The 54,895-nt window shown below is 71.2% G+C and carries 58 protein-coding genes and 1 riboswitch (2 of these 59 only partly in view); of the genes, 35 read left to right on the forward strand and 23 right to left on the reverse strand.

Going from position 1 to position 54,895, the window contains the following annotated elements:
* From ACLQ3F_RS28070 to ACLQ3F_RS28090, 5 genes are all read left to right on the forward strand, one after another.
* Positions 1 to 62, forward strand: the end of a protein-coding gene (locus tag ACLQ3F_RS28070; protein ID WP_357208614.1) for a GlsB/YeaQ/YmgE family stress response membrane protein. Its footprint begins 223 nt before the window's first position; 62 of the gene's 285 nt are visible here — the last part of the coding sequence; its start codon lies beyond the left edge, outside the window; its stop codon occupies positions 60 to 62.
* 250 nt (positions 63 to 312) lie between these two features.
* A complete protein-coding gene (locus tag ACLQ3F_RS28075; protein WP_425852454.1) occupies positions 313 to 1,599 on the forward strand; it encodes a sugar ABC transporter substrate-binding protein in 1,287 nt (428 codons plus the stop codon).
* A complete protein-coding gene (locus tag ACLQ3F_RS28080; protein ID WP_357207702.1) occupies positions 1,596 to 2,582 on the forward strand; it encodes a carbohydrate ABC transporter permease in 987 nt (328 codons plus the stop codon). Before ACLQ3F_RS28075 ends, ACLQ3F_RS28080 begins: the two co-directional genes overlap by 4 nt.
* Entirely contained in the window at positions 2,579 to 3,409 is an 831-nt protein-coding gene (locus ACLQ3F_RS28085; RefSeq protein ID WP_238678492.1) for a carbohydrate ABC transporter permease, read from the forward strand. Before ACLQ3F_RS28080 ends, ACLQ3F_RS28085 begins: the two co-directional genes overlap by 4 nt.
* 82 nt (positions 3,410 to 3,491) lie before the next feature.
* Positions 3,492 to 4,133 carry an MOSC domain-containing protein gene (locus ACLQ3F_RS28090; RefSeq protein WP_425852456.1) on the forward strand — a complete coding sequence of 214 codons (642 nt, stop codon included), beginning with the start codon at positions 3,492 to 3,494 and terminating at the stop codon, positions 4,131 to 4,133.
* A gap of 104 nt (positions 4,134 to 4,237) precedes the next feature.
* Here the strand turns inward: ACLQ3F_RS28090 and ACLQ3F_RS28095 are convergent, their stop codons facing one another.
* Both ACLQ3F_RS28095 and ACLQ3F_RS28100 read right to left on the reverse strand, forming a co-directional pair.
* The gene (locus ACLQ3F_RS28095; RefSeq protein ID WP_091409805.1) at positions 4,238 to 5,140 is read right to left on the reverse strand and encodes a phytanoyl-CoA dioxygenase family protein; all 903 of its coding nucleotides are present in this window, start codon (positions 5,138 to 5,140) and stop codon (positions 4,238 to 4,240) included.
* 221 nt (positions 5,141 to 5,361) lie between these two features.
* Positions 5,362 to 6,222, reverse strand: coding sequence for a hypothetical protein (locus ACLQ3F_RS28100; protein ID WP_357207708.1), 861 nt, complete (start codon positions 6,220 to 6,222; stop codon positions 5,362 to 5,364).
* Between the two features lie 316 nt (positions 6,223 to 6,538).
* Here ACLQ3F_RS28100 and ACLQ3F_RS28105 point away from each other — a divergent pair, with 316 nt between their 5' ends.
* Positions 6,539 to 7,303: an SDR family NAD(P)-dependent oxidoreductase gene (locus tag ACLQ3F_RS28105; RefSeq protein WP_355009284.1), complete on the forward strand. Its 765-nt coding sequence runs from the start codon at positions 6,539 to 6,541 to the stop codon at positions 7,301 to 7,303.
* A gap of 63 nt (positions 7,304 to 7,366) precedes the next feature.
* Here the strand turns inward: ACLQ3F_RS28105 and ACLQ3F_RS28110 are convergent, their stop codons facing one another.
* Positions 7,367 to 8,155, reverse strand: a complete 789-nt coding sequence (locus ACLQ3F_RS28110) for an enoyl-CoA hydratase-related protein (RefSeq protein WP_425852458.1) — start codon at positions 8,153 to 8,155, stop codon at positions 7,367 to 7,369.
* A gap of 19 nt (positions 8,156 to 8,174) precedes the next feature.
* On the opposite strand from ACLQ3F_RS28110, the gene hemW reads away from it, so the two are divergent.
* Positions 8,175 to 9,398 (forward strand): radical SAM family heme chaperone HemW, encoded by a 1,224-nt coding sequence (hemW, locus tag ACLQ3F_RS28115; RefSeq protein WP_425852600.1) that lies wholly within the window; start codon positions 8,175 to 8,177, stop codon positions 9,396 to 9,398.
* A 66-nt stretch (positions 9,399 to 9,464) separates the two neighbouring features.
* Here the strand turns inward: hemW and ACLQ3F_RS28120 are convergent, their stop codons facing one another.
* On the reverse strand, positions 9,465 to 10,106 hold the full coding sequence (locus ACLQ3F_RS28120) for a DUF4870 domain-containing protein (RefSeq protein WP_425852460.1): 642 nt from the start codon (positions 10,104 to 10,106) through the stop codon (positions 9,465 to 9,467).
* A gap of 225 nt (positions 10,107 to 10,331) precedes the next feature.
* On the opposite strand from ACLQ3F_RS28120, the gene hrcA reads away from it, so the two are divergent.
* From hrcA to ACLQ3F_RS28135, 3 genes are all read left to right on the forward strand, one after another.
* Complete coding sequence (gene hrcA / locus ACLQ3F_RS28125) at positions 10,332 to 11,354, forward strand: heat-inducible transcriptional repressor HrcA (protein WP_355009281.1); 1,023 nt, start codon at positions 10,332 to 10,334, stop codon at positions 11,352 to 11,354.
* Between the two features lie 75 nt (positions 11,355 to 11,429).
* Positions 11,430 to 12,575 (forward strand): molecular chaperone DnaJ, encoded by a 1,146-nt coding sequence (gene dnaJ / locus ACLQ3F_RS28130; protein ID WP_181518639.1) that lies wholly within the window; start codon positions 11,430 to 11,432, stop codon positions 12,573 to 12,575.
* Position 12,576: 1 nt separating this feature from the next.
* Positions 12,577 to 13,311, forward strand: coding sequence for a 16S rRNA (uracil(1498)-N(3))-methyltransferase (locus tag ACLQ3F_RS28135; RefSeq protein ID WP_357264131.1), 735 nt, complete (start codon positions 12,577 to 12,579; stop codon positions 13,309 to 13,311).
* Positions 13,312 to 13,315: 4 nt separating this feature from the next.
* Here the strand turns inward: ACLQ3F_RS28135 and ppk2 are convergent, their stop codons facing one another.
* A complete protein-coding gene (ppk2, locus tag ACLQ3F_RS28140; RefSeq protein ID WP_425852462.1) occupies positions 13,316 to 14,227 on the reverse strand; it encodes a polyphosphate kinase 2 in 912 nt (303 codons plus the stop codon).
* A 72-nt stretch (positions 14,228 to 14,299) separates the two neighbouring features.
* Positions 14,300 to 15,061: an SDR family NAD(P)-dependent oxidoreductase gene (locus ACLQ3F_RS28145; RefSeq protein ID WP_425852464.1), complete on the reverse strand. Its 762-nt coding sequence runs from the start codon at positions 15,059 to 15,061 to the stop codon at positions 14,300 to 14,302.
* A 91-nt stretch (positions 15,062 to 15,152) separates the two neighbouring features.
* Here ACLQ3F_RS28145 and ACLQ3F_RS28150 point away from each other — a divergent pair, with 91 nt between their 5' ends.
* From ACLQ3F_RS28150 to ACLQ3F_RS28185, 8 genes are all read left to right on the forward strand, one after another.
* Positions 15,153 to 15,512 carry a histidine triad nucleotide-binding protein gene (locus ACLQ3F_RS28150; RefSeq protein WP_357204758.1) on the forward strand — a complete coding sequence of 120 codons (360 nt, stop codon included), beginning with the start codon at positions 15,153 to 15,155 and terminating at the stop codon, positions 15,510 to 15,512.
* Positions 15,513 to 15,538: 26 nt separating this feature from the next.
* A complete protein-coding gene (locus ACLQ3F_RS28155) occupies positions 15,539 to 16,906 on the forward strand; it encodes a serine hydrolase domain-containing protein (protein WP_425852465.1) in 1,368 nt (455 codons plus the stop codon).
* Positions 16,907 to 17,036: 130 nt separating this feature from the next.
* Positions 17,037 to 18,095, forward strand: a complete 1,059-nt coding sequence (locus ACLQ3F_RS28160; protein ID WP_145792520.1) for a PhoH family protein — start codon at positions 17,037 to 17,039, stop codon at positions 18,093 to 18,095.
* A 15-nt stretch (positions 18,096 to 18,110) separates the two neighbouring features.
* The gene (ybeY, locus tag ACLQ3F_RS28165) at positions 18,111 to 18,584 is read left to right on the forward strand and encodes an rRNA maturation RNase YbeY (protein WP_355009276.1); all 474 of its coding nucleotides are present in this window, start codon (positions 18,111 to 18,113) and stop codon (positions 18,582 to 18,584) included.
* Positions 18,560 to 19,984, forward strand: coding sequence for a hemolysin family protein (locus ACLQ3F_RS28170; protein ID WP_355009334.1), 1,425 nt, complete (start codon positions 18,560 to 18,562; stop codon positions 19,982 to 19,984). Before ybeY ends, ACLQ3F_RS28170 begins: the two co-directional genes overlap by 25 nt.
* Positions 19,977 to 20,363: a cytidine deaminase gene (locus tag ACLQ3F_RS28175; RefSeq protein ID WP_355009275.1), complete on the forward strand. Its 387-nt coding sequence runs from the start codon at positions 19,977 to 19,979 to the stop codon at positions 20,361 to 20,363. The genes ACLQ3F_RS28170 and ACLQ3F_RS28175 overlap by 8 nt, the downstream gene beginning before the upstream one ends.
* Positions 20,364 to 20,368: 5 nt before the next feature.
* Positions 20,369 to 21,265, forward strand: a complete 897-nt coding sequence (era, locus tag ACLQ3F_RS28180; RefSeq protein WP_387354928.1) for a GTPase Era — start codon at positions 20,369 to 20,371, stop codon at positions 21,263 to 21,265.
* 153 nt (positions 21,266 to 21,418) lie between these two features.
* Positions 21,419 to 22,549: an acyltransferase family protein gene (locus ACLQ3F_RS28185; protein WP_425852468.1), complete on the forward strand. Its 1,131-nt coding sequence runs from the start codon at positions 21,419 to 21,421 to the stop codon at positions 22,547 to 22,549.
* On the opposite strand, the gene ACLQ3F_RS28190 is transcribed toward ACLQ3F_RS28185, so the two are convergent.
* Positions 22,536 to 23,345, reverse strand: a complete 810-nt coding sequence (locus tag ACLQ3F_RS28190; RefSeq protein ID WP_425852469.1) for a DUF4097 family beta strand repeat-containing protein — start codon at positions 23,343 to 23,345, stop codon at positions 22,536 to 22,538. The genes ACLQ3F_RS28185 and ACLQ3F_RS28190 overlap by 14 nt on opposite strands.
* Positions 23,346 to 23,447: 102 nt before the next feature.
* On the opposite strand from ACLQ3F_RS28190, the gene recO reads away from it, so the two are divergent.
* The 5 genes from recO to ACLQ3F_RS28215 all read left to right on the forward strand — a co-directional run bounded on the left by recO (position 23,448) and on the right by ACLQ3F_RS28215 (position 27,046).
* The gene (recO, locus tag ACLQ3F_RS28195) at positions 23,448 to 24,314 is read left to right on the forward strand and encodes a DNA repair protein RecO (RefSeq protein WP_425852470.1); all 867 of its coding nucleotides are present in this window, start codon (positions 23,448 to 23,450) and stop codon (positions 24,312 to 24,314) included.
* Positions 24,315 to 24,318: 4 nt separating this feature from the next.
* Complete coding sequence (locus tag ACLQ3F_RS28200; RefSeq protein WP_355009270.1) at positions 24,319 to 25,131, forward strand: isoprenyl transferase; 813 nt, start codon at positions 24,319 to 24,321, stop codon at positions 25,129 to 25,131.
* A gap of 71 nt (positions 25,132 to 25,202) precedes the next feature.
* Positions 25,203 to 25,388 (forward strand): hypothetical protein, encoded by a 186-nt coding sequence (locus ACLQ3F_RS28205; RefSeq protein WP_030336441.1) that lies wholly within the window; start codon positions 25,203 to 25,205, stop codon positions 25,386 to 25,388.
* A gap of 672 nt (positions 25,389 to 26,060) precedes the next feature.
* Complete coding sequence (locus ACLQ3F_RS28210) at positions 26,061 to 26,288, forward strand: thioredoxin reductase (RefSeq protein ID WP_355009269.1); 228 nt, start codon at positions 26,061 to 26,063, stop codon at positions 26,286 to 26,288.
* Entirely contained in the window at positions 26,285 to 27,046 is a 762-nt protein-coding gene (locus ACLQ3F_RS28215) for a pirin family protein (RefSeq protein WP_425852472.1), read from the forward strand. Before ACLQ3F_RS28210 ends, ACLQ3F_RS28215 begins: the two co-directional genes overlap by 4 nt.
* Before the next feature lie 164 nt (positions 27,047 to 27,210).
* Here the strand turns inward: ACLQ3F_RS28215 and gndA are convergent, their stop codons facing one another.
* A complete protein-coding gene (gene gndA, locus ACLQ3F_RS28220) occupies positions 27,211 to 28,653 on the reverse strand; it encodes an NADP-dependent phosphogluconate dehydrogenase (RefSeq protein ID WP_357207810.1) in 1,443 nt (480 codons plus the stop codon).
* A gap of 189 nt (positions 28,654 to 28,842) precedes the next feature.
* Positions 28,843 to 29,139, reverse strand: a complete 297-nt coding sequence (locus ACLQ3F_RS28225) for a thiamine-binding protein (RefSeq protein WP_196919265.1) — start codon at positions 29,137 to 29,139, stop codon at positions 28,843 to 28,845.
* A gap of 289 nt (positions 29,140 to 29,428) precedes the next feature.
* Here ACLQ3F_RS28225 and ACLQ3F_RS28230 point away from each other — a divergent pair, with 289 nt between their 5' ends.
* On the forward strand, positions 29,429 to 29,914 hold the full coding sequence (locus ACLQ3F_RS28230; protein WP_425852474.1) for a hypothetical protein: 486 nt from the start codon (positions 29,429 to 29,431) through the stop codon (positions 29,912 to 29,914).
* Positions 29,915 to 30,172: 258 nt separating this feature from the next.
* Here ACLQ3F_RS28230 and ACLQ3F_RS28235 read toward each other — a convergent pair whose 3' ends face one another.
* The 3 genes from ACLQ3F_RS28235 to ACLQ3F_RS28245 form a co-directional block, all read right to left on the reverse strand.
* The gene (locus ACLQ3F_RS28235; RefSeq protein ID WP_425852476.1) at positions 30,173 to 30,973 is read right to left on the reverse strand and encodes an energy-coupling factor transporter transmembrane component T family protein; all 801 of its coding nucleotides are present in this window, start codon (positions 30,971 to 30,973) and stop codon (positions 30,173 to 30,175) included.
* Positions 30,970 to 32,400, reverse strand: coding sequence for an ABC transporter ATP-binding protein (locus ACLQ3F_RS28240; protein ID WP_425852477.1), 1,431 nt, complete (start codon positions 32,398 to 32,400; stop codon positions 30,970 to 30,972). The genes ACLQ3F_RS28235 and ACLQ3F_RS28240 overlap by 4 nt, the downstream gene beginning before the upstream one ends.
* A gap of 111 nt (positions 32,401 to 32,511) precedes the next feature.
* The gene (locus tag ACLQ3F_RS28245; RefSeq protein WP_210786970.1) at positions 32,512 to 33,105 is read right to left on the reverse strand and encodes an ECF transporter S component; all 594 of its coding nucleotides are present in this window, start codon (positions 33,103 to 33,105) and stop codon (positions 32,512 to 32,514) included.
* 74 nt (positions 33,106 to 33,179) lie between these two features.
* A riboswitch (TPP riboswitch) is annotated at positions 33,180 to 33,284 on the reverse strand.
* 107 nt (positions 33,285 to 33,391) lie between these two features.
* On the opposite strand from ACLQ3F_RS28245, the gene ACLQ3F_RS28250 reads away from it, so the two are divergent.
* From ACLQ3F_RS28250 to ACLQ3F_RS28265, 4 genes are all read left to right on the forward strand, one after another.
* Positions 33,392 to 34,222, forward strand: coding sequence for an alpha/beta fold hydrolase (locus ACLQ3F_RS28250; protein ID WP_425852478.1), 831 nt, complete (start codon positions 33,392 to 33,394; stop codon positions 34,220 to 34,222).
* A gap of 53 nt (positions 34,223 to 34,275) precedes the next feature.
* On the forward strand, positions 34,276 to 35,025 hold the full coding sequence (locus ACLQ3F_RS28255) for a sugar isomerase domain-containing protein (protein WP_425852480.1): 750 nt from the start codon (positions 34,276 to 34,278) through the stop codon (positions 35,023 to 35,025).
* A gap of 137 nt (positions 35,026 to 35,162) precedes the next feature.
* Positions 35,163 to 35,666 (forward strand): DUF6328 family protein, encoded by a 504-nt coding sequence (locus tag ACLQ3F_RS28260; protein ID WP_425852481.1) that lies wholly within the window; start codon positions 35,163 to 35,165, stop codon positions 35,664 to 35,666.
* An 86-nt stretch (positions 35,667 to 35,752) separates the two neighbouring features.
* A complete protein-coding gene (locus ACLQ3F_RS28265) occupies positions 35,753 to 37,750 on the forward strand; it encodes an acyl-CoA dehydrogenase family protein (protein WP_425852482.1) in 1,998 nt (665 codons plus the stop codon).
* A gap of 94 nt (positions 37,751 to 37,844) precedes the next feature.
* Here ACLQ3F_RS28265 and ACLQ3F_RS28270 read toward each other — a convergent pair whose 3' ends face one another.
* From ACLQ3F_RS28270 to ACLQ3F_RS28305, 8 genes are all read right to left on the reverse strand, one after another.
* The gene (locus tag ACLQ3F_RS28270; protein WP_355009250.1) at positions 37,845 to 38,012 is read right to left on the reverse strand and encodes a hypothetical protein; all 168 of its coding nucleotides are present in this window, start codon (positions 38,010 to 38,012) and stop codon (positions 37,845 to 37,847) included.
* A gap of 9 nt (positions 38,013 to 38,021) precedes the next feature.
* Entirely contained in the window at positions 38,022 to 38,630 is a 609-nt protein-coding gene (locus tag ACLQ3F_RS28275; protein WP_355009249.1) for a hypothetical protein, read from the reverse strand.
* A 77-nt stretch (positions 38,631 to 38,707) separates the two neighbouring features.
* Positions 38,708 to 39,106 (reverse strand): Fur family transcriptional regulator, encoded by a 399-nt coding sequence (locus ACLQ3F_RS28280; protein ID WP_357206256.1) that lies wholly within the window; start codon positions 39,104 to 39,106, stop codon positions 38,708 to 38,710.
* Positions 39,103 to 39,402 carry an ArsR/SmtB family transcription factor gene (locus ACLQ3F_RS28285; RefSeq protein WP_088988100.1) on the reverse strand — a complete coding sequence of 100 codons (300 nt, stop codon included), beginning with the start codon at positions 39,400 to 39,402 and terminating at the stop codon, positions 39,103 to 39,105. Before ACLQ3F_RS28285 ends, ACLQ3F_RS28280 begins: the two co-directional genes overlap by 4 nt.
* 43 nt (positions 39,403 to 39,445) lie before the next feature.
* Positions 39,446 to 40,312, reverse strand: coding sequence for a metal ABC transporter permease (locus ACLQ3F_RS28290; protein ID WP_357206258.1), 867 nt, complete (start codon positions 40,310 to 40,312; stop codon positions 39,446 to 39,448).
* A 3-nt stretch (positions 40,313 to 40,315) separates the two neighbouring features.
* Complete coding sequence (locus ACLQ3F_RS28295) at positions 40,316 to 41,077, reverse strand: metal ABC transporter ATP-binding protein (protein ID WP_387354551.1); 762 nt, start codon at positions 41,075 to 41,077, stop codon at positions 40,316 to 40,318.
* Positions 41,074 to 42,018: a metal ABC transporter substrate-binding protein gene (locus ACLQ3F_RS28300; RefSeq protein ID WP_425852486.1), complete on the reverse strand. Its 945-nt coding sequence runs from the start codon at positions 42,016 to 42,018 to the stop codon at positions 41,074 to 41,076. The genes ACLQ3F_RS28295 and ACLQ3F_RS28300 overlap by 4 nt, the downstream gene beginning before the upstream one ends.
* A 54-nt stretch (positions 42,019 to 42,072) precedes the next feature.
* Positions 42,073 to 42,330 carry a hypothetical protein gene (locus tag ACLQ3F_RS28305; protein ID WP_355009246.1) on the reverse strand — a complete coding sequence of 86 codons (258 nt, stop codon included), beginning with the start codon at positions 42,328 to 42,330 and terminating at the stop codon, positions 42,073 to 42,075.
* A gap of 29 nt (positions 42,331 to 42,359) precedes the next feature.
* On the opposite strand from ACLQ3F_RS28305, the gene ACLQ3F_RS28310 reads away from it, so the two are divergent.
* The 4 genes from ACLQ3F_RS28310 (at position 42,360) to dusB (ending at position 45,936) form a co-directional block, all read left to right on the forward strand.
* Positions 42,360 to 42,701, forward strand: a complete 342-nt coding sequence (locus ACLQ3F_RS28310) for an antibiotic biosynthesis monooxygenase family protein (protein WP_112589142.1) — start codon at positions 42,360 to 42,362, stop codon at positions 42,699 to 42,701.
* Between the two features lie 24 nt (positions 42,702 to 42,725).
* Positions 42,726 to 43,205 carry a hypothetical protein gene (locus ACLQ3F_RS28315; protein WP_112589144.1) on the forward strand — a complete coding sequence of 160 codons (480 nt, stop codon included), beginning with the start codon at positions 42,726 to 42,728 and terminating at the stop codon, positions 43,203 to 43,205.
* A gap of 114 nt (positions 43,206 to 43,319) precedes the next feature.
* The gene (locus tag ACLQ3F_RS28320; RefSeq protein WP_091409675.1) at positions 43,320 to 44,699 is read left to right on the forward strand and encodes a glycine--tRNA ligase; all 1,380 of its coding nucleotides are present in this window, start codon (positions 43,320 to 43,322) and stop codon (positions 44,697 to 44,699) included.
* Positions 44,700 to 44,763: 64 nt separating this feature from the next.
* Positions 44,764 to 45,936, forward strand: a complete 1,173-nt coding sequence (dusB, locus tag ACLQ3F_RS28325) for a tRNA dihydrouridine synthase DusB (protein ID WP_425852489.1) — start codon at positions 44,764 to 44,766, stop codon at positions 45,934 to 45,936.
* A 700-nt stretch (positions 45,937 to 46,636) separates the two neighbouring features.
* Here dusB and ACLQ3F_RS28330 read toward each other — a convergent pair.
* Together ACLQ3F_RS28330 and ACLQ3F_RS28335 are read right to left on the reverse strand one after the other, a co-directional pair.
* Entirely contained in the window at positions 46,637 to 47,299 is a 663-nt protein-coding gene (locus tag ACLQ3F_RS28330) for a C39 family peptidase (RefSeq protein WP_425852490.1), read from the reverse strand.
* A 440-nt stretch (positions 47,300 to 47,739) separates the two neighbouring features.
* Positions 47,740 to 49,539, reverse strand: coding sequence for a beta-N-acetylhexosaminidase (locus ACLQ3F_RS28335; protein WP_425852491.1), 1,800 nt, complete (start codon positions 49,537 to 49,539; stop codon positions 47,740 to 47,742).
* A gap of 207 nt (positions 49,540 to 49,746) precedes the next feature.
* Here ACLQ3F_RS28335 and ppdK point away from each other — a divergent pair, with 207 nt between their 5' ends.
* A complete protein-coding gene (gene ppdK, locus ACLQ3F_RS28340; RefSeq protein WP_425852492.1) occupies positions 49,747 to 52,455 on the forward strand; it encodes a pyruvate, phosphate dikinase in 2,709 nt (902 codons plus the stop codon).
* A 42-nt stretch (positions 52,456 to 52,497) separates the two neighbouring features.
* On the opposite strand, the gene ACLQ3F_RS28345 is transcribed toward ppdK, so the two are convergent.
* Complete coding sequence (locus ACLQ3F_RS28345) at positions 52,498 to 52,998, reverse strand: roadblock/LC7 domain-containing protein (RefSeq protein WP_357207070.1); 501 nt, start codon at positions 52,996 to 52,998, stop codon at positions 52,498 to 52,500.
* Positions 52,999 to 53,251: 253 nt separating this feature from the next.
* Here ACLQ3F_RS28345 and ACLQ3F_RS28350 point away from each other — a divergent pair, with 253 nt between their 5' ends.
* Both ACLQ3F_RS28350 and ACLQ3F_RS28355 read left to right on the forward strand, forming a co-directional pair.
* A complete protein-coding gene (locus ACLQ3F_RS28350) occupies positions 53,252 to 53,605 on the forward strand; it encodes a VOC family protein (protein WP_425852494.1) in 354 nt (117 codons plus the stop codon).
* 42 nt (positions 53,606 to 53,647) lie between these two features.
* On the forward strand, positions 53,648 to 54,895 hold the 5' portion of the coding sequence (locus ACLQ3F_RS28355; protein WP_425852496.1) for a deoxyguanosinetriphosphate triphosphohydrolase. 18 nt of this gene lie beyond the right edge of the window; only the first 1,248 of its 1,266 coding nucleotides appear in the window; its start codon is at positions 53,648 to 53,650; its stop codon lies off the right edge, out of view.

Here is a 54,895-nt window from a genome sequence, read left to right on the forward strand (position 1 = left end):
TTGCCGCGATCGCTGTCGCGCTGGTGGCCGGTGTGGGTGGCCGCCGCCGCGTGACCCGGTAACGACCTGGCATCATCTGGCGACACAGCACCACCGCTAGGACAGTACGACTGAAAGAGCGCCCGGCTGAGAGCCGGGCGCTCTTTCGTGCTGATAGGCCCAACTTCGGACGGATGTTGGAGTGCCGGTCGTCGGGCCGCTGCGGTACGGTCGCCACGCTTCGGCCAGTCCCGCCCACTGTCGTAAAGGAATTCGCCGTACTAGGGTGCGGCGGAGAAGGTTAGTTCCAGGCGGCGCGAGGGGAGAAGTGGCGTGAACAGGTGGAAGCGGCTGGCCCCGGTCACCGCCATGGTGGCCTCGGCCGCGATGGTGCTGACCGGCTGTGGAGGGTCCGGCGACGACGCGGCCGACGACAGCAAGCTCACGGTCTGGATGATGGGTGAGGGCGGGGACGCGCAGAACTCCTTCCTCGACGGGGTCGAGGCCGAGTTCCGCCAGAAGCACCCCGACACCGATGTGGTCGTGCAGTACATCCCCTGGCTGGAGGCGCCCAAGAAGTTCCAGGCGGCGCTCGCCGGCGGTGAGGGGCCGGACATCACCGAGCTTGGCAACACCGAGACTCAGGGTTGGGCCGCCCAGGAGGCGCTCGCCGACGTGAGTGGTCGGATGGGCGGCTGGGCCGACGGCAAGGATCTGCTGCCCGACCTGGTGCGCAACGCTCAGCTCGACGGCAAGCAGTACGGCGTGCCCTGGTACGCGGGTGTGCGGGCGATCTACTACCGCACCGACTGGTTCGCCGAGGCCGGCGTGCAGCCCCCGAAGACCTGGGACGACCTGGTCACCGTTGCCAAGACTGTGCAGGCGAAGAAGAAGGGCACCTACGGCATCGCCCTGCCCGGCAACTCCGAGCTGCCCTTCTACTCCTTCCTCTGGGGTGCCGGCGGCGAGATCGCCAGCAACCAGGGCGGCACCTGGAAGTCCGGTTACACCACGCCCGAGGCGCAGCGGGCCGTCAAGTTCTGGACCGATCTGGTGACGGTGCACAAGGTCGCCCCGCCGGCGGCGGCGGGTTGGAACGAGATCGACGCGCGTACCCAGTTCGCCACCGGCAAGGCCGCGATGGCCTTCGCCGGTAGCTGGCAGCAGGGCGCCATCAAGAAGGACAACCCCGAGATCGAGAAGGTCTGGGGTACGTTCCCGATCCCCGGCCCGGACGGCAAGGCGGCGCCCGGTTTCGCGGGCGGCTCGGACGTGGCGATCTGGAAGGACAGCGAGCGGCAGGACCTGGCCTGGGACTACCTGACCGTGCTGCTGAACAAGAAGAACGCGCAGAGCTTCGCGAGCAGCCTCGGCTTCTTCCCCGTCTACCAGGACCTGGTCTCCGGTGACGCGTACGCGAACGACAAGGTGATGGCGTCGTTCGCCACCACGATGCAGAACACCAAGCTCACGCCGCTCACCCCGAAGTGGGTGGAGGTCAGCCGGACGAAGACGGTGACCCAGGCAATGAACAGCTCGGTCATGAAGGGTCAGAAGACGGTCGAGAAGGCTACCGCCGACGCGGCCGCCGAGATGGAAGGCATCTTGAACAGCAAGTGAGCCTACAGACCAAAAACCCGGAGACGTCCGCCGCGCGGGAGACCCCCGCGCGGCGGCGTCGCCGGGTGGACCGCCTGCCCTACCTGCTGCTCCTGCCCGCCCTGCTGATCATCGGAGTGCTCCTGCTCTGGCCGCTCGGCCAGGTGGTGGGGATGTCCTTCTACCGGCTGAACAGCGTCCGGCAGCTGCGCGGCGATCGGGAGTGGCCGTGGGTGGGGCTCGGCAACTACGCCGACATCCTCTCCGACCCGTTCTTCCTGACCGTGCTGCGCAACACGGTCCTGTTCGCCGCGGCGAACGTGCTGCTCACCATGGTGCTCGGCACCCTGGTGGGGCTGCTGCTCAACCGGCTTGGTCGAAAGATGGCGACGTTCGTGGCCAGCTGCGTGATGCTCGCCTGGGCCACCCCGGCGCTGACCGGCACCATCGTCTGGAAATGGATCTTCGACGATACGAGCGGCCTGGTCACGTGGCTGTTCAATGCGTTGCCGGACGGGCTCTCGACCAGCCTGTTCGGGCGCAGCGACTGGACCGGTTACGGCTGGTTCAACTCGCCGCTGCTCTTCTTCGCCATCCTCACCCTGGTGGTGGTCTGGCACTCGTTCCCGTTCATCGCGGTGAGTGTGCTGGCCGGTCTCAAGAGCGTGCCGAGCGAGTTGCACGAGGCGGCCCGGGTGGATGGTGCCAGCCCGTGGCGGGTCTTCTGGAAGATCACGTTCCCGCTGCTGCGTCCGGTCTTCGGGATCCTGATCGTGCTCTCCACCATCTGGGACTTCAAGGTCTTCACCCAGCAGTTCGTGCTGGCCGGCGGCACCCAGGACCGGCCGACGTTCATGCTCGCCATCTACTCGTACGCCGAAGCCTTCTCCCCGCCGCCCAAGTACGGGCTCGGCGCTGCCATCGCGGTGATCCTCACGCTGATCCTGCTCGTGGTCACCGGCTTCTACGTACGGATGGTGCTCAGGCAGGAGGACGAGTCGTGAAGAAAATCGCCCTCAACGGCGCCGGGCTGCTGGTCGCGCTCTTCGCGGCGTTCCCGGTCTACTGGATGATCTCCACCTCGCTGAAGCCGAGCAACGAGATCTTCTCGGCCACCCCGCAACCGGTGCCGACCCATCCGACGTTGGCGCACTACCGGGAGATCCTGACCGGCAACCTGATCCCCGGCGTCAGCTTCCTGGACTTCTTCCTCAACAGCGCGCTGGTCGCCGTCTCCACTGTGGTGCTCAGCGGCCTGGTGGCGTTGCTCGCCGCGACCGCTGTGGCCCGGTTCCGCTTCAAGCTGCGGACCAGCTTCCTGATCATGCTGCTGGTGGTGCAGATGATCCCGCTGGAGGCGTTGGTCATCCCGCTGTTCCTGATGATCCAGCGGCTCGGGCTCTACAACACCCTGCCCAGCCTGATCCTCACGTACCTCGGTTTCTCGCTGCCGTTCGCGGTCTGGATGCTGCGCGGCTTCGTCGCCGCGGTGCCGAAGGAACTGGAGGAGGCGGCGGCGATCGACGGGGCCAGCCGGGCCCAGATCTTCCGCCGGGTGCTCTTCCCGCTGGTCGCGCCCGGCCTGGTGGCGACCAGCATCTTCTCCTTCATCACCGCGTGGAACGAGCTGATCTTCGCGTTGACGTTCATCAACGACCAGGGCAGTTACACCCTGCCGGTGGCGATGACCTTCTTCTTCGGTCGGGACGACACCAACTGGGGGCCGGTGATGGCCGCGTCCACCCTGTTCACCCTGCCGGTCATCATCTTCTTCCTGCTGGTGCAGCGCCGGATGGTCTCCGGCCTGGTGGCCGGCGCCGTCAAGGGCTGACCCCGCGTCGGACGGGCTGGGCGGTGCCGAGCCCGTAGCCGGGCGGACTGCTCGGCGGCGAACCGCCACTAGGCTGGCCGTCATGACGGGCAGGGTGGCAGCGGTGAACCTCGGCGTGGTGACCGAGGCGGAGTGGGCCGGCGATGCGAGCGGCCGCAGCGGCATCGACAAGCGGCCGGTGGACGGCCCGGTGCCGATCCGCTTCGACGGGGTGGTCGGCGACTTCATCGGAGAGCGAGCCCATCACGGCGGCCCCGACCAGGCGGTCTACGCCTACGCGGAGGAGGACGCCGCATGGTGGGCGGCGGAGCTGGGCCGCGACGTCCGGCCGGGTGGCTTCGGGGAGAACCTGTCCACCTACGCGGTCGACGTGACCGGCGCGGTGATCGGTGAGCAGTGGCTGGTCGGTTCAGCGCTGCTCCAGGTCACCAAACCGCGTACGCCGTGCACCACCTTCGCCGGGTTCTGGGGCGTACCGGATCTGATCAAGCGGTTCACCTCCCGGGCGCTGCCCGGCGCCTACCTGCGGGTGCTGCGCGAGGGGGAGGTCGGCCCGGGCGACCTGGTCGAGGTGGTGGACCGGCCGGCGCACGGTGTGACCATCGGCGAGGTGTTCCGGGCGACCAGCCTGGAGCCGGAGTTGCTGCCTCGGTTGCTCGAGGCGGAGGAGCTGCCGGAGTCGATCCGGGAGAAGGCCCGTCGCCGCCTCGCCGCCCGTGGCTAGCTGGTCGGCGTAAGCCCACGCGGCCGGCGACCACCGGCGTCGACATGTGGAACGGCCCCCCCGCCATCGCTGAGCGTGACGGGGGGCCGTTCCACGAGCAGGGATCAGCGGAGCCAGGGGATGTTGCGGTCGAGCAGACCGCGCTCCTTGAGCTCCTTGCGCAGCGGGATCTCGTCGTCGACGTACCCGTCCCAGTTGATGCCCCAGTAGTTGGCGGTGTGGGTGCCCTCGCCGATCAGCTGGCGCTGCACCGGGGTGCGGTTGCGGTACCACTCGCCGTTCACGTCGGGGTGCAGCTCGTCCAGCGGACGGATCCACCGGTAGGTGTAGCCGACGAAGAGCATCTTGCGGGTGATGGTCGACAGGTTCGTCGACCGCGAGTGCCACTGCCGGCGGTCGAAGATGAAGGCGTCGCCCGGGTTGGCGGTGATCTCCACCGTGCCCTCCGGGTCGGGGTTCTGCACGGTCAGGTCCGCCGGCCGGGGCAGCGAGTTCTTCAGGTGGCTGCCCGGGATGACCTTGGTGGCACCGCGGCCGGTCTCGGAGAGGTCCGACAGCACGTACGCGACCTTCAGCGAGAACATCGGCCGAGGCAGGTTCGGGTCCATCGTCTCCGGGTCGGAGTTCTGCCGGTACCCGTCCTGGTGCCAACCCCAGTACGGCTTCTCCGGCTCGGCGGCCGGCGGGGTGACGTCCAGGTGGTTGTGGTGGGTGTAGATGTTCCAGCCGGCCAGCCCCCACATGTACGGGAAGGCGATCGGGTGGGTCAGCAGCTCACCGAAGAGCTCGTCGCGCTCCAGGAAGCCCAGCAGGTGCAGGGTGCCGTCCTTCTTGGTGGTGCCCTTGGCCTGCTCCTCCGCGTAGACGCGGTCGACAGCCGCCTCCAGCGCCGCCCGGTGGTCCTCCGTCAGGACGTTGCGCAGCAGGAGGAAGCCCTGCTCGTGGAACTCCTTGCGGTCAGTGTCGCTGATCGGTTCGTAACCGGTCCGGTCGCCGTAATCGAACACCGCGTCGTACCCCTCCCCATGAGGTGAAACCTTTTCTGGCACAGGCCGCCGATCGTAACGCGGCTGTCCAGGCCTCGGGGAGGGCGTGGTGCGGGATTGGGCCACGGCGGGACCCCACGCAGCGAGAGAAACGCACAGAGTGAGATCTGCGTGATCAATAGTGCGATTCAGTGCGCATTGCCCGATTGTGCGGTGACTGCCGGTTAAGAGATCCGGGTCGGTCAACCCTCGTTGAACACCTCGGCGACCACCTGACCGGCGGGGTTCTGGCGGCCGTCCACCCGGCCCCACGAGCCGCCGCGGGCGGTCCACTCCAGGTCGCCGAAGCGGACCCGCTTCACGCCGTGGTCCTGGGCGTGCGAGACCAGCCAGTGCGCGTACCGCCAGCCGTCGCGCTGGTCGCCCGGAGTCACCGCCAACCCGGTCTGGTCGGTCGGGTCGGTGCCCTTGAGCCCCCAGTCCAGCACCAGATTGCGGGTCAGTTGCGCGGCCGCGGCCGCACCGTGCATCGCCGGGGTGCGCCCCACGGTGCAGGCGACCGCGCCGCTGGCGTCGCCGAGCAGGGCCCGGCTGAGCACCTCGGAGTCGTCGGCCCACTTCTGGTACGCCTCGGGGAACGCCGAGCGCTGCACCCGCTGGGCGGCGTCGGTGACGCGCATCTTCTCCCAGCCGCGCACCTTCTTGAGGGCCGCGTAGAACCGGTTCGCCGCGTACCGCGGGTCGCGGATCTGCGCCGGGGTGCCCCAGCCCTGGCTCGGCCGCTGCTGGAACAGGCCGACCGAGTCGCGGTCGCCGTCGGCGAGGTTGCGCAGCCCGGACTCCTGGTACGCGGTGGCGAGCGCGACCACGACGGCCCGCTCGGGCATTCCGCGCTTCGCGCCGATCGCCGCGATGGTCGCCGCGTTGGCCATCTGGTCGGCGTCCAGCGCGACACGTCCGTCGGCCTGCACCGTGCACTTGCGTGCCACCAGCGGCAACCTGAGGTTGTCGCCGACCTGTCGTACGACGAGCCAGATCGCGATCACGGCGACGAGGATGAGCACCACTCCACCCGCCACGGTTGCCCGAGTTCGCACCCACACCCCCAGATCGACAGTCCGACAAGCGTACGTCCCCGCAGGCCCCTTCCGGGTCGTCCGAGCGGTTCGGGCCCGGCCTGGCCGACTCCGACCGGTTCGGGGCCGGCTCCGCTGCCGCGTACCGGTTGGCGACGTTCCCGCTCCGGTCGCGATCTCACCTGCCACGCCCCTCCGACCCGCTGCAGGGCTGTCGTGCGCGTCACCGGGTACGCGGTATCGGGAAGCGATTGACCGGTCAAGGACTTAACTCGGTTGACATGTCAATCCGACCTACCGCCGCAAAGCCGGGCGCGTTGGTCAGTGAACGAGGAGGAGTTCCATGGGAACGCTTGATGGCAAGGTCGTGCTGATCACCGGCACCGGCGGGGGCCTGGGCCGCGTCGCGGCGCTGACCTTCGCCCGCGAGGGCGCGAAGGTCGTCGGGGCCGACCTCCAGGTCGCGGGTAACGACGAGACCGTCGAACTCGTCCGGCGCGCGGGCGGCGAGATGACCGGCATCGCGCCGGTCGACCTCACCGACCCGGAGCAGGTACGCAAGCTCGTCGACGACGCCGCGGCCGCCTATGGCGGGCTCGACGTGGTGTACAACAACGCCGCCGCGCTCCGCTTCGGCCCGATGCCCGACTTCTCCGTGGAGGACTGGCGCTACACCATCACCGGAGAACTCGACATTCCGTACTTCGTGTCGAAGTTCGCCTGGCCGCACCTGGTCCGACGCGGCGGCGGCGTCATCATCAGCGCCGCCTCCATGGCCGGAATGATCGGCGGCCACGTCCCGCCGATGGTCGGTCACACCGCCGCGAACGCCGGCATCATCGGCATGACGCGACAGCTCGCCCTCGAAGGTGCGCCCCACGGCATCCGCGCGGTGGCGGTCAGCCCCGGGCCCACCCTCACCCCGGCCAGCGAACGCGACCTCGGTGACAACCAGGAGGCGCGGGACGCCATCACGGCCAAGACGCTTCTCAAGCGCTTCGCGCGCCCCGAGGAGGTCGTCGAGCTGGTGGTCTTCCTCGCGTCCGACCGGGCGTCGTACATCACCGGGGCGAACTACCCGGTCGACGGCGGCGCGACCGCCTGGTGACCCGACCCGCGCTGACCGGACCGGAGACCGGGGCGCCGCCGAACGACGGTGGCGCCCCGACCGTCAGTCGTCGAGAGCGGGAACCCAGCGCGCCGGTCGCTTCTCCCGGAAGGCCATGACCCCCTCGCGCCCCTCGTCGGAGAGGAAGTAGCCCGTCGAGACGGCGGAGAGTCGGGCCAGGTCGGCGCGCAACTCGGCGGTGCCCGGTCGACGCAGCAGCTCCTTCGCGCCGGCCAGCGCACCGGGGGCGCCGCGCACCAGCGAGTCGCAGTAGCCCCGTACCGCGTCGTCCAACCCGTCCGCCGGGACCGAGGCCGTCACCAGGCCGACCTCGACGGCGCGGCGGCCGTCGAAGGTGTCCCCGGTCAGGTACAGCTCGGCGGCGGCGCGCGGGTGCAGCCGGGGCAGCACGGTCGCAGAGATCACCGCCGGGATCACCCCGATGCGCACCTCGGTGAACGCGAAGGTCGCCTCGTCGGCGCAGACCGCCAGGTCGGCGGCGGCGATCAGGCCCAGCCCGCCGGCCCGCGCCGGTCCGCCGACCCGGGCCAGCACCGGCTTCGGGCACTCCCAGAGCGCCGCGAGCACGTCACCCAGCATCCCGGCCGGCACCGTCCCGCTGGCGTACGCAGCAGCGGTCTCCTTCAGGTCCGCGCCGGAGCAGAACACCGGGCCGGTGTGGTCGAGCACGATCACTCGCACCGCCTCGTCGGCGACCGCGTCCGCCAGCCCGGCCAGCAACTGGGCCATCAGGGCGGTGGAGAGGGCGTTGCGGTTGTGCGGGCTGTCGAGCGTGAGGGTGGTCACCCCACGGGCCGTAGCGACCCGCACGAGGACGTCGGGAGAGGTCATGCCGGGCACACTAGTGGCCATGCCCGGCGTCCTTCCAGATGGTGAGACCGTCCCCGTCGACGGATCGTTGCCCGCCACCGCCACCGCGGCGGTCGGCGCGCGCGGCTTCGGCGTGTACGTGCACGTGCCGTTCTGCGCCAGTCGCTGCGGATACTGCGACTTCAACACCTACACCGCTGCCGAACTGGGCGGCGGCGCGAGCCGCGAGGGGTACGCGGACACGGTGCTGGCCGAGCTGAGGCTCGCCGCCCGGGTGCTCGGCGACACTCCGCCGCCCCGGGTCGACACCGTCTTCGTCGGCGGCGGCACGCCGACCCTGCTCCCCGCCGACGACCTGGCCCGCATCCTCGACGGCATCAACAGCACGTGGGGGCTGGCCGCCGACGCCGAGGTGACCACCGAGGCCAACCCCGAATCGGTCACCCCGGAATCGTTGAAGCTGCTGCGAGCTGCCGGCTACACCCGGATCTCGCTGGGCATGCAGTCCGCCTCCCCGGGGGTGCTGGCGATCCTGGACCGCAAACACAGCGCCGGCCGGGCCACCGCCGCCGCCCTGGAGGCCCGCGACGCCGGGTTCGAGCACGTCAACCTGGACCTGATCTACGGCACCCCGGGGGAGCGTCCCGAGGACTTCGCCGCCTCGCTGGAGCAGGTCGTCGCCGCAGGGGTGGACCACGTCAGCGCGTACGCCCTGATCGTCGAGGACGGCACCCGGCTCGCCGCCCGGATGCGGCGCGGCGAGCTGGCGTACCCCAGTGACGACGTGGCCGCGGACCGCTACCTGGCCGCGGAGGCCGCGCTCGACGCGGCCGGGCTCTCCTGGTACGAGGTCTCCAACTGGGCGCGCACCGACGACGCCCGCTGCCGGCACAACCTGCTCTACTGGACCGGCGCGGACTGGTGGGGGCTGGGGCCGGGGGCGCACAGCCACGTCGGCGGGGTCCGCTGGTGGAACGTGAAGCACCCCTCGGCGTACGCCAAACGGTTGGCCGCCGGGGAGTCTCCCGGCCTGGCCCGGGAGGTGCTCACCGTCGACGAGGCGCACATGGAGGACGTGATGCTCCGGCTGCGGTTGGCCAGCGGTCTCCCGCTGGCGGTGCTCGACGCTGCCGGCAGGGCCGGCGCCGAGCGGGCCCTGGCCGGCGGTTTGCTGGCAGCCGACGACTACGCCGCCGGCCGGGCGGTGCTCACAGTGCGCGGGCGGCTGCTCGCCGACGCGGTCGTGCGTGACCTGCTGCCCTGAGTGGCCCACCGCTCCGGGACCGGGACGGCCGTGAATCGGGCCGGCCGGGGGAGCGGCCGGCCCGGTTCACTTGATGAAGCTGGCAGTCATCGGGTAGCGGTACGGGGTGCCCTCGTTGGCCTTCATGCCGGCGATGATCCCGAACAGAATCTGGATCACCACGACGGCGATGCTGGGCAGGAAGAGCAGGCACCAGCTCACGAAGAGCAGTACGAACGCGATGATCGACCAGAGGATCTGGAAGTTCAGAGCGGCGATAGCGTGCGCCCGGACGGTCGGCGACTGCTGGCCACGGGCCAGGTAGGCGATCAGCGGGGCAACGAAGCCCAGCGGACCGAAACTGACCAGCGCGCCGAGCGCGCCGCCGAAGTGCGCGACCAACGCCCAGGTCTTGTCCTCGTTGTTGGCGTAGCCACCGCCGGGGCCGCCGTAGGCCCCACCGGCCGGGTAGCCGCCGGGCGGGTAGCCGCCGGGCGGGGGATAGCCCCCGGGCGGGGGGTAGCCGCCTGCCGGAGGGTAGCCGCCTGACGGCGGTTGGTCACCGGTGGGCGGCGGATAGCCACCGGGCGGGGGATAGCCGGCCGGGCCGGGCGCCCCGGACAGTGGTGCGGTGGGCGGCTCGGCCGACGGGTACGGCCCGGGGGAGGTGGGCTCCGGCGGGTAGTTGCCGGGGTCGCCCGACCCGGGAGGGCGAGGAGGTTCAGTCATGGATGTCACGGTAGGTGCCGGTGGCAACGCCGCACCAGAGCGACTTCGCCTCGCAGTGCGGGCCGATCGGCCCAACAGGGTGTCGTGGGCCGCACCGAAGGGTGGCCGTTGATCATCGCGTGGGCGGGCCCGCCGACGTAGACTGGCACTCGCTACAGTCGAGTGCCAGGACGGCCCGGCCGGCCCAGAGCGCCGGCGGCCGACGTGCGACAGGAGGTGCGGAGGATGGGTCTCGACGACCGGAAACTCGCCGTGCTCCGCGCCATCGTCGAAGACTACGTCTCCACCCAGGAGCCGGTCGGCAGCAAGGCGCTGGTCGAGCGGCACCAGCTCGGGGTCTCCCCGGCCACGGTCCGCAACGACATGGCCGTGCTGGAGGAGGAGGGCTACATCCGGCAGCCGCACACCAGTGCCGGCCGGGTGCCCACCGACCGCGGCTACCGCCTCTTCGTCGACCGGTTGTCCCGGGTCAAACCGCTCAGCCCGGCCGAGCGCCGGGCCATCGAGCGCTTCCTGGTCGGCGCGGTCGACCTCGACGACGTGGTGCACCGCACGGTGCGGTTGCTCGCCCAGCTGACCCGACAGGTCGCCGTCGTGCAGTACCCGAGCCTGGCCCGATCCTCGGTGCGTCACCTGGAGCTGGTGCCGATCTCCACCACCCGGCTGATGCTCGTCATGATCGCCGACACCGGGCGGGTGGAGCAGCGACTCGTGGAGCTGCCCGGCCCGGTGCCCGCCGACGACGTCACCGACCTGCGCCGACTGATCAACGAGAAGCTCGCCAACGCCCGGCTGTCCGAGACGCCCCCGCTGGTGCAGGCGCTGGTCGAGGAAGCGCCGCCCGGCCTGCGTCCGACCATGACCACGCTCGCCACCGTCCTGCTGGAGACGCTCGTCGAGCGGCACGAGGAGCGGATCGCCCTCGCCGGCACCGCGAACCTCACCCGGGGCGGCCTGCTCGATTTCCAGGGCTCCCTGCGGCCGATCCTCGAAGCTCTGGAGGAGGAGGTCGTGCTGCTCAAGCTCATCGGTGAGACAGAGCCGAGCACGACCCGGGTGCTGATCGGCGACGAGAACGAGTTCGACAACCTGCGAGCCGCCTCGGTGGTCAGCACCGGGTACGGCCCGGGCACCACCATCCTGGGCGGCCTGGGGGTGCTGGGGCCCACCCGGATGGACTACCCCGGCAACATCGCCACGGTCCGCGCCGTGGCACGCTACGTGGGCGAGTTGCTGGCCCAGAACTGATTGGTCAGGGCCGATGCGGCCGGCTGCGGCCGCCGACCGGCGCAACGCGAGACGAACATGAGGACACGGAACGCAGTGGCCAGGGACTACTACGGCATTCTCGGTGTGAGCCGGGAAGCCTCCGATGACGAGATCAAGCGCGCCTACCGCAAGCTGGCGCGCCAGTTCCACCCGGACGTCAATCCGGACCCGGAGGCTCAGGAGAAGTTCAAGGACATCAACGCCGCGTACGAGGTCCTCTCGGACGACCGTAAGCGGCAGATCGTCGACCTGGGTGGTGACCCGCTCGCCCCTGGTGGCGGCGGTGCCGGCGGCCCGGGTGGCCCCGGAGGCGCTGGCCCGTTCGTCGGTTTCCAGGACATCATGGACGCGTTCTTCGGCGGTGCCGGAGGTGGCGCCCGTGGCCCCCGTCCGCGTACCCGCCCTGGGGCCGACGCGATCCTGCGGCTCGAACTCGACCTGCACGAGACGGCCTTCGGCGTGGAGGCCCCGATCACCGTCGACACGGCGGTGCTCTGCACCACCTGCTCCGGCGCCGGCACGGCCGCCGGCACGCACCTGGCGACCTGCGAGGCGTGTGGTGGTCGGGGCGAGGTGCAGTCGGTGCAGCGCACCTTCCTCGGCCAGGTGGTCTCCGCCCGGCCGTGCACCGTGTGCCAGGGCTACGGCACCACCATCCCGCACCCCTGCCCCACCTGCGCCGGCGACGGCCGGGTGCGGACCCGCCGTTCGCTGACCGTCAAGATCCCGGCCGGTGTCGAGGACGGCATGCGGATCCGGCTGGCCCAGCAGGGCGAGGTGGGCCCCGGCGGGGGCACCGCCGGCGACCTCTACGTGGAGATCCACGAGCGCCCGCACGACGTGTACTCCCGCAAGGGCGACGACCTGCACTGCCGGGTCACGGTGCCGATGACGGCGGCGGCGCTGGGCACCCGGCTGACCATCAAGACGCTGGACAGCGAGGAGACCGTCGACGTCAAGGCCGGCACCCAGCCGGCCAGCACGCTGCGACTGCGCGCCCGGGGCGTGCCGCACCTGCGCGGCACCGGCCGGGGAGACCTCTACGTCCACCTGGACGTGCGGACGCCAACCAAGCTCGACCCGGACCAGGAGAAGATGCTGCGCGACTTCGCCAAGACCCGTGGTGAGGAGGTCGCCGAGCTGTCCAAGCAGGGCGGCTTCTTCTCCCGGATGCGCGACGCGTTCAACGGGCACGCCTGAGGTGTCCGCGCCGCTGTTCCTGGTGGAGGCGCTGCCCACCGGCGACGCGCTGACCCTGGACGGCCCGGAGGGGCACCACGCCGCGACAGTGCAGCGGTTGCGCGTCGGCGAGGAGCTTCTGCTCGCCGACGGCCGGGGTGGCACGGCCGCCGCCGTGGTCACGGCCGTCGGCCGGGGCAGCCTGGAGGTCACCGTCACCTCCCGGGGGTACGCGGACGCGCCAGTACCCCGACTGGTGACGGTGCAGGGCATCGCCAAGGGCGACCGGGGTGAGCTGGCCGTGCAGGCGATGACCGAGGTCGGGGTGGACGAGATCGTGCCCTGGGCGGCATCGCGTTCGGTGACCCAGTGGCGCGGTGACCGGGGCGTACGCGCCCGGGAGAAGTGGGTGGCCACCGCACGGGAGGCGGCCAAGCAGGCCCGCCGGCCGTGGCTGCCGGTGGTGGCGGGTGCGCCGGACGAGTCCACCGCCACCGTTGCCCGCCGGATCGCCGGTGCCGCCGTCGGGTTCGTGCTGCACGAGGAGGCCGACGACCGGCTCACCACCGCCGAGCTGCCCTCCACCGGCGAGATCGTGCTGGTGATCGGCCCGGAAGGTGGCATCGCCCCGGCCGAGTTGACCGCCTTCGTCGAGGCCGGCGGGCGACCCGTACGCCTCGGGCCGGCCGTGCTGCGCACCTCCACCGCCGGGGTGGCGGCCCTCAGCGTGCTCGCCGCCCGCCTCGGCCGCTGGTGACCGTTCAGGGCCTCGGGAACACCGGTACGACCTCCTCCTCCGGCCCCAGGTCCAGCCCAGCGTTTCCGATGATCTGCGGGTCCGGTGTGCCGACCACAGCGGGGTCCTTGCCGGTGTAGTCGAAGCGGTGCAGCACGTGCCGCATCGCCTCGAGCCGGGCCCGCTTCTTGTCGTTGCTCTTCACCACCGTCCACGGCGCGTCGGCCGTGTCGGTCCAGAAGAACATCGCCTCCTTGGCCTCGGTGTAGTCGTCCCACCGGTCGAGTGAGGCGATGTCCATCGGAGACAGCTTCCACTGCCGGACCGGGTCGACCTGACGGATCGCGAACCGGGTGCGCTGCTCGTTCTGGGAGACGGAGAACCAGAACTTGACCAGCCGGATGCCCGAGCGCACCAGCATCCGTTCCAGCTCCGGGGCCTGCCGCAGGAACTCCAGGTACTCCTTGCGGCTGCAGAAGCCCATCACCCGCTCCACGCCGGCCCTGTTGTACCAGGAACGGTCGAACAGCACGATCTCGCCGGCCGCCGGCAGGTGTGCCAGCCAGCGCTGGAAGTACCACTGGGCGGCTTCCCGCTCGTCCGGCTTGGCGAGCGCCACCACCGACGCGCCACGCGGGTTGAGGTGCTCCATGAAGCGTTTGATGGTGCCGCCCTTGCCGGCCGCGTCCCGGCCTTCGAAGAGGATCACCAAACGCTCGCCGGACTCCTTGATCCAGTCTTGGAGCTTCAGCAGCTCGATCTGGAGCAGCCGCTTGTCACGGTCGTACTCGTCGCGGTCCAGTCGCTCGTCGTACGGGTAGTCCTCGCGCCAGGTCTCGACAGGGGTGCCGTCGGGGCGGAGCAGGACAGGGTCGTCGTCGTGGCCATCGGCCACCCGGTAGTCGGCGGTGAGGTCCAGCAGCGCGGAGTCGGCCATGTCGGTGAGACTTACCCGCCCACGAACCGCCAACCACATCCCTGGCCAGGTGATTTGCCGCTGGAGTTGACCTCAGCTGCGCAGGTAGGAAGCGCCGTTGAGGTCGACGATCGTGCCGGAGGCCCACTCGGCCTGCGGCGAGGCCAGCCAGTGCACGGCGGCGGCGATCTCCTCCGGTTTGCCCACCCGGTCGAACGGGCTCTGCGCCCGGATGGCCACGCCCTCCTCACCGCGCAGGTACTCGGTGACCATGTCGGTCGCCACGAAACCCGGCGCGACGGTGGCGATCGTGATGCCGTACGGCGCGAGAGCCACGGCGAGGGACTGGCCCAGCGCGTTGAGCCCCGCCTTGCTGGCCCCGTACGCCGGCTGGTGTGGCTCGCCGCGGAACGCGCCACGGGACGAGATGTTGACGATCCGCCCTCCGCGTTGGCGCATGTGCTGGGCGGCGCACCAGATGGCGTTGCCGGCGCCGGTCAGGTTGGTCTCCAGCACCTGTCGCCAGCGTTGCTGCCACTCCTCGTACGAGGCGCCGAAGATCGGGTGCGGGTCGTCGCGGTCGCCGTACGTCCCGGCGTTGTTGACCAGCACGTCCAGCCCGCCGAGCAGTTCGGCGGCCCGGTCCACCATGACCCGGACCGCGTCCGGGTCGGTGAGGTCGGCACGGACCACCACGTGCCCGGTGCCCGGCAGCTGCGCGCGCAGCTCCTCGGCCGCCTCGGCGGAGTCCCGGTGGTGGATGGCCACCCGGTCACCGCCGGCTGCGAACGCCTCCGCCACCGCGCGGCCGATCCCGCGCGAGGCCCCGGTCACGAGTACCGCCCGATCCGTCATGCCGGCCATCCTGCCTCAGCCGTGGCTCTCCCCTGCGAACGGGCATGCCAGGCCGGAGGGTCCCCGGCCCGTTGGTCCCTACACTGCTCCGATGGGATCCGACTGCCTGTTCTGCCGCATCGTCGCCGGGGAGATCCCGGCCACAGTGGTCCGGGAGACCGACACCACGCTCGCCTTCCGCGACATCGACCCGAAGGCGCCGGTGCACATCCTGGTCATTCCGAAGGAGCACTACGCCGACGTCGCCACGCTCGCCCAGGGTGACCCGGCGCTGGCCGCCGACGTGCTGGCGACGTCCGCCGCCGTGGCCGAGGACGAGGGGCTGCTCGGCGACGGTTTCCGGCTGATGTTCAACACCGGCGCGTACGGCGGGCAGGAGGTGTTCCACGTGCACGCGCACCTGCTCGGTGGTGCGCCGCTCGGCCCGATGCTCGCCCGGGACCTGGCGTGACCCCAGGGGCGGCACCCGGCTCACCGGTGGATGAGCACCTGGCCCGGTTGGTCCGGCGGGTGCAGGCCGAATCGCGGGTTCCGGCGGTCTCCGCGGCCCTGCACCGGGCCGACCGACCGCTCTGGAGCTGCACCGTCGGCGAGACCGGCACCGACAGCCCTCTGGGCGCGGGCACCCAGTTCCGGATCGGCTCGATCACCAAGACGTTCACCGCGGTGCTGGTTCTGCAGTGCCGCGACGACGGGCTGCTGGACCTGGACGACCCGGTGGGCCGGCACCTGGACCTCCCGGCGCACGGCGAGCTGACCGTACGCCGGTTGCTGTCGCACACCGGTGGCCTGCAACGCGAGCCGTTCGGCGATGTGTGGGACAGCCTGCGCGCACCGGACGACGCCCAACTGGTCGCCGAGTTGGACCGGGCCGAGCGGGTGCTGCCGACCGGCCGGCGGTTCCACTACTCCAACCTGGGCATGGCCGTACTCGGCCAACTCGTCGCCCGGCTCCGGGGCGTCAGCTGGGCGCAGGCGCTCACCGAGCGGATCCTGACTCCGCTGGGGCTGACCGACACCACGGTGACCCCACGCCCGACGGCGGCCACCGGGTTCCTGGTCGACGCGTACTCCGACGAGGCGCACCCGGAACCGCCGACCGACTTCGGCGCGGTCGGCCCGGCCGCCCAGCTCTGGAGCACCGCTACCGACATGGCCCGCTGGGCGGCGTTCCTGGCCGACCCGGCGGCGCTGGACCCGGCCGGCGCGGTCCTCGCCCCGGCCACCCTGGACGAGATGCGCTGGCCGCTGACCACCACCGACGAGACGCTCTGGGGCGCGGGCTTCGGGCTCGGGCTGATCCTGATCCCGCAGGGGGAGCGGGTGATGCACGTGGGGCACGACGGGGCGATGCCCGGGTTCCTCGCCGGGGCGTACGGCCGCCGCGGCGGTGACGGCACGCCCGGGGCGATGGGCGCCGCCGTGCTCGGCTCGTCCGGCACGGCGACCGATCTGTTCGACCTGTCGCACCGGCTGCTCACCGCAGCGGTCGAGCGCGACCCGGCCGAGATCGAGCCCTGGCGACCCGGCGCACCCGCGCCGGCGGCCCTGCGGGGTGTGCTCGGCCGCTGGTGGGGCGAGGGCTCCGAGTACGTCTTCTCGTGGCACGACGGCACCCTGCGGGCGCGCGGGGTCGGCGACCCGACCGGACGTCCGCCGGCGATCTTCACCCCGCTGCCGGACCAGCCGGACGTGTTCCGGGTGGTCTCCGGTCGGGAGGTCGGGGAGCTGCTACGGCTGACCCGGGACGAGGCCGGAGCGGTGGTCCGGATGCACTGGGCGACGTACCGGTTCACCCGCCACCAGGAGACCTTCGACCGGTACGACTTCCGGGCCGGGAGTTGATCGCGGCCAGCGGAAATGGGCGCGATGCGCCCCGCGTTGAACCGATACGATGGGTGTAACGTCCGCACGCCAGGCCAGCAGGCCGGCGCCGAGATCGAGAGCAGGTGCGCAGGGCCCTTCGGCCCAACCTATGACCGGCACCCCACCTCCCGGCCCGCCCCGGGTGCAGACCAGGATCACCGTGCCCGACCCGAAGATCATGGTCAATCTGCTCGGCGCAGGCGACGAGATCCTCAGGCTCGTCGAACGCTCGGTCACCAGTGACGTGCACGTTCGCGGCAACGAGATCACCATCACCGGTGACCCCGCGGACAACGCCCTCGCCGAGCGGGTCTTCAGCGAGCTCCTCGAACTCATCGAGAAAGGCGAGACCCTGACCAGTGACGCCGTCCGGCGTACCGTCGGCATGCTCGAGCAGGGCAGCGCCGAGCGGCCCGCCGAGGTCCTGACACTCAACATCCTCTCCCGGCGCGGGCGCACCATCCGCCCCAAGACGCTCGGGCAGAAGAAGTACGTCGACGCGATCGACACCCACACCATCGTCTTCGGCATCGGCCCCGCCGGCACCGGAAAGACCTACCTGGCGATGGCGAAGGCCGTCCAGGCGTTGCAGGCCAAGCAGGTCAACCGGATCATCCTCACCCGACCGGCGGTCGAGGCGGGCGAGCGGCTGGGCTTCCTGCCCGGCACGCTCAACGAGAAGATCGACCCGTACCTGCGCCCGCTCTACGACGCGCTGCACGACATGCTCGACCCGGAGACGATCCCGAAGCTGATGGCCGCCGGCACGATCGAGGTCGCCCCCCTCGCCTACATGCGAGGTCGGACGCTCAACGACGCGTTCATCATTCTGGACGAGGCGCAGAACACGACGCCCGAGCAGATGAAGATGTTCCTCACCCGACTCGGCTTCAACTCCAAGATCGTCGTGACCGGTGACATCACCCAGGTGGACCTTCCCGGCGGGACGAGCAGCGGGCTCCGGGTGGTCCGGGAGATCCTGGAAAACGTCGATGACGTGCACTTCTCCCAGTTGTCCAGCTCCGACGTGGTCCGCCACCAGCTGGTCGGGGAGATCGTCGACGCGTACGCCCGCTGGGACGCCGAGCGGGAGAACCAGCAGGCGCAGGGCGTTCACGCCGTGCCTGGGCGACCCGCCCAGGGTGGCCGGGCCGCCCGCCGCCGCTAAAGCAGAGGAAAGCAGTTGTCCATCGAGATCGCCAATGAGTCCGGTGTCGACGTCGACACCGACGCCGTGCTCGCCGTCGCCCGGCACGCCCTCGACGAGATGGGGGTCAACCCCCTCGCCGAGCTGTCAGTGCTGCTGGTCGACATCGACTACATGACCGAGCTGAACCACCGCTGGATGGGTGGCGACGGCCCGACCGACGTCCTCGCCTTCCCCATGGACGAGGGCAGCGTCGACCACGGCCCGGGTGAGTCCGCACCGGCCGGCGGCGAGCCCGCCCTGCTCGGCGACATCGTGCTCTGCCCGGAGGTGGCGGCCAAGCAGGCGGCGACCGCCGGGCACGCACCGGCCGACGAGCTGCACCTGCTCACCGTGCACGGGGTGCTGCACCTGCTCGGTTACGACCACGCCGAGCCGGAGGAGGAGCGGGAGATGTTCGCACTCCAGGCTCGGCTGCTGTCGAGCTGGCGGTCGACCCGCACCCAGTGATGTCCACTCCTCCGTTACTCGCGGCCGGCGCCACCGCCGGCCTTCCCGACTTTCAGCTGATCGTCTTCGCGGCCGGTCTCGTGGTGCTGGCCGGCCTGATCGCGATGACCGAGGCGGCCCTCGCCGCGGTCTCACCGGCCCGAGCCGCCGAGCTGGCCCGCGACGGCGTGCGTGGCGCCCGTACCCTCCAGGTCGTGGCCGGCGACGTCGTCCGGCACCTCAACCTGCTCCTGCTGTTGCGGCTGCTCGCCGAGCTGACCGCCACCACACTGGTGGCGCTCGTGGCGGTGGACAGCTTCGGCGCCGGCTGGCGGGCCGCATTGGTGACCGCCGGCGCGATGACAGTGGTCAGCTTCGTGGTGGTGGGCGTCGCCCCGCGCACCATCGGCCGGCAGCACGCCTACGCCGTGGGTCGTGCGGTGGCACCGCTGGTCCGCTGGCTGGGCCGGGCGCTCAACCCGCTCGCGTCGCTGCTGATCCTGATCGGCAACGCGGTCACCCCGGGGCGCGGCTTCCGGGAAGGCCCGTTCGCCACCCAGGTGGAGCTGCGGGAGTTGGTCGACCTGGCCGAGCAGCGCGGCGTGGTCGAGCACGGCGAACGCCAGATGATCCACTCCGTCTTCGCGCTCGGCGACACCATCGCCCGTGAGGTGATGGTGCCGCGTACCGAGATGGTGTGGATCGAGGAGGGCAAGACGCTCGCGCAGGCGCTGGCGCTCTTCCTGCGCTCCGGTTTCTCCCGCATCCCGGTGATCGGCGAGAGCGTCGACGACGTGCTGGGGGTGCTCTACCTCAAGGACCTGATCCGGCGCTCCCGTGGAGGGGACCCGCGGGCCGAGCAGTTGCCGGTGGCCGAGCTGATGCGCCCGGCGACCTTCGTACCGGAGTCCAAGCCGGTCGACGACCTGCTGTCCGAGATGCAGGCGGCCCGCAACCACCTGGTCATCGTGGTCGACGAGTACGGCGGCACCGGCGGTCTGGTCACCATCGAGGACATCCTCGAGGAAATCGTCGGTGAGATCACCGACGAGTACGATGTCGAGCGCCCGCCCGTCGAACGTCTGGCGGACTCCTCGGTGCGGGTGACCGCTCGCCTGCCGGTGGAGAATCTCGGCGAGATGTTCGACACCGACCTGCCCACCGACGAGGTGGAGACGGTCGGCGGTCTGCTCGCCCAGTCGCTGGGGCGGGTGCCGATCCCGGGCGCCGAGGCCGAGGTCGCCGGTCTCCGCCTGGTCGCCGAGGGCACCACCGGCCGGCGCAACCGGATCGACACCGTCCTGGTCACTCGGGTGGAGCCGGGCGATGAGCAGGACACCACGGGGCGCGGCGAGCACGCCGGCCCCGGGGACGACACGGACAACTATCGAGACGATGAGAGGCAATCCGCCGATGCCTGAAACACCCACCGCGCCTGCCGCCCGGCCCACCCCCACCGCGTCGGGCGCGCTGAGCGCCGAGGACGGCAAGCTCGTCGTCCTGGCCCGGGGAGCCCGGGCGCGGGTCGGTGCCGTCGAGGGCGCCGCGGTCCGCGACCAGGACGGCCGGACGTACGCGGCGGCCAGTGTCGCGCTGCCGTCGCTGACGCTCACCGCGTTGCAGTTGGCGGTGGCGTCGGCCGTGGCGGCCGGCGCGAGTCGGTTGGAGGCGGCGGTGGTGGTGACCGAGGCGTCGACGCTGGATGGTGCCGGGCACGCGGCGGTACGGGACCTCGCGGCGGACGCACCGGTCCACGTGGCCGCTCCGGACGGCACGGTCCTCGGCACGGTGACCCAGTGAGCCCGGTGCAGGATCCGCAGGCGCGTCCGTACCGGGCGGGGTTCGGCTGCTTCGTCGGTCGCCCCAACGCCGGCAAGTCGACGCTGACCAACGCCATCGTCGGCACCAAGATCGCCATCACCTCGAACAAGCCGCAGACCACCCGGCACGTCATCCGGGCGGTGCTGCACCGACCGGAGTCGCAGCTGGTCCTCGTCGACACACCGGGCCTGCACCGCCCCCGTACGCTGCTCGGCGAACGTCTCAACGACCTGGTCCGCTCCACCTGGACCGAGGTCGACGTGATCGGCCTCTGCATCCCGGCGAACGAGCCGGTCGGGCGCGGTGACAAGTTCATCACCGGTGAGCTGGCCGAGTTGAAGGCGACAGTGCTGGCGGTGGTCACCAAGACCGACCTGGTGGACAAGCGCCAACTGGCGGAGCAGTTGCTCGCGGTCAGCAAGATGGGGGAGTTCGCCGAGATCGTGCCGGTGAGCGCCGTGTCCGGGCACCAGGTGGACACCCTCGTCGACGTGATGACCAAGTACCTGCCGCCGTCGCCGCAGCTCTACCCGGACGACATGCTCACCGACGATCCCGAGCAGGTGCTTGTCGCCGAGCTGATCCGCGAGGCCGCCCTGGAGGGGGTCCGCGACGAGCTGCCGCACTCCATCGCCGTGGTGGTGGAGGAGATGATCCCCGAGGGTCAGGTCATGAAGATCTACGCCGACCTGTACGTGGAGCGGCCCAGCCAGAAGGCCATCGTGCTCGGGCACAAGGCGAGTCGGCTCAAGGAGGTCGGCACCACCGCCCGCAAGCAGATCGAGGAACTGCTCGGCGGTCGGGTCTACCTCGACCTGCACGTGCGGGTCGCGAAGGACTGGCAGCGCGACCCGAAGCAACTGCGCAAGCTGGGCTTCTGACCTACCTCGTCGGCGGTGTCCGACCGGCGGCACCATCGCCGTCGGTCGGGCAGCCGGGGATGCTCACGCCTGGCCGGGACAGCCGTCGTTTGGTACGGGCGCCACGCAGGGTAGGAAAGTCGTGCCCCGCGTCCCCGACCGAGATGCAGGCTGATGCGCAACAGGTACCTCGACCTCCTCCGTGCCCTGGCCATCATTCGAGTGGTCGTTTACCACGTCACCGGATGGGCGACCCTCACCCTCGTCTTCCCCGCCATGTCGGTGATGTTCGCGCTGGCAGGCTCGCTGATGGCCGCGTCGCTGACCCGGGTCGGCCCGGCGGCGGTCGGGCGTCGGTTACGTCGGCTGCTGCCGTCGCTGTGGGTGCTCGCCGTGGTCTTCGTGCCGGCCATGCTGTTCAGCGGGTTGTCGGTGAGCCCTCGGGTGCTGCTGTGGCTGTTCCCGATCGCGGACCCGCCGGCCAACCACTGGGGTGCGCTGGCGCTGAGCACCATCTGGTATCTGCGCGACTATCTCTGGTTCGTGCTCGCCTCGCCTGTCGCGTTCTGGCTGTTCCGGCGTGCCCCGCTGATGACGGTGCTCGCCCCGTACCTCCTGCTGGTGACCATCGAGGTGGGGATCTACCCGGCACCGCCGGTGCTGCGCGAGTTCGGGCTCTACTTCGGCGCGTGGCTGCTCGGCTTCGCCCACCACGCCGGGATGCTGCGCCGGCTCTCCGGCCGACTGCTGTACCCGCTCGCCCTCGCCCTCGCCGTGGGCGGCGGCGCCTGGATCGTCGAGCATCCCGGTCCGCGTGGGTACGACCTGAACGACAACCCCCTGGGCAACGCCCTCTGGTCGGCCGCGTTCATCCTGATCGTGCTGGGCCGGGCGCCGGCCGGGGTGGCCTGGCTGAGCCGGAGCCGACCGGCCGACCGGGCGGTGACAATGCTCAACCGGCGGGCGCTCACCGTCTACCTCTGGCACATGCCGTTCGTGGTGGCGCTCACCCCACTGGTCGACGTGGTGGGCTGGTCCCACCAGGACCCGGTGGGCCTGGCCATCCGGGTGCTGCTGGTCTTCGCCCTGGTCGGGCTGGTCACCCTGGCCGTCGGGTGGGTCGAGGACGTCGCCGCCCGCCGCCGCCCGGAGCTGATCCCCGGTGGCCCGACGCCGTCCGCCGACGCGGCGGCCCGGCCGGGTGCCGAAGCCGGTGCCGGTGCCGGGGCGACCGTCGGACGAGCGGTGGTGCCGGCGCAACGGACGGCCGGGGAGGCAGCCGACGTCGAGATCAACGCTCGCTGATCGTGAGGTTGCCGCTGTTGGCCGAACCGTCGAGCACCAGGGACGCCGCCGGGTTGTCGGCGACGGTGATGGTCTCGTCGCCGGAATCGGCGTTGGACCGGACCCGGTAGCTGCCCTGCGGCACCACCAGCGTGACGTCACCGCTGGAGGCGTGGACCCGGGCCGAGGCGGGCTTGTCCAGCTCCACGTTGACATTGCCCGAGCTGGCCTCGGCGTCGACAGTGCCGCCCAGCCGGCGTGCGGTGATGTCTCCCGACGAGGCGCGCAGCCGTACCGCCGCGGCGGCCTCGTTCACCTCGATGTTGCCCGACTGGGCCTCCACGCCGACCGCGCCCGACGCACCGGAGATCCGCACGTCGCCCGAGCGCACCTGTAGCTCCACGGTGCCGACCCGGCTCAGCTCGACGTTGCCGGAGCTGGTCTCGCCCTTTACCGCCACACCCTCCGGCACCGTCACCTCGTAGGAGATGCTGCATCGCGAGCCACAGTCGGTGTCCAGCACCAACTCGCTGCCCTCGATCTCGTAGCGGGTGTTGTCCGGTTCACCGCCCTGGTAGCGAACCACTCGCTTGATCCGCACCTCGGACGCTGCGCCGGTGCCGCGGATCACCACGTCGCCCGAACCCCCGGAGACCCGGACCGTGGTGATCCGGGCCGCCTCGGTGTTGTCGTAGTCGAGCCGACGGAACGACAGGTTGTCGCACCCGGCGAGCACGATGAGGGTGGTGGCGAGCCCCAGCGCGACGGGAGCGGCGACGCGACGACGGCGGGCGGTGGTGATCAGGTGCAGGGCCATGACCAGCACGCTACGGCCGGGCACGAGGCCGACGCATCGGGGTTCAACCGCGCTTGCACCCCGAACCAACCCTGATTTCACACCCCGAGGGAGAATGGCCCGATGGCCGGGTATCGCCGACAGCTCTACCGCGACGACGCGGTGGTGCTGCGTGTGCAGAAGCTCGGCGAGTCCGACCGGATCATCACCCTGCTCACCCGCCGGCACGGCCGGCTACGCGCGGTGGCTCGAGGCATCCGCCGCACCACCAGCAAGTTCGGTGCCCGGCTGGAGCCGTTCGGCCACGTCGACCTGCAACTCGCCGGCGACCCGAAGGGCGAACACGGCAGTTCACTGCACACCGTGAGCCAGGTCGAGGGCATCGACCTGTACGGCAAACGGTTCCTGGGCGACTATCCGCGCTACACGGCGGCCAGCGCGATCGCCGAGACCGCCGAGCGGCTGACCCCGGTGGAACGGGAGCCGTCGCTGCGGCTGTTCCAGCTCACCATCGGCGCGCTGAAGGCGCTGTCCCGGGGCGAGCACGCCACCACCCTGGTGCTCGACGCGTACCTGCTGCGCGGGATGTCCCTGGCCGGCTGGGCGCCGGCGCTGGTCGCCTGCGCGGTCTGCGGCACGCCCGGGCGGCACCGGGCGTTCTCGGTTCCGGCCGGAGGCGCTGTCTGTCCGGACTGCCGGCCCCCCGGGGCGGCTCATCCCGCCCCGGCCACCATCGACCTGATGTCCGCGCTGACCTCCGGCGACTGGGTGATCGCCGACGCCACCGACACCGCCGTACGTCGAGAGTGCAGTGGGCTGGTCGCGGCTCACCTGCAGTGGCACCTGGAGCGCGCGCTACGCTCGCTGCCGCTGGTCGACCGGGGTCCCTCGGCGGCCGGCACGGCCCCTCCGCCGGAAGGCACCGGGGCCGTGGTGCTCCGGCCACGCGGCGACGTCGAGGCCGGGGCGGACGGCGCGAACAGGGAGTGACCGAGTGATCCGATCGAAGAAGGCCGGCCGGCGCGAGCCGACCCCGCCGGTGCCACACCCGTCCGGGGCCCGACCACCAGCGCTGCCCACCGACGCGGTGCCGAAGCACGTGGCGGTGGTGATGGATGGCAACGGCCGCTGGGCCAAGGACCGCGGGCTGCCCCGCACCAAGGGGCACGAGGCGGGGGAGCACAGCCTCTTCGACACCATCGAAGGCGCCATCGAGATGGGCATTCCCTACCTTTCGGCGTACGCGTTCTCCACCGAGAACTGGCGGCGCTCGCCCGACGAGGTCCGGTTCCTGATGGGCTTCAACCGGGACGTGATCCGTCGCCGCCGTGACCAACTGGTCGACCTGGGCGTACGGGTGGTGTGGTCGGGCCGGCCCGGTCGGCTGTGGAAGAGCGTCATCACCGAGTTGCAGACCGCCGAGGAGATGTCCCGCGACAACTCGACGCTGACCCTGCAGTTCTGCGTCAACTACGGCGGGCAGGCCGAGATCGGTGACGCCGCCGCCGCGATCGCCCGGGACGTGGCGGCCGGCCGACTGGATCCGGCGAAGGTCACCGAGAAGACCGTGGCGAAGTACCTCTACCACCCGGAGATCCCGGAGGTGGACCTGTTCCTGCGCCCTTCCGGTGAGGAACGGATCTCCAACTTCCTGCTCTGGCAGACGGCGTACGCCGAGTTGGTCTTCCTGGACACGCTCTGGCCCGACTTCGACCGCCGCCACCTCTGGTACGCGTGCGAGCTCTACGCCCAGCGGGACCGACGCTTCGGCGGCGCGTTGCCCAACCCGGTCGCCCCGGTTATCTGAGCCGACGCGCTTACCCGCACGTCACTCTGGGTATCAGAGTCGTCAGAAGCCACTGACGGAGGTGAACCCACATGATCCAGAAGCGCATTGCCCAGTGGGCGGTGATGGCTATCGCGGTGCCGCTGGCCGCGGCCGGCGCCCGCCGACTCAGCCACACCCTGGAGGCCCGGCGTGGTCCCTCCGGGGCGACCCGGCTGCTGACCAAGGGCGCGGACCTGATCCGTCCGCAGAAGGCCAAGCGCCGCCGCTTCTTCTGACCGATTCCTTAGCTGTCCTCGGCGCCGCCCGCACTCCCGTGCGGGCGGCGCCGTCGCGTCCCCACCAACTCGCCCCGCGTGTGGTCCCCGCCCCGCGTGTGGTCCCCGCCCCGCGTGTGGTCCCCGCCCCGCGTGTGGCCCCCGCCCCGCGTGTGGCCCCCGGCCCGCGTGTGGCACCCGCCCCGCGTGTGGTCCCCGCCCCGCGTGTGGTCCCCGGCCCACCCCTGCTCCCGCCCTGCCCCAGCCCTGACCCTCCGCGCCCTCGCCCCAACCGCGCCCCGACCAGCCTTGACTGGTCGATCATGGAGTTGTGGTGGCCAGATTCGGAGTTTTTGCGACTTATATCCACCACCACAACTCCATGATCGATGCGGCAGGGCAGGGCAGGGCAGGGCAGGGCAGGGCAGGGCAGGCAGGGCGGGCCGCAATGGTCAGGGTGGGGGCGCGGGGCTGGGGTGGGGCGCAACCGCCGTGGGGATCGCCGTGCCGGTCCGCGCTCGCTGGGCAGGGTGGGGCCGGGTGGTTGGTGTGAGGACGCCTGGTCTGGGTCAGCTCTTGATCGAGGGCGGGGTACGCGGTGGTGGGTTGGGGTGGGTGCGCTCGTTTCGGGATGCCGTGCAAAGGCGGCGGGTAGGGTCCGGAGGTGGTGGGACGACGGCGGTTGGGGGCCAGATGCGGGATCTCCGCTTCAAGATGATCATGGCGTTGAACGCCGCCGACCTGGGCGACCCGATCTGCGAGCAGGTAGCCGAGATCTGTGCCGAGATCGCCGAGCAACACTGTGCCGAGTTCGGCCACACTCCCCAGTTGCGCACCGGTGAGATCGCCGAACTGGCCAGCGGCGATCCGGCCCTGACCTGGGCGCCGTCGACCCCCGACGCCGGGCAGCGTGCCTGGTGACCGCGCCGGCGCCCGCCGTCGACATCCGTCGTGCCGATGATCGATTCGCCACCCGGATCTCCTGGCTGGACTCCAAGCACTCCTTCTCGTTCTCCCGGCACTACGACCCGGCCAACACCCACCACGGCCTGCTGCTGGTCAACAACGACGACGTGGTCCGACCGGGCGCCGGCTTCGAGACCCACCCGCACCAGGACATGGAGATCGTGACCTGGGTGCTGCGCGGTTCCCTGGTGCACCAGGACTCCACCGGGCACTCCGGGGTGATCTACCCGGGTCTGGCCCAGCGGATGAGCGCCGGCACCGGCATCCTGCACTCCGAGAAGAACGACGCCTGGCGGCTCAACAACCAGGAGCCGCACACCGACCCGGTGCACTTCGTGCAGATGTGGGTGCTCCCCGACGAGCAGGGCGTAGACCCCGGCTACGAGCAGTTGGAGATCGAGGACGAGCTGCTCCGCGGGGGCCTGGTGCCGATCGCGTCCGGGATGGACCGCTACGACGGCGCGTCCGCGATCCGGATCCGCAACCGGTACGCGACCCTGCACGCCGCCCGTCTCGCCCCCGGCGACGAGGTGACCATCCCGGACGCGCCCTACGTGCACCTCTACGTGCCCAACGGCACGGTGACCCTGGAGGGCAGTGGTCCGCTCGGCAGCGGCGACGCGGCCCGGCTCACCATGACCGGTGGCCGGCGGCTGACCGCCGACGAACCGGCCGAGATCCTCGTCTGGGAGATGCACGCCACGGTCGCCTGACCGCTACCGGTTCGCACCTGCCGTCTCCCTAGATCGCGCTTGAACATGGATGTAGTGGCCTCCACGGAGAGGGAGGCCACTACATCCTGGATCAAGCACGATCTAGCAGGGCGCAGGGCGCAGGGCGCAGGGCGCGGGGCGCTGCGAACCGGGCTCCGCGCCGGCTACGCCGGCGACTCGGTGCGGTCGGCGGCCCAGGTGGTGTGGAACGAGCCCTCGCGGTCCACCCGCTGGTAGGTGTGCGCGCCGAAGTTGTCCCGCAGACCCTGGATCAGCGCTGCGGGCAGCCGCTCCGCGCGCAACGCGTCGAAGTACGCCAGCGACGACGAGAACGCGGGCGTCGGCACACCGGCCCGGGTCGCGTCGGCCACCACCCGCCGCCAGCTCGGCACGCCGGCGCTGACCGCCTCGGCGAAGTACGGCGCCACCAGCAGCGTCGGCAGGTCGGGCTGCTCGTCGTACGCCTCACGGATCCGGTTGAGGAAGCGGGCCCGGATGATGCAGCCGCCCCGCCAGATCGTCGCGGTGCCGCCAAGGTCGATGTCCCAGTTGTATTCCTGGCTGCCCGCGCGGATGTGGTCGAAGCCCTGCGCGTACGCGACGATCTTGGAGGCGAGCAGCGCCCGGCGGACGTCCTCGACGAACGTCTCCCGGTCGGTCACCTGCCACTTCTCACCCGCGTCGGGGAACGCCCGGCGGGCCGCCTCGCGCTGGTCGACGTGCCCGGACAGCGAACGCGCGAAGGTTGCCTCGGCGATCCCGGTGATCGGGATGCCCAGGTCCAGGGCGCTCTGCACGGTCCACCGACCGGTGCCCTTCTGCTCGGCCCGGTCCTGCACGATGTCCACGAACGACCGGCCGGTCGCCGCGTCGGTGTGCGCGAGCACGTCGGCGGTGATCTCGATGAGGAACGACTCAAGCTCGCCGTTGTTCCACTCCCGGAAGATCTCCGCGATCTCGGCGGGCGTCGCGTCCAGGCCGGCCCGGAGCAGGTCGTACGCCTCGGCGATGAGCTGCATGTCGGCGTACTCGATGCCGTTGTGCACCATCTTGACGAAGTGCCCGGCGCCGTCCGGCCCGACGTGCATGCAGCACGGCACGCCGTCCACCTGGGCGGCGATCTTCTCGAACATCGGCCCGAGCTTCGCGTACGACTCGGCGGAGCCGCCCGGCATGATGCTCGGCCCGCGCAGCGCGCCCTCCTCGCCGCCGGAGACGCCGGTGCCGCTGAAGTGCAGCCCCTGCGCCCGCAGCGCCTCCTCGCGGCGGCGGGTGTCGGCGAAGTGGGCGTTGCCACAGTCGACGATGATGTCGCCCTCGTCGAGCAGCGGCACCAACTCGTCGATCACCGCGTCGGTGGGCGCGCCGGCCTTCACCATCACGATGACCGCGCGGGGTCGTTCCAGTGACGCCACGAAATCGGCCATCGTCTCGCCGGGCAGGAACGTGCCCTCGTCGCCGTGCTCGGCGACCAGGCTGCGGGTGCGCTCCGGCGAGCGGTTGTGCACTGCCACCGTGAAGCCGTTGCGGGCCAGGTTGCGGGCCACGTTGCGACCCATCACCGCCAGCCCGGTCACACCGATTTGTGCCCTCGCCTGATCAGCCATTCGTGCCGCCACCTCTCGTCACACCACTATCAGCGCTTGGGAACTTACCGTGATGTGAGCCGATACGGACCAGTGACCGACGTCCCGTTACTGCACGTGATGCGGACGTTGCCCCTGGCGGCTCGGGCCCTCGGCGCCGGTCGGCGAGCCCTGCGCAGGGAAACGTGTCGTCATTCCGCGCCGCGCGCGTCAGCCTTCGGCGAGACGGGCTTCGATTCGGGCGATCTTCCCGGTCAGCGCGTCGGTGACCCCGGGTCGGACATCGGCCTTGAGCACCACACTCACCCGGGGCGCCCGCGCGGCGACCACGTCGACCGCCTGCTTCACCACCGCCATCACCTCGTCCCACTCGCCCTCGACGGTGGTGAACATGGCATCGGTCCGGTTGGGCAGGCCGGACGCACGGACCACCCGCACCGCCTCGGCGACCAGGTCACCCACAGAGTCGTCACCGCCGAGCGGGGTGATCGAGAACGCGATCAGCATCTGCCGATCGTGCCAGTAAAAACGGATGCGCGTCGGTCGGGCGGTGGCTACGGTACGAACATGCGTAACTGACGCCCCAATTCCGAGCCGGCCCGCCGTCCCGCGTCGCGGTCCGTGCGCTCCCGGGCGTCCCGCATTCCCTCCCCGCCGTTCAGTGGCGATGGCCCTGCCTGGCCCGGTGAGCAGTCCCTTCCCCGCTCGACCGCCGCGCAACGGCGGTCACCAGCCGATCCGACCGACCGCCGCAGCGCGGGACCGGCCGTGCCGGTCGGCATTGAAGGAGGCCCGGATGCCTGCCAGGCGTAACCCGAAGAAGACCCGTACCCCGAAAGCGACGCCCCTCGGCGTCGACCCGGCGGCCGGCCACGGCCCGCTGCCAACCACGCTCCCGGCCCTCGACCTCGCGGTCGAACCGCCCCTGCCGGCGCTGCCGGCGGCACTGGTGGAGCCTGCGCCGCGGGCAGATCTGGCACTGCCCGCAGTACTGGTGGAGCCGGCGCTGCGGGCTGAGTCGGCGTTGCCTGCGGCACTGGTGGAGCCGGCGCTGCCAGCCTCCGCCCCGGGCGAGGTGGCGGTCCCGGACGAGGTGGCCGTGCCGGCAGCGGTCGATGTGCCAGCGGTTGTCGATGCGCCTTCGGTGGGTGATCTACCGAAGCCGACCGGCCGACCGAAGGCACCGACGGCAGGGCCACCACAGGGCGGCGGCAACCGCTCCGGCGGCGGCCGCAGCCAGCAGGCCGGCCAGGCCCGCCGCTACGCCTTCCGCCGCAGCTGACCAAGCCACCCCACCCCACCCCGACCCACCCCGCGATCTTGCACTTTCTGCGCTCACATAACTGGCATACATGAATGAATCGACGACAGAATTCGCAAGATCGACGGGGGTGGCGCGTGTGCGCCGGGTGGTGACAACAACATCAGGGATGTAGTGGCCTCCTTCGCCAGCGAAGCCACTACATCCCTGATGTTGTGCGGATCTTGCCGGCGGCGGCGGCGGGCGGCGGCGGGCAGCGGGCGGGGCGCGGGCGCGGGGTCAGCTGATGAGGGGGCGGAAGGTGCCCAGGATGACGCTCGTGGTCAGGGCGGCTGCGGCGAGTACGGCAGCTCCGGCGACGAGGAGGACGTCGGCGCGGGTGAAGTGCTGGTGGCGGGCGACGGTACGGGGTGTGCCGGCGTCGAAGCCGCGCGCGTCCATCGCCACCGCCAGCCGGGTGCCTCGGCGGATGGCCCCGACCAGCAGCGCGAACGCGGTGGAGGCGAAGAGTCGCAGCTTCGCCACCGGATTGCGTCCCGCGTCGACGCCCCGGGCGCGTCGAGCCATGCTGATCATCTGCCACTCCTGACCGAGCAGCGGCACCAGCCGGAACGCGGCCAGCGCACCGATGGCGAACCGGGCCGGCGCCTTCGCGTTCTGGATCAACGCGTCGGCCAGGTCGGTGGGGTCGGTGGTCGCGAAGACGATCACACCGGGCAGGGCCACCGCGAACACCCGCAGCACCAGGCCGAGCGCGGTGAGCAGGACGCCGGTGCTCACCAGCACCGGTCCCACGTCCAGCAGGACCCGGCCGGACCGGTCGGCGGCGAACAGCACCAGGGTGACCAGGATGCCGGCGGCACTGAGCAGCAGTGGCCAGGCCCGCCGGGCCAGCACCCGGTAGCGGATGCCGAACAGCGGCAGGACGGCCAGTTCGAGGGCGATGGCGATTGCCGGGGCCACCGGGTCCAGGGTCGCCAGCAGGGTGAACGAGAAGACCAGTGCGGCGGCGACCTTCGCCACCGGGTTGCGGCGGGCCAACGGCGCGTCCGGCGCGGCGACCGGCTCGATGCTGATCATCGCTGGTCGTCCGGGGTCCGGTGCAGGGTGACGGTGCGGTCGGCGAGCGCGGTGACGAAGTCCGCGTCGTGGGTGACGGTGACCACGGCGTGCCCGGCGTCGCGCAGGTCGGCGAAGAGGTCGACCAGCTCCCTCCAGGTCCGCCGGTCCTGACCGAAGGTGGGTTCGTCGCAGATCAGCAGGCGTGGCGCGGTGGCGAGGGCGGTCGCCACGCTCAGCCGCCGCGCCTCGCCACCGGAGAGGGTGTACGGGTTGGCGGCGGCGAGTCGGGCCAGCCGTAGCCGTTCCAGCAGCCCGGCCACGGTCTCCTTGACGGCTGCTTCGGGTTGACCGGTGCGGCGCGGGCCCAGCGCCAGCTCGTCGAAGACGGTGCTGGTGACGAACTGGTGCTCCGGGTCCTGGAAGACCGACCCGATGCGTCGGGCCAGCGCGGGTGCCCGCCACCGGTGTGGGGGAGCGCGGTGGTCCGCGCCGGCCAACTCGGCCGTCGCGGTGACCTGCCCGCTGCCCGGCCTGAGCAGACCGCCGAGCAGCAACGCCAGGGTGGACTTGCCGGCACCGTTCGGTCCGCGTACGGCGAGTGCTTCACCGGCGCGTACCGCCAGGTCGGTGGGGCCCAGCCGGGGCGGCAGGCCGAGCTGGTCGGCGGTGAGCAACAGCTCCCCGGGGCTGGCGGTCGCCGGTCGGGGCGCGATGGGGTGACCGGGCACCCAGACCCCCTCGGCGGCCAGGGCGGCGCCGTGGGCGGCGAAGACCGCCCCGGGCGGGCCGTCCGCGCGGACGCCGCCACCCGGTTCCAGGACGACCACCCGGTCGACAAGCGGCAGTGCCTCGGCGACCCGGTGCTCGACCAGGATCAGCGTGGTGTCGGCGTCCAGTGCGCCGGCCACCGCGTGCCGGACCAGCTCGGCCCCGGCCGGGTCGAGGTTGGCCGTCGGCTCGTCGAGCAGCAGCAGGGCGGGGCGTAGGGCCAGCGCGCCGGCCAGGGCGAGGCGTTGCTGCTCGCCGCCGGAGAGCGCGGCGGTGTGGCGGTCCCGGGAGTACGGGAAGCCGACCCGGTGCAGGGCCTCGTCCACCCGGGGCCAGATCTCGTCGGCCGGCACTCCTCGGTTCTCCAGCCCGAACGCGACGTCGTCGCCGCAGCGCGCCATCACCAGTTGGGTCTCCGGGTCCTGGAAGACGATGCCGACCCGTTCCCGCCCCTTGCGGGGGTCGAGCCCGTCGATCTCGACGGTGCCCTCCTGCTCGCCGGAGTCCTCCGGGAGCAGCCCCGCCAGGGCGCTGAGCAGTGTGCTCTTGCCAGCCCCGGACGGCCCAAGAAGCAAAACCCGCTCCCCAGCCTCAACCCGCAGATCAACCCCGCGCAGAGCCCAGGCCCGCCGCCCAGCGTGCCGCCACCCGAACCCCCGCAGCAGTACCCCGCCCACCAAACCCACCCCCTCCCACCCACCTCGCCTACCCTTGTTGATCAAGAGATTTGCGTCAGGAAATGGGCTTCTGTTGACGCAAACCTCTTGATCAACGCCGTTGGGTGGGGGTTAGATCAGGGCTCGGTTTCGGCCTGCCGGGAAGCGGTCCAGGACGCCGGTGTTGGCCAGGGCGTTCGTCAGCAGCCAACCGCCCAGGCCGGCGATCACTGTGGCGCTGACGATGGTGAGCAGCGCGTACGGGATGCGGTAGTCAGTCAGCGCGTAGTCGACGTTCCAGACGAAGAAGTCGAACAGCGCGGCGCTGAGGCCGGTCAGCGCGCCCGCGAACACCGCGGTCGGCAGGCGGAACGACCGGTACCGGAAGGCGGCGAAGGCCAGCTCGGCGCCGATGCCCTGCACGATGCCCTGCGGAATGACAGTGCCGGCCCACTGGCTGCCCAGCAGCGCGGACAGGACCGCGGCCACGGTCTCGCAGTAGAGCGCGGCGCCGGGCTTGCGGATGACCAGCCCACCGATCACCGCCGGCATCAGCCAGACGCCGTAGAGCAGCGTCTGCGCCGGCGGGAAGAAGGCGAACGCGCCCTCGGTGGCGCTCCAGACCAGGCCCCAGGCCCAGAAGATGACGCCGAAGGCGACCGCGATCACCGAGGCGACCACGATGTCGATGGTGCGCCAACGGTGTGTGTCAGTGGTGGATGTCATGTGTTGCTCCCAGTTCGTGAGTGCGAACCAGGAGAAGACGCACGCCGCGTCCGGTGGCACCGGACTGCGGCGCGGCTGGAGGTCGACCGAACTCCCTGCGCTGGCATTACCCAGATCAGGTTCGAGGGTCTGCGGGCGTGCCCGCACTCTCAGCGCTGTGCGCTCCCCTGTCGGATATGAAGTTGTCTCGCTGACGCTAACACCGACCAGGGGCGCGGGCCCAGCAGGGCATCCGCCTGACCTGCGGGAGCGAGCGGCCGACCGCCGGCTGGGTACGCTTCCGATCATGCGGGTTGACGCGCGAGGCTTCACGTTCGAGGTGACCGTCGGCGGTCCGACGGACGGCGTACCCGTCCTGCTGCTGCACGGTTTCCCCCAGCACAGCGGCGAGTGGGACGACGTGGTGCCGGCGCTGCACGCGGGCGGGCTGCGCACGTACGCGCTGGACCAGCGCGGTTACTCACCCGGTGCCCGGCCCACGGTGGTGGCCGACTACCGGATCCCCGAACTCGTCACCGACGTCGCGGCGGTGCTCGACGCGCTCGGGCTGGACGCCGTGCACCTGGTCGGCCACGACTGGGGCGCGATCGTGGCCTGGGCGGTTGCCGCCCGGCACCCCGAGCGGGTCCACACGCTGACCGCCGTGTCCGTACCGCATCCGGCGGCCATGGCGTACGCCCTGAGCAACGACGCCCAACAGAAGGCCCGCTCGTCGTACATCGCCCTGTTCCGCAAGCCCGAAAAAGCGGAGAAGGTCCTGCTGGCGTGGCACGCCACCGCGCTGCGCAAGATGCTCGGCGGGGTGGGCGACACCTCCCGGGTGAACCGGTACGCCGACCCGATGCGTGAGCCGGGTGCGCTGACGGCCGCGCTGAACTGGTACCGGGCGATGTCCCGCGCCGACCTGGCCGGCGTCGGCCCGGTCGCGGTGCCCACCACGTACGTCTGGAGTGACCGGGACGTCGCCATCGGCCGGACCGCCGCCGAGGCGTGCGCGGAGAACGTCACCGGCGACTACCGCTTCGTGCAGCTGCCCGGGGTGAGTCACTGGATCCCGGACGCGGCACCGGCCCCGCTCGCCGAGGCGATCCTGGCCCGAGCCGGCGGGACGGCCTGAGCAGCAGTGGACACCAACGGGCTGCTGGCCCGCAATCGAACGACGGAGGACGTATGACGGTGAGCGCCGAGGACTACCTGGCCGTGGTGACCGAGACGATCGGCCGGGTGGCCGCCAGTCAGCGGGAGGCGGTGGGGCGGGCCGCCGACCTGATCGCCGAGGCCGTCCGAACCGACGGCGTGGTGCACGCGTTCGGCACCGGGCACTCGGAGGCCCTCGCCATGGAGATCGCCGGACGGGCGGGTGGTCTGGTGCCGACCAACCGGATCGCGCTACGCGACCTGGTGCTGCTCGGCGGCGAACCGGCCGACCGGCTGGGCCCGCTGCTGGAACGGGACCCGGCCGTCGCGCACCGCCTCTACGAGCTGGCCCCGGTGCGCCCCACCGATGTCTTCGTGCTCGCCTCGAACTCGGGCGTCAACGGCGCGATGGTGGAGTTCGCCACGCTGGTGAAGGAGCACGGTCACGGGCTGGTGGCGATCACCTCGGCGCGGCACTCCGGCCAAATGGCCTCCCGGCACCCGTCCGGGCGCAAGCTGAGCGACCTCGCCGACGTGGTGCTCGACAACGGCGCGCCGTACGGCGACGCGACGCTGCCCCTGCCCGGTGGTGGCGCGGTCGGCGCGGTCTCCTCGATCACCGCGGCGCTGCTGGCGCAGCAGGTGACAGTGGAGGTGGTGGCGCGGTTGCTGGCGGCGGGGGAGCGGCCCCCGGTCTACCTGTCGGCGAACATCCCGGACGGCGACGCGCACAACAACGAGTTGGAAGCGCGGTACGCGGGCCGGATCCGACGCGGGTCCTGAGGCCGCCGGCGGCCGACGTGCGTCGCCGAGATGAACGGCAGGTGTCGTGAACCTGTTTCGCGCTCGGCCGGGTGGGGCATTGGCGTTGCTGCCGGCGGGCGGGACCGCCGGCAGTAGCGTCTCACCGGAGGTAGCGCGTGTCCAAGGAGACCGAGAAGCAGCGCTGGCAGCGCAACTTCGCCGACCTGCTGCAGGAGTTGCGGGTCGCCCAGACCGGCGTGCAGATCCTCTTCGCCTTCCTGCTCACCCTGCCGTTCAGTAACGGGTTCAACGAGACCACTGAGTTCCAGCGCGACGTCTACATCGTGGCGTTGCTCGCGGCGGCCGCCGCCACCGCGATGATCATCTCGCCGGTGGCGTTCCACCGGGCGCTGTTCCGGCAGGGGCGTAAACCGGAGCTGGTCCGTTTCGCGCACCGGATGGCGACCGGCGGCCTCGCCTTCATGCTGATCGCCATGGTCAGCGCGGTGCTGCTGATTACCGACTTCGTGCTGGACCGGCCGATCGCCTTCCTGCTCAGCGCCCTGACCGGGCTGTGGTTCCTCGCCTTCTGGATGGTGCTGCCGTTCGCCCGGCGCAGCTGGGGTGAGGACGACATCGACGACGATGACGACGACCCGGACGCGACTGCCGGCGACTGACCGCGTCGATCTACACGCAGCGCTACCCCTGGGTAACAACCGGGGGTAGCGTGACGGTAGCCGCACCGAGCTTCGAGGGGGCAGCCGTGACCACGACGCAGAACGGCCGACCGACACCGGACGGCCCCGACTCCGAAACCACGGCCGGTGCCGCCGCGCCGCTGCCCGCCGAAGCCGGGCAGGTCACCGAGAAGGAAGCCCGGCAGGTCGCCGAGGCCGCCCGCGAATCCACCTGGGACCGGCCCAGCTTCGGCAAGGAGCTGTTCCTCGGCCGGTTCCGGCTCGACCTGATCGACCCGTGGCCCCGATCCGACCCGGACGACGTGGCTCGCGCGGAGGAGTTCCTTGGTCGGTTCCGCGCCTTCCTGACCTCCGAGGTGGATGGTGAGGCCATCGAGCGGGACGCGTCCATACCCGACTCGGTGTTCCACGGCCTGGCCGACCTCGGCGCGTTCGGCATGAAGATCGACCGGAAGTACGGCGGGCTCGGGCTGAGTAACCTGCACTACTGCCGAGCGCTCATGCTGGCCGGCTCGGTCAGCCCGGCCATCGGCGCGCTGCTCTCGGCGCACCAGTCGATCGGGGTGCCGCAGCCGCTGAAGATGTTCGGCACCCCCGAGCAGAAGCAACGCTTCCTGCCCCGGCTCGCCGCCGGTGAGGTGTCCGCGTTCCTGCTCACCGAGCCGGACGTCGGCTCCGACCCGGCCCGGCTGGCCACCATCGCGGAGCCGACCGAGGACGGCACCGGTTACCGGCTCAACGGGGTGAAGCTCTGGGCCACCAACGGCATCGTGGCCACCCTGCTGGTGGTGATGGCCCGGGTGCCGGCCACGCAGGGACGTCGGGGCGGCATCACCGCGTTCGTGGTGGACGGCGACAGCCCCGGCATCACCGTCGAGCGGCGCAACGAGTTCATCGGCCTGCGCGGCCTGGAGAACAGCCTGACCCGGTTCCACGACGTGATCGTCCCCGCCGAGAATGTCATCGGCGGCGAGGGCAAGGGGCTGAAGATCGCCCTGACCACTCTGAACACCGGCCGGCTCTCACTGCCGGCCATGTGCGTGGGCGCCGGCAAGTGGGCGTTGAACGTGGCCCGAGGGTGGGCCGCCGACCGGGTCCAATGGGGACGGCCGGTGGGCGAGCACGAGGCGGTCGCGCAGAAACTCTCCTTCATCGCCGCCACCACGTACGGCATGGAGACGATGCTCGACCTCTGCTGCCTGCTCGCCGACGACGACCGCAACGACATCCGGATCGAGGCGGCACTCGTCAAGCTGTACGCCAGCGAGATGGCCTGGAAGATCGCCGACGAGCTGATCCAGATCCGAGGTGGGCGCGGCTACGAGACGGCCGACTCACTGGCCGCCCGCGGCGAACGCCCGGCCGCCGTCGAGCAGATGCTGCGCGACCTGCGAATCAACCGGATCTTCGAGGGCTCCACCGAGATCATGCACCTGCTGATCGCGCGGGAGGCGGTCGACGCCCACCTGTCGGTGGCCGGCGACATCATCGACCCGGACGCAGGGCTGGGCCGCAAGGCCCGAGCCGGCGCACGAGCGGGCGCCTTCTACGCGAAGTGGCTGCCCACGCTCGCCGTCGGTCGAGGGCAGAGCCCTTCGGCGTACGCCGAGTTCGGTCCGCTCGCCGCGCACCTGCGCCAGGTGGAGCGTTCGTCGCGCAAGCTGGCTCGGTCGACGTTCTACGCGATGTCCCGCTGGCAGGGAAAGATGGAGCGTAAGCAGGCGTTCCTCGGCCGGGTGGTGGACATTGGGGCCGAGTTGTTCGCGATGTCCGCGGTCTGCGTCCGGGCCTCCGCCGAACGGGACAGCCGCCCGGAGAACGTCGAGCTGGCCGACCTGTTCTGCCGGCAGGCGCGGGTGCGGGTGGACGCCCTGTTCGCCGCCCTCTGGGACAACACCGACTCGGTCGACACCGCTGCCGCGAAGCGCATCCTCGCCGGCCGCTACGCGAGCCTGGAGGAGGGCGTGCTCACCCCGTCCGAGGAGCTGCCCTGGGTGGCCCGCTGGTCGCCCGGCCCGTCCACCTCCGAGGATGTCCGCCGCCGCATCCCGCCGAAGCCGTAAACCCCGCCGCGGGTCGGCCGGGGTGCGGGTCGGCAGGGGTTGGCCGCGGTGCGGGTCGGCAGGGGTTGGCCGCGGTGCGGGTCGGCGGCTTCGGTCAGCGGGCTACCGCCCAGGCCAGCACCCCCGCCAGGATCAGACCGTTGAGCCCGGCCAGGGCCAGGTACGCCGCAGGTGGAATCTTCTTGCCCCGGCGCAGGAAGGAGACCAGGACAGCGGCGTAGCCGAGCAGCAGGACGGCGATGACGACGAGGAAGTAGAACACCCGACGACTTTAGCGGCCCCGGCTGCGTAGACCGAGTTGGCGCAGCTCCAGAGCGGCCAGGGCGTCGACTGTCGCGTCGTCGCCGCGCCGCCACGCCTCAGCGACGTCCGGGCCGATCCGGGTCAGTTGGCCCAGCGGCTGGGTGGCCAGGGCGCGCAGGGCGAGCAGATCCCGGCCGGCCGGCCCGACGGCCAGCTTCGCGGCCGACCCGGCTCGGCGCATCCAGCGCAGCCGTAGCGGCAACCAACCGAAGAGCACGATGCCGAGCGGGAAGATCAGCACCGCGACGGCGAGGGCGAGGGCGAGCTGATCGACCAGGTGCTGCTGGTCGCGGCCGGCGTCGGCCAGCCCACGGGCCGCGTCGGCGGCCTGCCGGAACGGAGCGGTCAGCTCGTCGCCGACCAGTGGCACCCGGCCGACCTTCCCGCCGGCTTCGGCGAGGTTGTCGGCGAGGCCGCTGCCCGCGCCCTCCAGCTTCTGTCCGGGTACGGCGAGCTTCTGCACCAGGTCGTGCAGCCACAGCGCGCCGCGGATCGCCACGTACACCCAGGCGACGACGAGCAGGTCGGTGAGCAACTGACGGGCGGCTGTCGGAAACCGATCGGCATAGATCTTCACGCCGGACAGCGTGTCACGAACGGCCTTGGCGGGGCACCCGTGAAGTGAGCCCGGATCGCGATCGACCGGACCGGTGGTCAGCGCGGGCAGGTCGGGCAGGTGCCGAAGATTTCCAGGGTGTGGCTGACGTCGGCGTAGCCGTGCTGCGCGGCGACCCGGTCGGCCCAGCTCTCCACGGCCGGCCCGGCCACCTCGACCGTACGCCCGCACACCCGGCAGACCAGGTGGTGGTGGTGCCCCTCGCTGCACCGGCGGTAGAGGTGCTCGCCGCCCGGCGGACGCATCACGTCGATCTCACCGGCGTCGGCGAGCCCCTGGAGGGTGCGGTAGACGGTGGTCAGGCCGACCCGCTCGCCGCGCTGCCGCAGCATCGCGTGCAGGTCCTGGGCGCTGTGGAAGCCCTCCATCTCGCCCAGCAGCGCGCTCACCGCCGAACGCTGCCGGGTGTTGCGCACCGCGGCGGTGCTCTCGCTCATGATCCCTCCCCGGCGTGGCTGACCGCGTCCGCCACGATGTGCGCGACGTGCTCGTCGACCAGGCTGTAGGCGATCTCCCGGCCTCGGCGGGAGCCGCGCACCACGCCCGCTCCGCGCAACACCCGCAGGTGCTGGGAGACCAGTGGTTGCGCCGCGCCGAGCTTCTCCACCAACTCGTGCACGCACCGCTCGCCGTCGGCCAGCTCGCTGACGATGGCCAGCCGAATGGGAGCGGACAGGGCGCGGAGCAGTTCGCTGGCCCCGTCGAACCCGTCGTAGCCCGTCGCGCTGGTCATCCTGCAACGGTAACCAATACCACCGACGTCGCGCTGACCAGGCTCAGCTCAGCACGACCTCGTGAGGTTCCGGTGTCGGTACGGCGGTCGGCGTCGTCCGGCGGCGCACGACCCGCCAGACAGCGCCGGCCACGGCCACCACCAGGAACGAGGCGATCGCCACCAGCACCACCGAGGCGCCCGGCGCGGTGTCCGCCGTGGCCGCCACCCAGACACCCGAGCCGGCGGCGAAGAGCCCGAGCGCCATCGCGGCGGCCATCGTGCTGCGGAAACCCCGGGTGACCTGCTGGGCGGTGGCAACCGGCACCACCATCAGCGCGCTGATCAGCAGCACGCCGACGGCCCGCATGGCGATGGTCACGGTGACCGCTGTGGCGACCGCGATCAGCAGGTTCAGCGTGCGGACCGGCAGACCGGAGACCCGGGCGTACTCCTCGTCGTGACTGACCGCGAAGAGCGCCGGCCGCAACGCGATCATCGTGACCAGGATCGCCGCGCCGAGCACCGCGATGGTGGTCAGGTCGGCGGGCGAGATGGTGGTCAGCGACCCGAACAGGTAGGCGTTGAGGTTCGCGCTGGTCGCGTCGGAGAGGCCGACCAGGAGTACGCCACCCGCGATGCCGCCGTAGAAGAGCAGAGCCAGAGCCAGATCACCGGAGGTACGCCCACGGGCCCGGACGATCTCGATGGCGATCGCGCCGATGGTGGCGGCGATCACCGCGACCAGCACCGGGGAGCGGTTGAGCAGCAACCCCGCGCCGACGCCGGTCAGCGCCACGTGCCCCACACCATCGCCGATCAACGCCAGCCGGCGCTGCACCAGGTAGATGCCGAGCGCCGGCGCGGCCAGGCCGATCACCAGCGCGCCGATCAGGGCGCGCTGCATGTAGGGGTACTGGAAGAGTTCCATGGGTCAGTTGCTCCACAGCCCGGCGGGCTCGTCGTAGCAGTGCGGGTGCACGTGGTCGTGGTCGGGTTCCGCGTGATGGCCGGCCGGGTCGGGCACCGCGCCGTCGTGGGCGATGCGACCCTCATGGACGACGACGGCCCGGCTGATCACCGGTCGCAGCGGGCCCAGCTCGTGGGCGACGAGCAGCACCGTTCCGCCGTCGGCGACGAAATCGCGCAGCGCGCCGGCGAAGGCCTCCTGGCTGGCCGCGTCCACCCCGGCGGTGGGCTCGTCGAGCACCAGCAGCTCCGGCTGGCCGGCCAGGGCACGGGCGATCAGGGTGCGCTGCTGCTGGCCGCCGGAGAGCGTGGACACCGGGTCACCGGCCCGGTCGGCGAGCCCGACCGCGCCCAGCGCCGCGTCGACGGCGGCCCGGTCGGCTCGACCCGGCGGACGAAGCACCCCCCGACGGGCCAGCCGGCCGGAGGCCACCACCTCCCGGACGGTCGCCGGTACGCCGCCGCCGGCGCCCAGGCGCTGCGGGACGTACCCGATGCGTGCCCATTGCCGGAACCGGCGCAACGGCCGGTCGAAGAGGGTGACCGAGCCGGCGCTGATCGGCACCAGCCCGAGCACAGCGCGGATCAGGGTGGACTTGCCCGAGCCGTTGGCGCCGAGGATCGCGACCACCTCGCCGGCGGTCACGGTGAGCGAGATGTCCCGGAGCACGGGGCGGCCGTCGTAGCCGACCACCCCGTGCTCGACGGTGATGACAGGTGAGGTCACGAGCAGCTCAAGGCCGTCTGCAGGGTCCGCAGGTTGGTGCGCATCACCGAAAGGTAGTCCCCGTCGCTGCCGGCGGCGAGCCCTTCGATCGGGTCGAGCACGGCGGTCTTCGCGCCGACCTGACCGGCGATGGTCTCGGCCACCTTCGGGCTGACCAGGGTCTCGAAGAAGATCGTCGTGGCCTGGTGCTCCTTGGCCTCCTCGATCACGTGCGCGAGGCGCTGCGGCGAGGGCTCGACGTCCGGGCTCAGCCCGGTGATGCCGACCTGGTCGAGCTGGTAGCGGTCGGCGAGGTACCCGAACGCGGCGTGGCTGGTCACGATCTCCCGCCGCTGGCAGGTCGCCAGACCCTGCTTGAACTCGCCGTCCAGTGTCGTCAGGTCGGCGCGCAGGGCAGTCGCCCGGGCGGTGTAGTCGGCGGCGTGGTCCGGGTCGGCCTTGCCGAGCCGCTGGGCGAGCTGGTCGCCGATGCCGGCCAGCCGGGTCGGGTCGAGCCAGACGTGCGGGTCCTTGCCGCCGCTCTCCTCGGCGTGCCCCTCTTCGCCCTCGTGGTCGTGCCCGCCGGCGGACGCGTCCAACAGCGGTTGCACGCTCGTCACGTCGAACGCCCGGTCGCCGCCGTTCTGGGCCACGGCGTCGTCCACGGCCGGCTGGAACCCCTTGAGGTAGACGATCAGCTCCGCGTCGCTGACCTCTCCGACCTGGCTCGGGTTGAGCTCCAGGTCGTGCGGCTCGGCGCCGGGCTTGGCCAGGTTGGTGACCCGGACGGCGTCGCCGCCGATCCGTTCGGCCAGGAACTGGAGGGGGTAGAACGCGGCCACCACGTCGACTCGCTGAGGGTCGGCGCCGGCGGCACCGCCGGTGGAGCAGCCGGCTCCAGCGCCCAGGGCGAGGAGGGCGGTCGCGGCGGCCAGGACACGGTACGTGGCGCGGATGGTCATGTCGTCAACTGTCCGTGGCAACGATAATGATTGTCAAAAACGCATGATTGCATGTCAGAGGAGCTTCGCGAGACCCACAGCCACCAGCAGGGTGAGCATCACCAGCCGGATCAGCCGGGTCTGCGGCGCCTGAACCGCCCAGGTCGTCGCCAACAGGGCGATCAGGACGCCGGCGAGCGCGAGCGTGAGCAGCCCGCCGATCACCCCGGGCGTGAAGAACGCCACCAGCACCACCACCAGGGTGAGCAGGAACACCGACGTCGGGTTCGCCCCGGCCAACCGGGCGAGCAGAGGGCGCTGCGTACGCTGCATCCCACAGACTCTACGAGGAGGAACCCCCGGTGCTGGTGACCAACCGGTTCGTGGTCGACGTCGATGCCGCCGACGGCTTCACCGAACGGGCGCACGCCGCCCTCACCGCGCTGGCCGCCCGGCCCGGCTACCTGCGCGGCCAACTGGTCCGGGCGTTGGACGACCCCCGGCACTGGTCACTGGTCACCGAATGGGAGTCGGTCGGCACGTACCGGCGGGCGCTGGGCGCCTTCGAGGTCAAGGTCAGCGCCGTGCCGCTGCTCGCCGAGTCCGTCGACGAGCCCTCCGCGTACGAGGCGCTGGCCACCGCCGCCCCCGGCGGGGCCGTGGTCGTCGCCGAGAGTGATCGGGCTGCGGGTCCTTACCGCTGAGCCGCCGGACACTACGCTGCTCCTATGACCGCACCCGCCCCGCCACCCGGTCCCGGGGTGGCTCCGCCGTTCGCCGCGCCGCCCACCGAGGGCCGCCGGACTCGGCTCTGGATCGGCCTCGGCGTCGGCGCGCTCGCCGTGGTGCTCTGCTGCGGCGGCGGTGGCACCGCCGTCGTCGGCCTGGCCGTCAGCGGAGTCCAGGCCATTCGGGAACAGGCCCGCACCGTGACCGGCGACTACTACCAGGCGCTCGTCGAGCGGAACTACGGGCGGGCGTACGACCAGCTCTGCGACGACGCGCAGCGGCGTGAGTCCCGGCCGGAGTTCGAACGGCGCGCCGCCGCCGAACCGCAGGTGACAGCGTTCCGGGTGGGCGAGGTGGACACCACCTACCTGACCGTGCCGGTCGACGTGACCCTCGACGGCGGCGACCGGGAGCGGCAACAGGTCAGCCTCGGGCAGGACGGGCAGACCGGCGGCGTGGAGGTCTGCGAGGTCAGCTGACCCGTCCCCGGTATTCTGCTGGGCTCGGGGGGACGGTGGTCGTACCGTTGTCCCGAACCGACCGTTCCATCCACATCTCGCCCCCGCCGACCGCCAGCCGGCGTAGGAGGAAACATGCCAGCCGACCGTATCGACGCCGTCGTCAGCCTCGCCAAGCGCCGAGGCTTCGTCTTCCCCTCCAGTGAGATCTACGGGGGCACCCGATCGGCGTGGGACTACGGTCCGCTCGGCGTGGAGCTCAAGGAGAACGTCCGCCGGCAGTGGTGGAAGACGATGGTCCAGCAGCGCGACGACGTCGTCGGCCTGGACTCCGCGGTGATCCTGTCCCGCAAGGTGTGGGAGGCGTCCGGCCACATCGCCGAGTTCGTCGACCCGCTCACCGAGTGCCAGTTCTGTCACAAGCGGTTCCGGGCTGACCACCTGGAAGAGGCGTACGCCGAGAAGCACGGCAAGCCGCTCACCTCGCTGGCCGAGCTGAACTGCCCCAACTGCGGCAACAAGGGCACCTTCACTGAGCCGAAGATGTTCAACGGCCTGATGAAGACCTACCTGGGCCCGGTGGAGAGCGACGAGGGGCTGCACTACCTGCGCCCGGAGACCGCGCAGGGCATCTTCGTCAACTACAAGAACGTCGAGACGGTCGCCCGCAAGAAGCCCCCGTTCGGCATCGCGCAGACCGGCAAGTCGTTCCGCAACGAGATCACCCCGGGCAACTTCATCTTCCGGACCCGAGAGTTCGAGCAGATGGAGATGGAGTTCTTCGTCGAGCCGGGCACCGACGAGCAGTGGCACGAGTACTGGCTCCAGGAGCGCTGGAACTGGTACCTCGACCTCGGCCTCTCGGCGGACAATCTGCGGCTGTTCGAGCACCCCAAGGAGAAGCTGTCGCACTACTCGAAGCGGACCGTGGACATCGAGTACCGCTTCCAGTTCGGTGGCACCGAGTTCGCCGAGCTTGAGGGTGTCGCCAACCGCACCGACTTCGACCTCTCCACGCACAGCAAGCACTCCGGCGTCGACCTGTCGTACTTCGACCAGAGCAAGAGTGAGCGCTGGATGCCGTACGTCATCGAGCCGGCCGCGGGTCTGACCCGCGCGGTGCTCGCCTTCCTGCTGGAGGCGTACGACGAGGACGAGGCGCCGAACACCAAGGGCGGCGTGGACAAGCGCACCGTGATGCGGTTCGACCCGAGGCTCGCCCCGGTCAAGGTGGCGGTGCTGCCGCTGTCCCGCAACGAGGCGCTGTCGCCCAAGGCCAAGGATCTCGCGACCCTGCTGCGCAAGCGCTGGGTGGTGGAGTTCGACGACTCGCAGGCGATCGGGCGTCGCTACCGGCGGCAGGACGAGATCGGCACCCCGTTCTGCGTCACCGTCGACTTCGACACCCTTGACGACAACGCGGTGACGGTGCGCAACCGGGACACCATGGCCCAGGAGCGCGTCTCCCTGGACCAGGTCGAGCGCTACCTGATCGAGCGTCTCCCGGGCTGCTGAGACTCTGCGCACGGGGCCTCGGCCGACGCGATGAGCGCCGGTCGGGGCCCCGTACACTTGTCCGGTGACTGCCTCGACCGTGCCCGCGCTGCGCCCGCTGACTCTCGGCCAGCACCAGGTGTGGCCGCCGGTCGTGCTCGCGCCGATGGCTGGGATCACCAACATCGGGTTCCGTCGGCTCTGTCGCGAGCAGGGCGGCGGCATCTACGTCTGCGAGATGATCACCACTCGGGCGCTTGTCGAGCGCAACCCGAAGACGCTGCGCATGATCGCGTTCGGCGACGACGAGAAGCCCCGCAGTCTCCAGCTCTACGGCACCGATCCGGAGATCACCGCCGCCGCCGTGCGGATCGTCGTCGAGCGCAACCTGGCCGATCACATCGACCTCAACTTCGGCTGCCCGGTCCCGAAGGTCACCCGGCGCGGTGGCGGCGCGGCGCTGCCGTGGCGGCGGCGGCTCTTCGCGCGACTCGTGCGGGCCGCGGTGGCCGCCGCGGCACCGTCCGGCGTGCCGGTCACTGTCAAGATGCGCAAGGGCATCGACGACGACCACCTGACGTACGTCGAAGCCGGGCTCGCCGCCCAGGAGGCCGGCGTGGCAGCGGTGGCCCTGCACGGGCGCACGGCCTCGCAGCGCTACTCGGGCACCGCCGACTGGGACGCGATCGCCACCCTGAAGCAGGCCCTCGATGTGCCGGTGCTCGGCAACGGCGACATCTGGGAAGCCGACGACGCGCTGCGCATGGTGGCCCACACCGGCGTCGACGGCGTGGTCATCGGGCGCGGCTGCCTGGGCCGGCCGTGGCTCTTCGCCGACCTGGAGGCCGCCTTCAACGGTCGGCCGGAGCGGCGGCTACCTAACCTCGGCGAGGTGGCCGTGACCATGCGCCGGCACGCCGAGCTGCTGGTCGACCAGTTCACTGCCGGCGCCCGCAACCCGGCCCGAGGTGAACGCGACGGCTGCACCGACTTCCGCAAGCACGTCGCCTGGTACCTCAAGGGCTTCCCCGTCGGCGGTGAGCTGCGGCGCTCGCTGGCGATGATCGAAAGCCTGGCCCAGCTCGACGACCTGCTCGGCAAGCTCGACCCGGCGGAGCCGTTCCCGATGACCGCCCTCGGGCAGCCGCGCGGGCGTACCAACTCGCCCGGCAAGGTCTTCCTGCCGGAGGGTTGGCTGGCCAGCCGGGACGACGACACGGTCCCCGAGGGTGCCGAGATGGACGACTCCGGCGGCTGAGTCCTCGACCCTCGTGGGGTCGTCGCCGTCGGATCTTCTTCGCAGGCTCCCGGCCCGGTTCCGGCCGGGAGCAGGGGTGGACGTAGGGGTGCGGCACGCTATCGAGCTGATGTCGTAAACGAGTCATGACCTGGGCTCGGCCGTGCGCCGTCCGGCGGTGCCACTGACTCGCGCTGCTCTGTGGCCGCCACCGTTATTGCCCTGCGGCTGCCGCGACCGCTTGTTGCTCTGTGGCTGCCGCCACAGTGTTGCCCTGCCCTGCGGCTACCACCACCGCTTGCCGTCACCGTGTTGCCCTGTGGGTTGCCGTGGCGAGTTGCCGTGGCGAGTTGCCCTGCAGGTGCCGCCACCGGGTTGCCCGGCAGGTCCCATTGCGACGTTGCTTCGCGGCTGCCCTGGTGACGCTGATTCGTCTACGACATCAGCTTTAAAGGGCCCGTGACGCAGCCAACGGACCCCGCGCCGGATACTTCGTCGCCGAGATCCGAGCAACATCAGGGATGTTGGTGTCTCCGGCGTGTCGGAGGCAGCAACATCGGGGATCTTGCTCGGATCTTGGGCGCGGGGCGCGGGGCGCGGGGCGCGGGGCGCGGGGCGCGGGGCGCGGGGCGCGGGGCGCGGGGCGCGGGGCGCGGGGCGTTGGGCATGCGGAAGGGCCGGACCCCGTGGTGGGGTCCGGCCCTTCCGAGTTGGGTGGTGCTCAGCTGGTGGCGTAGCCGCGGGTGGCGATCCAGTCCGCCAGGTGCTCGATGGTGACCTCGTACGAGGCGGTGTTCGGGTCGGCGGAGTCGGCGATCTTGACGATGTTGCCGTTGTCGCGGTAGCCGACGACGCTGATGTAGTGCCCACCCTCGAAGGAGTGGATACCACCGTCGGTGTCGGTGGTGGTGCCGGCGATGTTCGCGACCACGGCCCGTCCGTCGTCGACGGTCTTGACGACGTCGGCGCGAAGCTTGTCGGTCTGCTTCTCATCGGCCTTGGGCGTGCTGATCTCGACGGAGTGGTAGGCGTCGTTCTTACCGGTCTCCTTGTTCAGCACCGGGGTGATGTCGTTGATGGAGTTGGTGCCGGCCTCGGTGGTGCCCATCTCCTTGGCCATGGCGTCCACGCTGATGTCCTTGCCCTGCACGGAAAGGGCGTTGCGGGCGGCGGCGGGGCCGCAGTAGTAGAAGTTCGGCTGGGCTTCGTAGCGCACGCCCAGCTGACGCTCACCGTGGCCCTTGCGGTCGGTCTGCGCCTGCGACGCCGGCTTGCCGGTGTTCGGGGTGGCGAACGCGGTGGTGACGGGTCCGACGATGGCGCCACCGGTGAACGCGAGGCCAGCGGCGGTCAGAGCGGTCTTACGAATCAGATCGGTACGCATGATGGCGTGCTCCTCTGCTTCATCGGGGGTGCCGCGCGGCGTGACAGGGGACAGCGATCCGCGCGGGAGATACGCAATGTTCTCGTCCCGGCGGCCCGTGGGGCCGGCGTCGGGACAGAGCACAACGGTGCGGGGCGGCGGATCATTCCGCCGGGTTCTTTGCCGGTGCTGCTGCGCTGTGCGCGGGATGTAACTGGGGCGGCCCGGCCGGTGTTCCCGGCGGCTGCCCTGCACCGACGACCGACAGTCGCGGTGCCGTGCCAGGTATAACGACCCCGCCAGGCCGACGATTCCGCCATCCGGGTGGCCCCGGCCACGGGACGTTAAGCCTGATATCGGACATCCGGCGTCGAGCGACCCACGCCGGGTCGGCCATGTGGGGCGTCCTGGCTGAAGGATGCCGCGATATCGGCGATCTGCAGCGACCACCGGAATCGGGCCTATATCGGGTTGGCACCCTCTCGGGTCGTGTTGCCCTGGCTCGGGACCGCCGGGTTGGGTTGGGTGGGGATGATCGGGGTGGTTGGCCAGGGGATCTCGGGCGCGCGGTGGAAGGTGATCCCGGCCGTCGTCCAGCGCGGGCCTTGGCCGGCCAGGCGGTCGCGGAAGTCGGCCCAGTCGTGGCTTGCCCGGGGTGACCAGCCCAACTCGGCGATGGCCGGGAGGCGGGGCAGGAGCAGCAGTTCGATGTCGGCCAGCGAGGTGACCGATTCGGTCCAGAGCGGGGCCTCCACACCGAGAACCGCCTCGGTGGGTACGCCGGCGACGTGCGTGCCCGGATCCCAGTCGTACGCCTTTCGCACGTCGATGAGGCCGGCCCAGTCGTGCCCGATCGGGGTGTCCGGGGCGTACTTCATGTCCAGGTAGGCGTGGTTGCCGGGGGAGACGATCAGCCGGGCGCCCCGGCGTACGGCGTCGACGGTGGTGGGGTCCTCGCCGTTCGTGCCCCACCACTGCAGGACCCGCCCGTCGAGGTGGGCGGCTGGCGCGAGCTGGTGCCAGCCGACGACGGTCTTGCCGAGGTCGGCCACGATGCGCTGGACCCGCTCGACGAAACCGGTGTAGACCTCGCCCTTGACCTTGAACGCCTCGTCGCCGCCGACGTGCAGCCAGGGGCCGGGGGTGAGCGCGGCCACCTCGCCCAGCACGTCGGCGACGAAGTCGTACGTGCGCTCGTCGGCCGGGTCGACGTAGCTGAAGCCGACCTCGGTGCCGGTGTACGGCGGCGGTGCGATCTTGTCCGGTGCCAGCTCCGGGTACGCGACCAGCGCCGAGTTGGTGTGCCCCGGCAGGTCGATCTCCGGGACGACGGTGATGTGGCGGGCTGCCGCGTAGGAGACGATCCGCGCGTAGTCGGCCTTCGTGTAGTGCCCGCCGGGGCCGCCGCCGACCTCTGTCGTGCCGCCGATGCTGGTCAGCTTCGGCCAGGAGTCGACGGTGATGCGCCAGCCCTGGTCGTCGGTGAGGTGCAGGTGCAGGTGGTTGAGCTTGTAGCGGGCCAGGTGGTCGACCACCCGCAGCACGTCCTCGACGGCGAAGAAGTGCCGCGCGACGTCGAGCATCGCGCCCCGGTAGGGGAACCGGGGTGCGTCGGTGATGGTCCCGCCGGGCAGCACCCAGCGTTCGGTGACCGGGGTGGTGCTCTCGATCGCCGCTGGCAGCAGTTGGCGCAGCGTCTGTACGCCGTAATAGAGGCCGGCGGCGGTGGCGGCGGCGACGTTCACTCCGTCGGTGGCGATGTCGAGGCGGTAGCCCTCCGCGCCGAGGTCGGCGCTGCCGTTGAGCGCCAGCGCGATGCCACCGGCGGGCTCCGGCGTGGTGGCGTCGGTGACCGGCAGCGGGTAGCCGGTGGCCGGACGCAGGAGCTGGGCGAGCTGCTCGGCGACCGCCAACGCGGCGGGGTCGGCGCTGGACACGATGACGGCTTCGGCTGGGAGGGTCCAGTCGGCGGTCGGGTCCGGCTGGACGTGCTGTGGGGCGGGCACGACGTCGGCCAGCCGGTGGGGGGCCGCCGGGGCGAGCAACGCGCTTGCTGTCTGCTCGGCCGTGCGGGCCAGTGTGGCCGCGTCCGGTTCCCCCGCCGAGAGCGGTGCGGGGACGGCGGTGGGGCCGGGGGAGGGGGTGGTCGACACGGCGGCGACTCCGGGGGGTGTATTCGCGTCGGTTATGGCAAAAGTGAGGTTCACCGGCGGCGTGCCGTCAAGCGTACGACGCTCGGCCGTATGCGTGTTGGTGCGCATGGAAGCGTTCCCAAAAACCGGTACGAACACGGATAGTCGTGATAGCTGTGCCAATTGTCACCGAACGGTCCCAGGTCAGTCGATGGTCGCTTAATCTTCGCCCACCGATCGACGTTGACCCCGGGATTACCGGCGGTCCGTCCCGGGGAAGAAGAAAACTGAACCTTCGTTAAGTGTCAATCCGGCGCGTGTGTTGTGGAGGCTCTGGTGGCAGCGCAAGAGACCGTCGATCACAAGTACGTCTACGACTTCTCCGAAGGCAACAAGGAGCTCAAGGAGTTGCTGGGCGGCAAGGGGGCAAACCTCGCCGAGATGACCAATCTGGGCCTGCCCGTTCCGCCCGGCTTCACCATCACCACCGAGGCGTGCCAGGCGTACCTCGCGACGGGACGGGAGCCGGACGGGCTCGCCGGTCAGATCGAGGCGCACCTGGAGTCGCTGGAGCGGGCGATGGGCAAGCGCCTCGGTGACCCGCAGGACCCACTGCTGGTCTCCGTCCGCTCCGGTGCCAAGTTCTCCATGCCCGGCATGATGGAGACCGTCCTCAACGTCGGTCTCAACGACCAGAGCGTGGAAGGACTCGCAGCCCAGGCCGGCAACAACGAGCGGTTCGCCTGGGACTCCTACCGGCGACTCATCCAGATGTTCGGCAAGACCGTCTGCGAGGTGCCGGGCGAGGAGTTCGAGCACGCGCTCGACGAGGCCAAGCACGCCAAGGGCACCCACAACGACCTGGATCTGGACGCCGACGACCTGCGGGGGCTGGTCGACGCGTACAAGAAGATCTTCTTGAAGCACACCGGCCGGGAGTTCCCGCAGCAGCCACGCGAACAGCTCGACCTGGCCATCCGGGCGGTCTTCGAGTCGTGGAACGCCGAGCGCGCGGTGCTCTACCGTCGCCAGGAGCGGATCCCGACCGACCTCGGCACCGCTGTCAACGTGGTGACGATGGTCTTCGGCAACCTCGGGCCCGACTCCGGCACCGGTGTCGCGTTCACCCGTGACCCGGCCAGCGGGGCGCAGGGCATCTACGGCGACTACCTGGCCAACGCCCAGGGTGAGGACGTGGTCGCCGGCATCCGCAACACGGTGCCGTTGCAGGAGTTGGAGCAGCTCGACAAGGCGTCCTACGACGAGCTGCTCGGCATCATGGCGCGGCTGGAGGAGCACTACAAGGACCTCTGCGACATCGAGTTCACCATCGAACGCGGCAAGCTGTGGATGCTGCAGACCCGGGTCGGCAAACGCACCGCCGCCGCCGCGTTCGTCATCGCCGGACAGCTCGTCGACGAGGGCCTGATCGACCTGGATGAGGCGCTGCACCGGGTCAATGGCGCGCAACTGGCCCAGCTGATGTTCCCGCGCTTCCAGCTCGACCACGAGTTCCAGCCGGTCGCCACTGGCATCGGCGCGTCGCCGGGCGCGGCGTCCGGCACTGTGGTGTTCACCTCCGCCCGAGCCGTCGAGCTGGCCGCCGAGGGGAAGTCGGTGATCCTGGTGCGCCGGGAGACCAACCCGGACGACCTGAACGGCATGATCGCCGCGAAGGGCATCCTGACCTCGCGCGGCGGCAAGACCAGTCACGCGGCGGTGGTGGCCCGGGGCATGGGTAAGACCTGCGTCTCCGGTGCCGACGAGATCGAGGTGAACGTGCCGGCGAAGCGGTTCACTGTCGCCGGCCAGACCGTCGCCGAGGGCGATGTGGTGTCCATCGACGGCACCACCGGCAAGGTCTACCTCGGCGAGGTGCCGGTCATGCCCTCCGAGGTCGTGCAGTACTTCGAGGGCAGCCTCGACCCCGAGCACATCGACAACGCGCTGGTCCGGGCCGTACACCGGATCATGACGCACGCCGACGGCAAGCGGCGGCTGGCGGTCCGCACGAACGCCGACACCGGCGCGGACGCCGCTCGGGCCCGGCGCTTCGGCGCCGAGGGCATCGGGTTGTGCCGCACCGAGCACATGTTCCTCGGTGACCGGCGGGAGCTGGTCGAGCGGCTGATCCTGGCCCGGGCCCCGGGTGAGCGGGAGGCGGCGCTGGCGGCGTTGCTGCCGTTGCAGCGGGCCGACTTCGAGGAGATCTTCCGCGAGATGGACGGCCTGCCGGTCACCGTCCGGCTCATCGATCCGCCGTTGCACGAGTTCCTGCCGCCGTTGGAGCAGCTCGCCGTCAACGTGGCTGTCGCGCAGGAACGCGGCGAGGACGTGGCCAAGGAGGAGGCGCTGCTCGCCGCCGTCCGGCGGATGCACGAGGAGAACCCGATGCTCGGGCTGCGGGGTGTACGCCTCGGCCTGGTCATCCCCGGCCTGTTCGCGATGCAGGTCCGCGCCATCGCCGAGGCGGCGGTCAGTTGCGCCCGCGACGGGGGCACGGCCAAGCCGGAGATCATGGTGCCGCTGGTCGGGGCGGTGCAGGAGCTGGAGACGGTTCGCGCCGAGGCCGAGAAGATCATTGCCGAGGTGGTCGGGGACAGCGGCGTCGAGGTGCTGATCGGCACCATGATCGAGGTGCCCCGGGCGGCGTTGACCGCCGGGCAGATCGCCGAGGCCGCCGAGTTCTTCTCCTTCGGCACCAACGACCTGACCCAGATGGGCTGGGGCTTCTCGCGCGACGACGTCGAGGGGGCGTTCTTCTGGCGCTACCTGGAGTTGGGCATCTTCGGCATCTCGCCGTTCGAGTCGATCGACCGCGACGGTGTCGGTCGGCTGGTGCGGATCGCCGCCGAGGAGGGCCGGGCCGCCCGCCCCGGGCTCAAGCTCGGTGTCTGCGGTGAGCACGGCGGTGACCCGGACTCGGTGCACTTCTTCCACGAGGTCGGCCTGGACTACGTGTCCTGTTCGCCGTTCCGGGTGCCGGTGGCCCGGCTGGAGGCCGGCCGGGCGGTCGTGGAGAGCGGCGGGTCGGACAGCCGTTGACGCACGCCGGCGGCGGCCCGGTCACCGGGCCGCCGCCGGCGTTCAGATCGGCGGACGACGCCAGGTCGGTCGGGACGAGCGGCGCAACTGCGCCGGCAGGGTCGCCATCGGGGTACGCGTGGCCAGCGGGGCGTGCGCGTCCGGTACGGCTGTCGCGCCGATGCCCGCGCCGCGAATGTCCAGGAACGACCCTGCCCGACGGGCCACCACCCGCGCCTCCTCGTGCAGCGCCTCCAGGTCGTCCGCCGCCGACGCGGTGACGAGGGTCAGCAGGGCGCTGCGCCCGGCCGGGTAGGTGACCACGCAGCCTGCTGTGGTGCACACGACCGACTCCCGGAACTCACCATGCCGGACGGTGTCGGCCACCCGGTGCCCGAGCCCGAAACTCGCGGCGGCGAGCGCGGCGAGATGGGTGGCGTCGGTGCTGGGTAGGTCGCTGGAGATGAGCAGGCCGTCGGTGCCCGCGAGCACCGTGCCGGCGATGTCGGGTCGGCGCTGGCGCAGCCCGCGTAGCTCCGGTCCCATCACCGTGTCTGCGTCCACGAGCGTTACCCCTCACCGGTCGGCTCTGCGTGTCAGTCGGCTGGTCACGTTCCGCGCTGGGAACGCTACCGGTGGCGACTTCCGACCGCGAGACCGTAACCCTCGGCGATCGGTCGGCAACTGGGGGCCAATCGGTGGTTGTGTGCCATTCATCGATGCGTCGTGAGCAGGTCGGGCAGTGGTGGCGGGCGTAACCTTGGCTCGCTCGTACACGGCCGATTGGGCGCCGCGTCGAACGGGAAGAGGTGACTGCATGACGAGTGTCTGGGAGAGCCTGACTGTCGACGCCCGCGATCCGGCCCGACTGGCCCGTTGGTGGGCTGAGGCGCTCGGCTATCAGGTCGTCACCGAGAAGCCCGACGAGGTGGAGATCCGCCAGTCCGCCGACCGCCTGCCCGGCCTGGTCTTCGTGCCGGTGACCGAGGGCAAGGACCGCAAGAACCGGCTGCACCTCGACCTGCGCCCCGCCGATCTGGAGGCTGAGGTCGAGCGCCTGGTCGACATGGGCGCCCGGCACGTCGACATCGGTCAGGGCGACGTCGAGTGGACGGTGCTGGCCGACCCCGAGGGCAACGAGTTCTGCGTCCTCCGTGAGCGCGAGGAGTGAGCCGGTCTTGCGAGCCCCGCAGTCGCGAACTGTGCCGGCTGCGTGAGAAGTGAGCCGGGGGCGGCGGACGCCCGGTTGGTCGAGGAGCCGCCCAAGGACACCGGACATCGCCGGTCGCCGTACGAACGCGACCGGGCCCGGGTGCTGCACTCGGCGGCGTTTCGCCGGCTGGCCACCAAGACCCAGGTGCACACCGCCGGCACCGACGACTTCCTGCGTACGCGGCTGACCCACTCGTTGGAGGTGGCCCAGATCGCCCGGGAGATGGGTTCCCGGCTGGGCTGCGACCCGGACGTGGTGGACGTCGCGGGGCTCGCGCACGACCTCGGGCACCCGCCGTTCGGGCACAACGGCGAGGCTGCCTTGGATCTGCTCGCCACGCCGTGCGGCGGCTTCGAGGGCAACGCGCAGACCCTGCGGGTGTTGACCCGCCTCGAGGCGAAGGTGCTCGCCCCGGACGGCTCGTCCGCCGGGCTGAACCTGACCCGGGCGTCGCTGGACGCGATCGGCAAGTACCCCTGGCCGCGCCGGCCGGGGGAGCGCAAGTTCGGGGTGTACGCCGACGACGCGGCCGTCTTCGACTGGATCCGGGCCGGCGCACCCGGCGACCGGCGTTGCCTGGAGGCCCAGGTGATGGACTGGGCCGACGACGTCGCGTACTCGGTGCACGACGTGGAGGACGGCATCCACGGTGGTTATGTCACGTTGCACCCGCTGCTCACCGACGCCGACGAGCGGGCCGCGCTCTGCGCCGACGTGGCCGCCGCCTACTCCGGCGAGTCCGAGGCGGACCTGGCCGAGGTGCTCGTCGATCTGCTGGCCGGTCCGCTGCTCGCCCCGCTCGCCGGCTACGACGGCAGCCATCGCGCGCAGGTCGCGTTGAAGGCCACCACCAGCGGCGTGACCGGGCTGTTCGTGTCCGCTGCGGTGGCGGCGACGGAGGAACGCTTCGGTCCGGGCCCGCACCGCCGCTACGCCGCCGACCTGGTGGTGCCCCGCCTGGTACGGGCGCAGTGCGCGCTGCTCAAGGGCATAGCGCTGCGGTACGTGATGCGTCGCAGCGGCTTCCGGGGCCGCTACGAGCGGCAGCGGACGATGCTCGCGGAGTTGGTCGCCGCGCTGGTCCGGAGTGCCCCGGAAGGGCTCGACCCGATCTTCGTCCCGCTGTGGCGGGCTGCCCCGGACGACCGGGCCAGATTGCGGGTGGTGATCGACCAGGTCGCCTCGCTCACCGATCCGGCGGCGGTGGCCTGGCACACCCGCCTGGTCGGCAACGGGACACCCCCGCTT

The sequence above is a fragment of the Micromonospora sp. DT15 genome (assembly GCF_049841475.1).
Lineage (GTDB): Bacteria > Actinomycetota > Actinomycetes > Mycobacteriales > Micromonosporaceae > Micromonospora.

Bases quoted from the DNA above. Each gene is read 5' to 3' on its own strand.
- ACLQ3F_RS28090 (WP_425852456.1), top strand. From the start codon at position 3,492: ATGACGGGCAGGGTGGCAGCGGTGAACCTCGGCGTGGTGACCGAGGCG.
- ACLQ3F_RS28105 (WP_355009284.1), top strand. From the start codon at position 6,539: ATGGGAACGCTTGATGGCAAGGTCGTGCTGATCACCGGCACCGGCGGG.
- ACLQ3F_RS28110 (WP_425852458.1), bottom strand. From the start codon at position 8,155: ATGACCTCTCCCGACGTCCTCGTGCGGGTCGCTACGGCCCGTGGGGTG.
- hemW (WP_425852600.1), top strand. From the start codon at position 8,175: ATGCCCGGCGTCCTTCCAGATGGTGAGACCGTCCCCGTCGACGGATCG.
- ACLQ3F_RS28120 (WP_425852460.1), bottom strand. From the start codon at position 10,106: ATGACTGAACCTCCTCGCCCTCCCGGGTCGGGCGACCCCGGCAACTAC.
- hrcA (WP_355009281.1), top strand. From the start codon at position 10,332: ATGGGTCTCGACGACCGGAAACTCGCCGTGCTCCGCGCCATCGTCGAA.
- ppk2 (WP_425852462.1), bottom strand. From the start codon at position 14,227: ATGGCCGACTCCGCGCTGCTGGACCTCACCGCCGACTACCGGGTGGCC.
- ACLQ3F_RS28145 (WP_425852464.1), bottom strand. From the start codon at position 15,061: ATGACGGATCGGGCGGTACTCGTGACCGGGGCCTCGCGCGGGATCGGC.
- ACLQ3F_RS28150 (WP_357204758.1), top strand. From the start codon at position 15,153: ATGGGATCCGACTGCCTGTTCTGCCGCATCGTCGCCGGGGAGATCCCG.
- ACLQ3F_RS28160 (WP_145792520.1), top strand. From the start codon at position 17,037: ATGACCGGCACCCCACCTCCCGGCCCGCCCCGGGTGCAGACCAGGATC.
- ACLQ3F_RS28175 (WP_355009275.1), top strand. From the start codon at position 19,977: ATGCCTGAAACACCCACCGCGCCTGCCGCCCGGCCCACCCCCACCGCG.
- ACLQ3F_RS28185 (WP_425852468.1), top strand. From the start codon at position 21,419: ATGCGCAACAGGTACCTCGACCTCCTCCGTGCCCTGGCCATCATTCGA.
- ACLQ3F_RS28190 (WP_425852469.1), bottom strand. From the start codon at position 23,345: ATGGCCCTGCACCTGATCACCACCGCCCGCCGTCGTCGCGTCGCCGCT.
- recO (WP_425852470.1), top strand. From the start codon at position 23,448: ATGGCCGGGTATCGCCGACAGCTCTACCGCGACGACGCGGTGGTGCTG.
- ACLQ3F_RS28205 (WP_030336441.1), top strand. From the start codon at position 25,203: ATGATCCAGAAGCGCATTGCCCAGTGGGCGGTGATGGCTATCGCGGTG.
- ACLQ3F_RS28210 (WP_355009269.1), top strand. From the start codon at position 26,061: ATGCGGGATCTCCGCTTCAAGATGATCATGGCGTTGAACGCCGCCGAC.
- gndA (WP_357207810.1), bottom strand. From the start codon at position 28,653: ATGGCTGATCAGGCGAGGGCACAAATCGGTGTGACCGGGCTGGCGGTG.
- ACLQ3F_RS28225 (WP_196919265.1), bottom strand. From the start codon at position 29,139: ATGCTGATCGCGTTCTCGATCACCCCGCTCGGCGGTGACGACTCTGTG.
- ACLQ3F_RS28230 (WP_425852474.1), top strand. From the start codon at position 29,429: ATGCCTGCCAGGCGTAACCCGAAGAAGACCCGTACCCCGAAAGCGACG.
- ACLQ3F_RS28235 (WP_425852476.1), bottom strand. From the start codon at position 30,973: ATGATCAGCATCGAGCCGGTCGCCGCGCCGGACGCGCCGTTGGCCCGC.
- ACLQ3F_RS28245 (WP_210786970.1), bottom strand. From the start codon at position 33,105: ATGACATCCACCACTGACACACACCGTTGGCGCACCATCGACATCGTG.
- ACLQ3F_RS28250 (WP_425852478.1), top strand. From the start codon at position 33,392: ATGCGGGTTGACGCGCGAGGCTTCACGTTCGAGGTGACCGTCGGCGGT.
- ACLQ3F_RS28255 (WP_425852480.1), top strand. From the start codon at position 34,276: ATGACGGTGAGCGCCGAGGACTACCTGGCCGTGGTGACCGAGACGATC.
- ACLQ3F_RS28280 (WP_357206256.1), bottom strand. From the start codon at position 39,106: ATGAGCGAGAGCACCGCCGCGGTGCGCAACACCCGGCAGCGTTCGGCG.
- ACLQ3F_RS28285 (WP_088988100.1), bottom strand. From the start codon at position 39,402: ATGACCAGCGCGACGGGCTACGACGGGTTCGACGGGGCCAGCGAACTG.
- ACLQ3F_RS28290 (WP_357206258.1), bottom strand. From the start codon at position 40,312: ATGGAACTCTTCCAGTACCCCTACATGCAGCGCGCCCTGATCGGCGCG.
- ACLQ3F_RS28300 (WP_425852486.1), bottom strand. From the start codon at position 42,018: ATGACCATCCGCGCCACGTACCGTGTCCTGGCCGCCGCGACCGCCCTC.
- ACLQ3F_RS28305 (WP_355009246.1), bottom strand. From the start codon at position 42,330: ATGCAGCGTACGCAGCGCCCTCTGCTCGCCCGGTTGGCCGGGGCGAAC.
- ACLQ3F_RS28315 (WP_112589144.1), top strand. From the start codon at position 42,726: ATGACCGCACCCGCCCCGCCACCCGGTCCCGGGGTGGCTCCGCCGTTC.
- ACLQ3F_RS28320 (WP_091409675.1), top strand. From the start codon at position 43,320: ATGCCAGCCGACCGTATCGACGCCGTCGTCAGCCTCGCCAAGCGCCGA.
- ACLQ3F_RS28330 (WP_425852490.1), bottom strand. From the start codon at position 47,299: ATGCGTACCGATCTGATTCGTAAGACCGCTCTGACCGCCGCTGGCCTC.
- ACLQ3F_RS28335 (WP_425852491.1), bottom strand. From the start codon at position 49,539: ATGCGCACCAACACGCATACGGCCGAGCGTCGTACGCTTGACGGCACG.
- ACLQ3F_RS28350 (WP_425852494.1), top strand. From the start codon at position 53,252: ATGACGAGTGTCTGGGAGAGCCTGACTGTCGACGCCCGCGATCCGGCC.